The sequence below is a fragment of the Amycolatopsis sp. NPDC058278 genome, assembly GCF_042881395.1.
Taxonomy (GTDB): Bacteria; Actinomycetota; Actinomycetes; order Mycobacteriales; family Pseudonocardiaceae; genus Amycolatopsis.
The window spans coordinates 1-49,459 of the sequence record NZ_JBHVXZ010000074.1; the positions used below are offsets into that span (position 1 = coordinate 1).

General features: G+C 70.4%; 46 protein-coding genes. 26 read left to right on the forward strand and 20 right to left on the reverse strand.

Annotated features, from left to right (window positions below; all coding sequences use genetic code 11):
* The coding region (locus ACFVYA_RS31715; protein WP_387050225.1) for a DsbA family protein at positions 1-543 on the reverse strand (543 nt) is incomplete at its 3' end.
* A gap of 63 nt (positions 544-606) precedes the next feature.
* Here ACFVYA_RS31715 and ACFVYA_RS31720 point away from each other — a divergent pair.
* The 5 genes from ACFVYA_RS31720 to ACFVYA_RS31740 all read left to right on the forward strand — a co-directional run bounded on the left by ACFVYA_RS31720 (position 607) and on the right by ACFVYA_RS31740 (position 4,648).
* Positions 607-1,476: a helix-turn-helix domain-containing protein gene (locus ACFVYA_RS31720; protein WP_387050227.1), complete on the forward strand. Its 870-nt coding sequence runs from the start codon at positions 607-609 to the stop codon at positions 1,474-1,476.
* Between the two features lie 242 nt (positions 1,477-1,718).
* Entirely contained in the window at positions 1,719-1,844 is a 126-nt protein-coding gene (locus tag ACFVYA_RS31725; protein ID WP_387050228.1) for a hypothetical protein, read from the forward strand.
* Positions 1,845-1,939: 95 nt separating this feature from the next.
* Positions 1,940-2,815 carry a hypothetical protein gene (locus ACFVYA_RS31730; RefSeq protein ID WP_387050230.1) on the forward strand — a complete coding sequence of 292 codons (876 nt, stop codon included), beginning with the start codon at positions 1,940-1,942 and terminating at the stop codon, positions 2,813-2,815.
* 214 nt (positions 2,816-3,029) lie between these two features.
* Positions 3,030-3,338 carry a hypothetical protein gene (locus ACFVYA_RS31735; protein WP_285992791.1) on the forward strand — a complete coding sequence of 103 codons (309 nt, stop codon included), beginning with the start codon at positions 3,030-3,032 and terminating at the stop codon, positions 3,336-3,338.
* Complete coding sequence (locus ACFVYA_RS31740; protein ID WP_387050232.1) at positions 3,335-4,648, forward strand: DUF4474 domain-containing protein; 1,314 nt, start codon at positions 3,335-3,337, stop codon at positions 4,646-4,648. Before ACFVYA_RS31735 ends, ACFVYA_RS31740 begins: the two co-directional genes overlap by 4 nt.
* A 3-nt stretch (positions 4,649-4,651) precedes the next feature.
* Here the strand turns inward: ACFVYA_RS31740 and ACFVYA_RS31745 are convergent, their stop codons facing one another.
* From ACFVYA_RS31745 to ACFVYA_RS31765, 5 genes are all read right to left on the reverse strand, one after another.
* Entirely contained in the window at positions 4,652-4,924 is a 273-nt protein-coding gene (locus ACFVYA_RS31745) for a hypothetical protein (protein ID WP_387050234.1), read from the reverse strand.
* Positions 4,925-5,085: 161 nt separating this feature from the next.
* Positions 5,086-5,913, reverse strand: coding sequence for a class I SAM-dependent methyltransferase (locus tag ACFVYA_RS31750; protein ID WP_387050236.1), 828 nt, complete (start codon positions 5,911-5,913; stop codon positions 5,086-5,088).
* A gap of 7 nt (positions 5,914-5,920) precedes the next feature.
* Positions 5,921-6,367: a GbsR/MarR family transcriptional regulator gene (locus tag ACFVYA_RS31755; RefSeq protein WP_387050238.1), complete on the reverse strand. Its 447-nt coding sequence runs from the start codon at positions 6,365-6,367 to the stop codon at positions 5,921-5,923.
* 26 nt (positions 6,368-6,393) lie between these two features.
* Positions 6,394-7,344, reverse strand: coding sequence for an alpha/beta hydrolase (locus ACFVYA_RS31760; protein WP_387050240.1), 951 nt, complete (start codon positions 7,342-7,344; stop codon positions 6,394-6,396).
* Between the two features lie 190 nt (positions 7,345-7,534).
* Entirely contained in the window at positions 7,535-8,419 is an 885-nt protein-coding gene (locus ACFVYA_RS31765; RefSeq protein WP_387050242.1) for a patatin-like phospholipase family protein, read from the reverse strand.
* Positions 8,420-8,682: 263 nt separating this feature from the next.
* Between ACFVYA_RS31765 and ACFVYA_RS31770 the strand changes: the two genes are divergently transcribed.
* The gene (locus ACFVYA_RS31770; protein WP_387050243.1) at positions 8,683-9,222 is read left to right on the forward strand and encodes a TetR/AcrR family transcriptional regulator; all 540 of its coding nucleotides are present in this window, start codon (positions 8,683-8,685) and stop codon (positions 9,220-9,222) included.
* A 142-nt stretch (positions 9,223-9,364) separates the two neighbouring features.
* Here the strand turns inward: ACFVYA_RS31770 and ACFVYA_RS31775 are convergent, their stop codons facing one another.
* The gene (locus ACFVYA_RS31775; protein ID WP_387050245.1) at positions 9,365-9,928 is read right to left on the reverse strand and encodes a CGNR zinc finger domain-containing protein; all 564 of its coding nucleotides are present in this window, start codon (positions 9,926-9,928) and stop codon (positions 9,365-9,367) included.
* 81 nt (positions 9,929-10,009) lie between these two features.
* On the opposite strand from ACFVYA_RS31775, the gene ACFVYA_RS31780 reads away from it, so the two are divergent.
* Together ACFVYA_RS31780 and ACFVYA_RS31785 are read left to right on the forward strand one after the other, a co-directional pair.
* Positions 10,010-11,374, forward strand: a complete 1,365-nt coding sequence (locus tag ACFVYA_RS31780; RefSeq protein WP_387050247.1) for an MFS transporter — start codon at positions 10,010-10,012, stop codon at positions 11,372-11,374.
* Between the two features lie 29 nt (positions 11,375-11,403).
* Positions 11,404-12,525 carry an epoxide hydrolase family protein gene (locus ACFVYA_RS31785; RefSeq protein WP_387050249.1) on the forward strand — a complete coding sequence of 374 codons (1,122 nt, stop codon included), beginning with the start codon at positions 11,404-11,406 and terminating at the stop codon, positions 12,523-12,525.
* A 165-nt stretch (positions 12,526-12,690) separates the two neighbouring features.
* Here the strand turns inward: ACFVYA_RS31785 and ACFVYA_RS31790 are convergent, their stop codons facing one another.
* The 3 genes from ACFVYA_RS31790 to ACFVYA_RS31800 form a co-directional block, all read right to left on the reverse strand.
* Complete coding sequence (locus ACFVYA_RS31790) at positions 12,691-15,108, reverse strand: phosphoketolase (protein WP_387050251.1); 2,418 nt, start codon at positions 15,106-15,108, stop codon at positions 12,691-12,693.
* Positions 15,109-15,145: 37 nt separating this feature from the next.
* Positions 15,146-15,763, reverse strand: coding sequence for an HPP family protein (locus ACFVYA_RS31795; protein WP_387050253.1), 618 nt, complete (start codon positions 15,761-15,763; stop codon positions 15,146-15,148).
* Between the two features lie 133 nt (positions 15,764-15,896).
* Positions 15,897-16,082 (reverse strand): hypothetical protein, encoded by a 186-nt coding sequence (locus tag ACFVYA_RS31800; protein ID WP_387050254.1) that lies wholly within the window; start codon positions 16,080-16,082, stop codon positions 15,897-15,899.
* A gap of 268 nt (positions 16,083-16,350) precedes the next feature.
* On the opposite strand from ACFVYA_RS31800, the gene ACFVYA_RS31805 reads away from it, so the two are divergent.
* The 3 genes from ACFVYA_RS31805 to ACFVYA_RS31815 are packed head-to-tail and all read left to right on the forward strand — an operon-like array spanning position 16,351 to position 19,548.
* Positions 16,351-19,026, forward strand: coding sequence for a cation-translocating P-type ATPase (locus ACFVYA_RS31805; protein WP_387050256.1), 2,676 nt, complete (start codon positions 16,351-16,353; stop codon positions 19,024-19,026).
* 29 nt (positions 19,027-19,055) lie between these two features.
* A complete protein-coding gene (locus ACFVYA_RS31810; RefSeq protein WP_387050258.1) occupies positions 19,056-19,190 on the forward strand; it encodes a hypothetical protein in 135 nt (44 codons plus the stop codon).
* A gap of 31 nt (positions 19,191-19,221) precedes the next feature.
* Positions 19,222-19,548 carry a hypothetical protein gene (locus tag ACFVYA_RS31815; RefSeq protein ID WP_387050260.1) on the forward strand — a complete coding sequence of 109 codons (327 nt, stop codon included), beginning with the start codon at positions 19,222-19,224 and terminating at the stop codon, positions 19,546-19,548.
* Here the strand turns inward: ACFVYA_RS31815 and mgtA are convergent.
* Positions 19,490-22,153, reverse strand: a complete 2,664-nt coding sequence (mgtA, locus tag ACFVYA_RS31820) for a magnesium-translocating P-type ATPase (RefSeq protein ID WP_387050262.1) — start codon at positions 22,151-22,153, stop codon at positions 19,490-19,492. The genes ACFVYA_RS31815 and mgtA overlap by 59 nt on opposite strands.
* 262 nt (positions 22,154-22,415) lie before the next feature.
* Between mgtA and ACFVYA_RS31825 the strand changes: the two genes are divergently transcribed.
* The gene (locus ACFVYA_RS31825; RefSeq protein ID WP_387050264.1) at positions 22,416-23,237 is read left to right on the forward strand and encodes a universal stress protein; all 822 of its coding nucleotides are present in this window, start codon (positions 22,416-22,418) and stop codon (positions 23,235-23,237) included.
* Positions 23,238-23,360: 123 nt separating this feature from the next.
* Here the strand turns inward: ACFVYA_RS31825 and ACFVYA_RS31830 are convergent, their stop codons facing one another.
* From ACFVYA_RS31830 to ACFVYA_RS31855, 6 genes are all read right to left on the reverse strand, one after another.
* Positions 23,361-25,244 carry a DUF2264 domain-containing protein gene (locus ACFVYA_RS31830; RefSeq protein WP_387050266.1) on the reverse strand — a complete coding sequence of 628 codons (1,884 nt, stop codon included), beginning with the start codon at positions 25,242-25,244 and terminating at the stop codon, positions 23,361-23,363.
* The gene (locus tag ACFVYA_RS31835; protein ID WP_387050268.1) at positions 25,241-26,245 is read right to left on the reverse strand and encodes a hydroxyacid dehydrogenase; all 1,005 of its coding nucleotides are present in this window, start codon (positions 26,243-26,245) and stop codon (positions 25,241-25,243) included. The genes ACFVYA_RS31830 and ACFVYA_RS31835 overlap by 4 nt, the downstream gene beginning before the upstream one ends.
* Positions 26,242-27,084, reverse strand: coding sequence for a carbohydrate ABC transporter permease (locus ACFVYA_RS31840; RefSeq protein WP_387050270.1), 843 nt, complete (start codon positions 27,082-27,084; stop codon positions 26,242-26,244). The genes ACFVYA_RS31835 and ACFVYA_RS31840 overlap by 4 nt, the downstream gene beginning before the upstream one ends.
* A complete protein-coding gene (locus ACFVYA_RS31845; protein WP_387050271.1) occupies positions 27,081-28,031 on the reverse strand; it encodes a carbohydrate ABC transporter permease in 951 nt (316 codons plus the stop codon). Before ACFVYA_RS31845 ends, ACFVYA_RS31840 begins: the two co-directional genes overlap by 4 nt.
* A gap of 9 nt (positions 28,032-28,040) precedes the next feature.
* Positions 28,041-29,348: an ABC transporter substrate-binding protein gene (locus ACFVYA_RS31850; RefSeq protein WP_387050273.1), complete on the reverse strand. Its 1,308-nt coding sequence runs from the start codon at positions 29,346-29,348 to the stop codon at positions 28,041-28,043.
* 79 nt (positions 29,349-29,427) lie between these two features.
* Positions 29,428-30,510 carry a substrate-binding domain-containing protein gene (locus tag ACFVYA_RS31855; RefSeq protein WP_387050275.1) on the reverse strand — a complete coding sequence of 361 codons (1,083 nt, stop codon included), beginning with the start codon at positions 30,508-30,510 and terminating at the stop codon, positions 29,428-29,430.
* Positions 30,511-30,976: 466 nt separating this feature from the next.
* Between ACFVYA_RS31855 and ACFVYA_RS31860 the strand changes: the two genes are divergently transcribed.
* Entirely contained in the window at positions 30,977-33,703 is a 2,727-nt protein-coding gene (locus ACFVYA_RS31860; protein ID WP_387050276.1) for a hypothetical protein, read from the forward strand.
* 82 nt (positions 33,704-33,785) lie between these two features.
* On the opposite strand, the gene ACFVYA_RS31865 is transcribed toward ACFVYA_RS31860, so the two are convergent.
* On the reverse strand, positions 33,786-36,749 hold the full coding sequence (locus ACFVYA_RS31865; protein ID WP_387050277.1) for a glycosyl hydrolase 115 family protein: 2,964 nt from the start codon (positions 36,747-36,749) through the stop codon (positions 33,786-33,788).
* Between the two features lie 231 nt (positions 36,750-36,980).
* Between ACFVYA_RS31865 and ACFVYA_RS31870 the strand changes: the two genes are divergently transcribed.
* The 8 genes from ACFVYA_RS31870 to ACFVYA_RS31905 all read left to right on the forward strand — a co-directional run bounded on the left by ACFVYA_RS31870 (position 36,981) and on the right by ACFVYA_RS31905 (position 42,135).
* A complete protein-coding gene (locus ACFVYA_RS31870) occupies positions 36,981-38,072 on the forward strand; it encodes a glycosyl hydrolase 53 family protein (RefSeq protein WP_387050279.1) in 1,092 nt (363 codons plus the stop codon).
* A gap of 36 nt (positions 38,073-38,108) precedes the next feature.
* Complete coding sequence (locus ACFVYA_RS31875; protein ID WP_387050281.1) at positions 38,109-38,954, forward strand: rhamnogalacturonan acetylesterase; 846 nt, start codon at positions 38,109-38,111, stop codon at positions 38,952-38,954.
* 19 nt (positions 38,955-38,973) lie between these two features.
* Positions 38,974-39,831 (forward strand): GDSL-type esterase/lipase family protein, encoded by an 858-nt coding sequence (locus tag ACFVYA_RS31880; RefSeq protein WP_387050282.1) that lies wholly within the window; start codon positions 38,974-38,976, stop codon positions 39,829-39,831.
* Positions 39,832-39,875: 44 nt separating this feature from the next.
* Positions 39,876-40,049, forward strand: coding sequence for a twin-arginine translocation signal domain-containing protein (locus ACFVYA_RS31885; RefSeq protein WP_387050284.1), 174 nt, complete (start codon positions 39,876-39,878; stop codon positions 40,047-40,049).
* A gap of 7 nt (positions 40,050-40,056) precedes the next feature.
* Entirely contained in the window at positions 40,057-40,287 is a 231-nt protein-coding gene (locus ACFVYA_RS31890) for a hypothetical protein (RefSeq protein WP_387050285.1), read from the forward strand.
* A 121-nt stretch (positions 40,288-40,408) separates the two neighbouring features.
* Entirely contained in the window at positions 40,409-40,927 is a 519-nt protein-coding gene (locus tag ACFVYA_RS31895) for a hypothetical protein (protein WP_387050286.1), read from the forward strand.
* A gap of 17 nt (positions 40,928-40,944) precedes the next feature.
* Positions 40,945-41,283: a hypothetical protein gene (locus ACFVYA_RS31900; protein ID WP_387050288.1), complete on the forward strand. Its 339-nt coding sequence runs from the start codon at positions 40,945-40,947 to the stop codon at positions 41,281-41,283.
* Between the two features lie 474 nt (positions 41,284-41,757).
* Positions 41,758-42,135, forward strand: coding sequence for an SH3 domain-containing protein (locus ACFVYA_RS31905; RefSeq protein ID WP_387050289.1), 378 nt, complete (start codon positions 41,758-41,760; stop codon positions 42,133-42,135).
* A gap of 35 nt (positions 42,136-42,170) precedes the next feature.
* On the opposite strand, the gene ACFVYA_RS31910 is transcribed toward ACFVYA_RS31905, so the two are convergent.
* On the reverse strand, positions 42,171-43,124 hold the full coding sequence (locus ACFVYA_RS31910; RefSeq protein ID WP_387050291.1) for a DUF5937 family protein: 954 nt from the start codon (positions 43,122-43,124) through the stop codon (positions 42,171-42,173).
* Positions 43,125-43,208: 84 nt separating this feature from the next.
* On the opposite strand from ACFVYA_RS31910, the gene ACFVYA_RS31915 reads away from it, so the two are divergent.
* The 5 genes from ACFVYA_RS31915 to ACFVYA_RS31935 all read left to right on the forward strand — a co-directional run bounded on the left by ACFVYA_RS31915 (position 43,209) and on the right by ACFVYA_RS31935 (position 48,667).
* Positions 43,209-43,382 carry a hypothetical protein gene (locus ACFVYA_RS31915; protein WP_387050292.1) on the forward strand — a complete coding sequence of 58 codons (174 nt, stop codon included), beginning with the start codon at positions 43,209-43,211 and terminating at the stop codon, positions 43,380-43,382.
* A 264-nt stretch (positions 43,383-43,646) separates the two neighbouring features.
* Entirely contained in the window at positions 43,647-43,973 is a 327-nt protein-coding gene (locus ACFVYA_RS31920; RefSeq protein ID WP_387050295.1) for a hypothetical protein, read from the forward strand.
* A 680-nt stretch (positions 43,974-44,653) separates the two neighbouring features.
* Positions 44,654-44,845: a hypothetical protein gene (locus ACFVYA_RS31925; RefSeq protein ID WP_387050297.1), complete on the forward strand. Its 192-nt coding sequence runs from the start codon at positions 44,654-44,656 to the stop codon at positions 44,843-44,845.
* A 232-nt stretch (positions 44,846-45,077) separates the two neighbouring features.
* Positions 45,078-45,425, forward strand: a complete 348-nt coding sequence (locus tag ACFVYA_RS31930; protein ID WP_387050299.1) for an enolase C-terminal domain-like protein — start codon at positions 45,078-45,080, stop codon at positions 45,423-45,425.
* 518 nt (positions 45,426-45,943) lie between these two features.
* The gene (locus ACFVYA_RS31935) at positions 45,944-48,667 is read left to right on the forward strand and encodes a beta-L-arabinofuranosidase domain-containing protein (protein ID WP_387050300.1); all 2,724 of its coding nucleotides are present in this window, start codon (positions 45,944-45,946) and stop codon (positions 48,665-48,667) included.
* A gap of 549 nt (positions 48,668-49,216) precedes the next feature.
* Here ACFVYA_RS31935 and ACFVYA_RS31940 read toward each other — a convergent pair.
* Positions 49,217-49,459, reverse strand: a 243-nt coding sequence (locus tag ACFVYA_RS31940) for a MerR family transcriptional regulator (protein WP_387050301.1), incomplete at its 5' end; no start/stop codon positions are given.

The window sequence follows — 49,459 nt, forward strand, 5'->3', positions numbered from 1 at the left end:
GGTCGCGGTGTGCAGCAGCAGCGTCGGGTAGGCGGTAACGCCCAGCCGGGCGGCGCGGGTGAAGTCCTGCGCCGCCGAAGCGCCAGAGGAGGCGAATGCGGTCAGCACGTCGTCGGCGTCGAGGCCCAGCCGGCCGGCGAGGTGCCGGTAGGTCTCCGGTTCGGAGAGACTCAGTCCGTCGACGTAGAACGCGCGCTGCATCGCCTCCGCCGCCTCCAGGGCCCGATCCGGCGCCACCGCCCGCAATGCGGCGAAGCCGGTGGCGGCGGCCGTGGAGTCCATCCGGAACCGGCCGTCGGCCACGAGTGCGCGGTAGCCGGGCCCGAACTCGGCCCCGGTCAGCTCGGCGATGCGGGCGTTGGCGTCGGCGACGTGGGTCATGGTGCCGATCGGGGCGACGCGGGCGCCGATGAACAGGCCGCCGCTGACAACGTCGAGCTCGATCCGCCCGGCGTTGGCGGCGGCGAACCCGGCGACTGCCGGGCCGAAGCCGTGGCACCAGCCGCAGTAGGCGTCGAACACATAGGTCAATTTCACTGCCATGACCACAGACTAGGAACACCACCTGGCCTTTTCACGGTCGTCACGTGACCTATCATGGTAAAAATGGGACAGAGCATCCGGCCGGTCCGGTATGAGCCGCCGCCCGGGGTGACCGGCGAGATCGAGCTCACGTCGCTGGCGCGCATGCGGGCCCGCAGCGGACCGCACGAGTTCGTCGCGCCCCAGCGCCTGGGCTTCGACCTGCTGATCGAGATCGAGGCCGGCAGCGCGGTGCACACCGTCGACTTCACCGGCTATCCGCTCGCGCCCGGCGACCTGCTCTGGGTGCGCTCCGGCCAGGTGCAGCAGTGGGGCGCCATCGACCACATCGAGGGCTCGGTGTTCCTGTTCACCCCGTCCGCGATCGACACCGGAACCTGGGAGCTCATCCGGTCCGCGGGCGTGGCGACGCCCAACCACTGGGCCGCCGCGACAGTCGCCGACACACCGGCGGCGGCCGCGCTCGCCACCGCGCTCGCCACCGCCGCCGCGCCGCACACGAGCCTGCGGGACGCCGCGCTCGCCCGCGCGCTGGCCGCCGCGCTGCTCCTGCTGATGATGACCGGCCCGGAGGGCAGCGGCCGCCGCCCGCCCACGCACGAGGCGTTCGTGTGGTTCCGCGACGAGCTGGAGAACAGCTTCCGGACCCGGCACAAAGTCGCCGACTACGCCACCCGGCTGGGCTACTCGACCCGCACCCTCAACCGCCTCGCCCGCGAGAACACCGGCCTGTCCGCGAAGCAGCTCGTGGACGAACGCATCGTCCTCGAAGCCAAGCGCCAGCTGGCCCACGGACGCGACCCGGTGGCCCGGATCGCCGCAGACCTCGGCTTCGACGATCCGTCCAACTTCTCCAAGTACTTCCAGCACCGCACCGGGACGACGCCGGCCGCCTTCCGCGACAGCGTCCGACCGGACGCAGCCCACCGCTGACGTCCACGGCGTACGAACCATGCTGGAACGCGCGATCCGCTACGAACTGCCGAGCACCGCCGATAGCCCCGATCTCACCTGCGTCAGTCCGGCAAGCGACCTGCAACCCACGTCCCGCTTCGATCGTCTCCGACCACGACGATGTCGGTTACTCCAATCGGGTCCTCTCCCACGCGCGGCCTCAACCTCGCTCCGGTTCGGGCGTGAAGGCGACGGCAGGACCCACTATCGAGGGAAGACCCATGATGTCGAAGGTACGGAAAACCGCGATCGGCGCCGTTCTGGCCGCGGCGGGGCTCATCGCGGCCCCGGCCGCCCAGGCGGCGACCGCGAGCCCGGCGGCGAGCTCAGCCTGCCCGAGCTACTAGCGGTTTCGACTGCGCGAACCGCGATCAGTTCTAGCCGCACGGATCGGCGCCACGCCGGAGAGGCGCGGCCCCGGTCGCGACCAGGAGGTCCAGCCGTGGCCACACTCCACCGCTTGGCCGCGTTCGGCGCGGTGCTGGCGGTCGTCGCCGCCTGCTCGGCGGCGCCCGCCGCGACGACCGGCTTCGGTGCGGCCGATCTCGCCGCCGCGCTCGGAAAGGTCCCCCGCGACCTGTCGACCGTGCTCGGCCTCGATCTCCCGCTCGACCTGTCGCAGCTCACGCCGGTCGAGGAACTGGAAGTCGTCAAGGCACGCAACACAGTGATGGAACGCTGCCTCGCCGCTCGTGGGCTCACGTTCACCTTCCCGCCGGTCGATCCCGTGCGGGACGCCGCCAAGGCGAGGCGGCACGGTCTGGTCGACGCGGCCGAGGCGGCGGCGTACGGCTACCGCGACCCGGCCGTGTTCACCCCACGCGCCGCCGGCGTGCAGGAACAGCCCCCGCCGGAGGTCGTCGCGATGATCACCGGCAGGAGCGACCGTCGCGACGTCCCGTCCGGCGGCTGTGCGGGCGAGGCGGACCGGGCCCTCGCACCCGATGCGAAGCCCGGGCAGGAACCGGTGAGTTTCGGGTTGAGTCAGCAGAGTTACGAGATCACCCGAACCACCCCGCCGGTCACCGCAGCTGCGGCGGCGTGGTCGCGGTGCATGGCCGAGGCCGGTTTCCGGTACCGCGACCCGCAAGCCGCGATCGGCGACCCCGCGTTCGGTGCCGGCCGCGCGTCGGCACACGAGATAGCCGTCGCCACCCGGGATGTGCGGTGCAAGGAACGGACCGATTGGGTCCGGACGTGGGTCGCGGTCGAGCGGGTGGTGCAGGAAGCGCTTATGCCGCACCACGCTGCCGACCTGGCACGCGAGCAGCAGCACAAGGAATCGCAACTGGCCGCGACCCGCAAGATCATCGGGTGACGGCGCTTCGGGCGGCGGCGCGGCATCCCGCCGCACTCCGGCTCGCCGTCAATGCCGATCGGGGTTCCGTTGTCGCACGTGCACGCACTCGTCGCCCCGCATCGACGCACCCTCATCCTTTATGGACGTTCGCAGTGCCCTCGGCTTCCGACATGCGGCAAACTGTTACATTACCGGCGGGGCCTGTCACTTGGACGGCGGAGAGGGAGTTCCGGTGGGTTTCGAGGTCGACGTCGCGGACATCAACGCCGCGGCGGCCAAGCTCAGTGCGGGGACGTCGCCGACACTGTCCATCGGCGGATCGCCGAACGTCGGGAGCACAGCGCGCGCCGCCGGCTTCGCCGCGGACTACGACGTCTGGCTGGCGACGCGCAAGGACGACTTGGACGCCGCGCAGCAGCAGGTCGACAACCTGGTCGAAAGCATCCAGACGGCCGCGAAGAGCTATCACAGCACCGATTCCGGGGCCCGCGACGCCTTCCTGAAAGCGCTGGACAGCAGCTTCGAGAGGATTGACCGGTGACGGCGGTGTTCGACAAGATCTACGCGCTCGCCGACCAGGTGGAAAAGGGCAGCACCACCGAACTGGACGACCGCGCCCGGGCCTGCCGGGCCACCAAGGAAACCATCACCGACACCAAAGCCCTGCTGGAGAGCGTGCGCGTCCAGCTGAGCGAGGCTTGGCAGGGCGGGGCCGGCGAAGCGGCGCTCACATCGCTGGAAGCGTTCAAGAAGAACCGCGACGACCAGGCACAGGACCTCGAGGACTCGGCCAAGTCGTTCGAGACGATCCGGGACGCGCTGGCGAAGGCCCAGCAGGAAGCCCGGAACACGCGCGCGGACGCCCAGAGCCTCCAGAAGAAGCTCGACCACGGCTGGCACGGCTTCGGGATCCGCCAAGTCGACCTCGCCGTCGCCTGGGCGCAGGACAAGGCCGTCAAGGCTCGGGCCCTCGTCCTGCTGGCCGACCTGGAACGGGTGACCACCACCTACGACGCGATCCTGCTCATCGAGGGCCAGAAGCTGCGGTTCAAGACCGGTCAGGTGTGGGAGCTCGCGGGCTCCGAGAAGCGGAACCTCCTCGAGATCGGCGCGATCATGCTCCGCGAAGTACCCGGTCTCGCCGCGCTGGTCGCCAAGAACCCGGAGCTGCGTGAAGCCCTGTTGCACGGGGACTGGGACAAGGTCATGCAGAACCCCGAGGTCGCGCAGAAGATCTACGACTACCTCGGCTTCAAGTACGTCAAGGACGGCGACTTCTACACCACCGGCGAACATTCGATGCAGAGCTACATGGGCTGGAAGGACCTCTACGACAAGCTCGGTCGGGTGCTCGGGATGAAGCTCGACGAAACCGGAACCGACGGCGACAACATGGAGTTCACCGACCCCGAGACCGGGAAGACCTACCGGCTGGAGCTGTGGAAGGGTCAGTACGGGAAGAACCAGTCGTTCGGTGGGGAAGTCGGCTTCTACACCAGCGATTCACCGAACAACGACGGGCACTTCAACGCCGCACAGGGTGACGACCAGATCAAGGTGACCCAGACGATCTACAACAAGGAAACCGGCGAGGTCTACTTCACCAACGACGGCCAGGGCGCCGACGGCACCGACAAGAAGCACTTCTGGAACCTGGCGATCCGCACCGACCCGGACGTGAACCCCGAACAGCTGGGCCAGCGATCCACGATCGAGGTGCGCAGCGTCGAGATGCGCGACCGCATGTACGACGAGATGGTTCGGTACGCCGCCGCGCACCCCGACGACCACCTCACCGTCACGAAGGGTTCCGACCAGCCGCCCACGCTGAGCTACGACTGGCGTAAGTGACCCCTACAGCGAGCCCACCGGCTTGAACTCGTACGGCTCGTCGTCCTCCGGCCGCGGCCGCCCCCGGCGAGCCGGGACCGGGTCGTTCAGGCCGGCGAACACGCCGTCTACGTCGACCAAGGCGGCGACCTTGTCGGCTACATGCTGGCCGTGCCGGTCTTCGATGTCTTCCAGGCCCGTGCGCAACGCCAGGGTGGCGGCGCTCCTGGCCTGGTCCCGCACCACGTTTGCCAGCTCCTCCGGCGTTTCGCCGGCACCCCGCCTCGAGTCGGTCATGCCTTCAGCCTAGACGGACCGGGCCGGGTTCGAGTCCTTTTCCGGGCACCCGCAGCGCGCTGGTGCGCCCAGACCACCCTGGGCTACCGAGATGGTCCCCCGGCCATCGCTCAAGTCAGTGAAGGTCGCGGTGGCGCGCAGGCGAGAGCCGACCGGCCGGTTCAGAATCGGTAGTGAAGTATGCGGGTGCCCTGCCGGGACATCGCGGTGCTGCGGGCCATGAGGCGGGTGAGTGCACGCACGGGTTGTGGGAACGCAGCCACTTCCGGGGCGCGGGTGAGCAGTTGCTCTGCGACGAGGGTGAGGCCGGCGTTCCAGTGTTCCGGCTCGTGAGGGTCGTCGAAGCCCTGGGCGGCGTCGATGCCGAGGGCCTTGATCGTGGGGTGGTATTTCATCGCCCAGGCGGCGAAGCGGGTGTAGCCGTTGAGCGCGAGTTCGCCGGTCGGCAGCCGGGCGGTCAGTTGGCGGATCATGGTCTGGAACGAGTCGCCGGGCAGGAAGGGCAGTAAGCCGTCGGCCACGATCATGGCGGGCCGGTCGTGCGGCAAGGCTCGTGCCCAGTGGGGCTCGGTGACGTCCGTGGCGACCAGGTGTGACCGGTCGTCCGGGAGGTATCGCCGGCGCAGGTCGGTGACCTCGGGAAAGTCGACGTCGTACCAGCCGACGCCGGCGGGTGGGGCGCAGCGGGCCAATCGGGTGTCGAGGCCGCAGCCCAGGTCGACGACGACCGCGTCGGGGTGCGTGGTGATGAACTGGTGGATGACGTGGTCGAGCTTTCCGGCGCGCAGCGCGGTGCCGGCGACGAGGCTCGGTTTGAGTTTGAGCTTGGCGAAGTCGTAGCCGGTGTCCTCGGCGATCCGGTCCGCGACCGCTGCGGCGAGGGGGTCGCCGAGGATCGGGTTCGGTGCCGTGCTGTCCAGTGCTCGTGCGTACAGGGTGAGCAGCAGCGTCTCCTGGACCGGGCTGAGGCTGAGTTGTCGGGATGGCATGGGTTTCCTAGTGCTTCGGGGGGTTGCGGGCGGCGATGTCCCGCAGCCAGGTCAGGGATTCCTGGGCCGCCTTGATGCGTTCGGCACCTACGCCTTCGGTGAGGGCGAAGCCCTCCTCGGCGATGTCGCCGAACGCGCTGAGGCTGTCGAGTTTGCGTTGGACGACCTTGTGCCAGGCGTCGTCCTCGATGCGGTAGTAGGCGGTGCGGTCGCCGGGGCGGCGGACCTTGCGCACCAGCCCGATGGTGGTGAGCAGGCGCATGTTGGAGGTCAGCGACGCGCGGCTGGCCTGGATGGCGTCGGCGATTCCGCCCGCCGACTGCTCGGGTGGGTCGCAGATCATCAGCCAGCCGAGGACGCGCCCGGTGATCGGTGGCAGCCCCCATTCCTCCACGCAGAAGGTGGCCACGCGTTCCACCCACCGCATGAGCTGGTCCTGCCGTTCGTCACCCATGGCGCCTCACTCCCTCTGTTCGCTGCTCACCGTTTCATAGCGGCGACGGACTCGCGGGTGGGTGTCGGGGTGGTGGTGGCCGGCCTGGTCCGGCGCAGGTAGCGATCGAACCACTCGACGGCCAGGTCCATCGCCTCCTCCAGGCCGGGGCCGGTGTAGAGGCCGAGGACGTCGTAGGGCAGGACCTCCAGTCGCTTGGGCTCGCCGGCCTTCGCGAAGGCGGTCTGTGCTTCGTCGAGCATGTGGTACGGGTCGTGGCCGCCGTTCGCGATCATCAGCAGCGGCGTCGGCGCGAGCCGGTCGATGAGGTTCTCCGGCGCAAAGGTGAGAAGGTGCTCGGTGGAGTCGAGGGATTTCTCGTTGCGGTAGGTGGGGTACAGCTCGCTCGACAGGTCCTGGGCGCCCTTGGCGTTCTCGTGGTCCAGGTTCAGGTGCGGCACGCGGGCGCTTTCGCCGGTCTCGTAGCGGCGTTGCCAGTCCTCGTCCAGCCGCTCGCGCAGTGCGTGCAGCCCGTTCCGGCCGAGCAGCCGCTCCAGGTACCGCCACCCGTTCCACACACTCGGGCTCTGCACGACGACACACTTGGCGCGCCGGTCGAGCACGGCGGCCTGGACGGCGACGGAGCCGCCGATGCTGACGCCCCACAGGCCGATGCGCTCCGCTTGGACCTCCGGTCGCGTCTGGAGGTAGGAGATCGCGCTGCGGAAGTCCTCCACCTGCCGTTCCGGGTAGTCCAGCCCGCGCGGCTCGCCCTCGCTCGACCCGACGGTGCGGTAATCGATGGCCAGCACGACGAAGCCTGCCTGCACGAAGTAGGGAGCGAAGTAGGCCAGCGCCTCCTTCACCATCACGCCACTGTGTCCGAGGACCAGCGCGGGCCCGGGCGAGTCCGCGGACACCTCGTCCGGCAGGTAGAGGTCGCCTGCACAGCGGGTGCCCAGGCTGGTGAACGTCACGGGTTTTGGCTGCACGGTCACGACCATCCCACCTGACGGTTGTTGCTACAGATTTCAGTCACGACTGAAATGTATAGCTATGTTTGCTCGTTGTCCAGCTGCCACCGGAGGACAGCGACGACGAGCGGGCGGAGGACCTCTGCCGCACGGTGCGCGTCGCCGCTCGCCAACAACGTGTACCCCCGTATCCGTTACTCAACGGAGCCGAGCGTCATTCCCAGGCGTCCCGGATCGCAGCCGCTTCGCACGCGGCTTGGCGCCTGCCGATGTGGAACGCCCGGCCGGCGATCTCCGGGTCCATCATCTTCACCGGTGCTTCGAGGTCGCCGAAGTCGGGGTCGACGGCCACCAGCCGGGTGTTTTCGCGCAGCTGGGCCACTTCGGCGTCCGCCCTGATCGTCGAAGCGGATCGATCGCTGTCGGCCGCGTCATCCTGGGCCTCGAGCGGAAGGCAGGACACGACCACGAGAACGTCGCTCGGCGGCGCCGCCGCGGCGTTCAGGTGGTTCACGATTCCGCCGTCCATGTAGCGGTTTCCGTCGATGGTGACGGTGGGGAACAGCATCGGGACGACGCAACTGGCCGCGACGGCGTGCAGCAGCGGCACACCGGACTCCGGTCCCCACACGACAAGCTCGCCGGTACCGGCGTCGATGGCCGTGCAGCGGAACCCGGCGGGCCAGGCGACACCGTCGAGTGTTTCAAGCAGGCCGAGGTATTCGACTTCCGTGAGCGCGGTCGAAGCTTCCTGTGCTGCAGAACCGATTGCTCGCAGCGCTTGCTGCGGATCGGCGGCGAAGACGGCCTGGCGCGACGCGTCCAGGAAGTGTTGTGAGCCTGCCCCCAAGCTGTCGAAGTCGAGCTTCTGCCCCGCCGCCGCCAGGACGGCGAGTGCGTCGGTGACGTCGCGGCCACTGGCCAGCAGCACGCCGACCAGGGATCCCGCGGAGGTTCCGACGATCGACGAGGCTGCCGCCAAGTCGACACCGGCTTCACGCAACGCGGTGAGCAGACCTGTCTGCCAAGCGACACCGACGGTTCCGCCGCCGCCGAGGACGACCGCGCGCGTGGGTGAGCCTTTTTCCTGAGAAGTCATTTCTGTTCCTTCAACGAAGCGATGTCGATACCGAAGAGGGCGCAGGCGTTGCCTGCGGTGAACGTCGTCACCTCGAGGACATGGCGTAGTGGGAGCGGACGGAGGTGCCCGCGGACGGCCCCGGCGGCGATGTCGTTGGCTCGCCTGCTCAGCGTCCGCGTCCGCCGGTCAGAGCCACGCCAGGGCTCCCGGTCCGGGCAGTTTACTCAACCACCGTTGAGTAAGACGGTACACGAACCGCTCAACGACTGTAGAGTGAAAAGATGACCGAGCTGTCTCGTGCCGCCAAACGCGCCCGCACCGCACAGCGGATCCTCGACGCCGCCCGGCAGGAATTCGCGGCCCGCGGCTTCGACGGCGCGACGATCCGGGGCATCGCCGGCGCGGCGGGCGTGGACGCCTCGCTGGTGATGCAGCACTACGGCTCGAAGGCGGCCCTGTTCACCGCCGCCGTCCAGCTGCCCAGCGACGACTCCCAGAGCGCCGCCGAGCACCTGCTGGATGTCCTCGCCAACCGGCTGCGCGAGCTGCCCCCGGAGACGAGCGCACTCGTCCGGTCCATGCTCACGGTGCCCGAAGCCGCCGACACGATGCGGTCCTACCTCGACGAACGCGTCGACAACCTCACCCGGTCACTGGAGGGCGACGACGCTCACCTGCGCGCCCTGATCACGGTGAGCGGAATCCTCGGCCTGACGATCACGCAGCACTTCCTGAAGTTGCGCGCCTTCGACGACGCGTCCCACGAAGGGTTGCTGCGGGCCGTGCGCGGGTGGACCGAATATCTGTCCCGCGACTCGTAAGACCGATCCGCGGCAGGCGATCGTTGCCTGCACCTGGTCCGGCGTGTTCCGGCACGCGGCGGCGACGAGCGTCAGCCGGCATGATCAGCGACCGGCCTCGCGGCACTGACGGACTCAGCCACGGCGGGGCAGGTGCCGACCCTCAACGAGGGTTGTTCCGGCTCCGGTAGGCCGCGACGCTGGCCCGGTGCGCGCAGGTTCGGGTGCAGTACTGCTTCGAGCCGTTGCGCGAGAGGTCCGCGAAGGTGGCCCGGCAGGCCGGCCCGGCGCAGACGCCGAGACGAGCGGGACCGAGCGTGGCGATCACCGAGGCCAGTGCGCTGAGCGTGGTCGCGGCCAGGTGTGCCGAGCAGCGGTCGGTGTCGGAGGTGACGTCGGTCCACCAGCGGTCGTGATCGTGGCGCAGCACCGGGGTGGCGCGGCCGCGCCGCAGACCGTCGTTGATCAGGGCCGCGGCTCCGGCCGCGTCGGTGCTCGCTCGTTCGAGCACGGCGCGCACCGTCTCGCGCACCTCGCGGACCTCCGCCAGGTCGGCGCCGGTGAGACGCCGCCGCGGACCGGCCCCGTCGGCCGCGGGATGGTCGTCGAGGAAGGCCCGGAGCTGCTCCACGGTCTCGAGCGCGTCCTCTCCCCTGACCGGTCGCAAGGTGTTGGCGAGGTCGACGGCCGTCTGGACCGCCGACGGCTTGTTACACGCATCCAGCATTTGACGTGTCTCCTCGGGCTCCGTAGCGTGACACGCAAACCGACTGTCACAGGTCACAACCATACGTGAGAGGAGGCGATGATGCGGCAGACGATCCCGTCCAAGGAGGCCCCCGGCGAGGAGTCGAACCCGACACCGGACGGGCGACGGCTGGGGCTGACCCTGGGGCTGCTGGTGCTGCCGATGTACGTGGCATTGGGCGCACCGTCGGTGGCGCTGCCGGCCATCGGCCACGCGCTCGCGGTGCCGTTCGGGGCCACCGCGTGGATCCTCGCCGCGTGGTCCCTGACCTCCGCGCTCGCGATGCCGGTCGCGGGCCGGCTGCTGGCCCGGTGGAACCCCTTCCAGGTCCTCGTCGCCGGGGTCGTGGCCCTCGCCGCGGGCTCGGCGCTGGCGGGATTCGCCTCGACGCTGCCGGTCGTGATCGCCGGCCGGCTGATCGGTGGCGCCGGGGCGGGCGCGACCGTGATCGCCGTCTTCGCCGCCGCCACCGCCCTTGCCCGGCGGGACCGGATCCGCACCCTGGGCATCGTCGCCGCCGCCAGCGCGACCGCGTCGGGGTCCGGCACCCTGCTGGGCGGGGCGGTCACCGCCTGGCTGGGCTGGCGCGCCGTGCTCGCGATCCCGGTCCTCGCACTGCCCCTCCTGCTGGCCGCCCTGCCGAGCAGGCGCGCGTTGACGCGGAAGAGCGGCGTCCCGGCCGGGCGATTCGACGTCGCCGGCGCGGCCGTGCTCTCGGTGTTCGCCGGCTCGGTGATCACCTTGCTGCAGGCCCACTCCGTCGGCCTGCCCGTACCGGTCACGCTCGTCGTGGCCGCCGCCGGGGTGCTCGCCGCCGCGGGACTGTGGTGGCGCGTGCGAGCCACGCCCGACGGGTTCGTGCCCCGGCGAGTACTCACGGCCCGCGGCTTCCCGGCGGCCGGGCTCATCGGCGGAACGGTCTTCGCCGGCTACTACGGGGTGCTGTTCCTCGCCCCGTCGCTGATCGAGCACGCCACAGGCGGCGGCCCACTCGAAGCCGGCGTGCTCCTGGTCCCGGCCGCCGCCTGCTCGGTACTGGCCGGGCGGCTGGCCGGCACCTTGACCGGCCGGTTCACCGGCTGGCAGGTGTCGGCCGGGCTCGCAGCGCTCACCGTCGCCGGCGTGCTCGTGGTCGCGGTCTTCACCGGGCCGGTCCCGGTCATCCTCGGCACGGCGCTGACCGTGTGCGGCTTCGCCGGCGCCCAGGCCGTCCTGGTGGGCCTCGCAACGGACGTCGTCGCCACGGGCGACCGCGACACGGCACAGAGCCTGCTCAACTTCATGAACGCCCTGGGCGGCGGAATCGGCCCGGCCGCCGTCGCGGGCCTGTCCGGCATCGTGCCGGTGCCAGTGGCCCTCGCCCTGCTCGCAGCACTCCCCCTGTCCGGGCTGATCGTCAGCCTGACCCGGCGCCCCGGCGCCTGATCCGGCAAACCTCACCGAGGAAGGAAGCCATGGCCGCCAAGCCGTTCGAGGTCAGCGTCACCGAAGCCGAGATCGCGGATCTGCGCGAACGGTTGCGACGGACGCGGTGGCCCGAGCCCGAGCCCGTGGCCGACTGGTCGCAGGGGTTGCCGCTGGCCTACGCGCAGGAGCTGTGCCGCAGCTGGGCCGAGGACTACGACTTCGGGTTCGCCGAGCGGCTGAACGCTTTCCCGCAGTACCGCGACACCGTCGACGGGCTGGGCATCCACTTCCTGCACGTCCGTTCGCCGGAGCCGGACGCGTTCCCGCTGGTGCTCACGCACGGGTGGCCGGGTTCGGTGCTGGAGTTCCTGGCGGTCCTCGGCCCGCTGACCGATCCGCGCGCGCACGGCGGGGATCCGGCGGACGCGTTCCACGTGGTCGCGCCGTCGTTGCCCGGGTACGGCTGGAGCGACAAGCCGTCGACGACCGGGTGGGGCGTCACGCGCATCGCGCGTGCCTGGGACGCGTTGATGGTTTCGCTGGGTTACGAGCGGTACGGCGCGCAGGGCGGTGACTGGGGTTCGGCGGTGTCCGGGGCGCTGGGCGAGGTGGCGCCCGAGCGGGTCGCGGCCGTGCACCTGAACCTGGGGTCCGTGGCGGCGGGCACGTTCGACGACCCGACACCGTCGGAGCTGGCGAACCTCGAGGCCGAGCAGGAGTTCCAGCGCACCGGCCGGGGGTACTCGGCGATCCAGTCGACGCGGCCGCAGACGCTCGGCTACGGCCTCACCGACTCCCCCGCGGGCCAGGCCGCCTGGATCGCCGAGAAGTTCCGGGCCTGGACGGACAACGACGGCCGTGCCGAGGACGCGGTGTCGCGGCAGGCGATCCTCGACGAGATCTCGGTCTACTGGTTCACCGCGTCGGCCACGTCGTCGGCGCGCTTGTATTGGGAGAGCTTCGCGCACTTCCGGGACAAGGTCACCGCGCCGTCCGGGCTGTCGGTCTACCCGCGCGACATCACCCGCCCGTCGCGGCGGGAGGCCGAGCGGCGGTTCACCGACCTGCGCTGGTTCGAGGAACTGCCAAGGGGCGGCCACTTCGCCGCGCTGGAGCAGCCGGAGTCGCTGGTCGAGCAGGTGCGCGGGTTCTTCCGCCTCTTCCGCTGACTGTCGATCCCCAGCACTCGCCGAGGTTGCGGCTGAAACCGAAAGCACCGACGACAGGCTACGTCGACGGCGGGTGGTGGCCCGCATCCCGGGAACCCGTTCGCCCTCAGCCGCGAGCAAGCTCGGGACGGCGATCCTCCCGTCCCGAGCTGACCCGGCGTCCGGTCAGCCGGCCCACGTCCAGCCCCGGATTTCCGGCATGTCCTCGACGTGTTCGCGGATGTAGCCGTGGTGGCGGGCCAACATGGTGTGGCAGTGCTCGGCCAGCGCTGCCCCGCCTTCGGGCACCCGCGCGGACCTGCGCAGTGCTTCGAGCACGATGTGGTAGCGGCTCATCCGGTTGAGCACGACCATGTCGAACGGCGTGGTGGTGGTGCCCTGCTCGGTGTAACCGCGGACGTGGAAGCGGCCGGGCTCGGGGCGGCCGTGCAGCAGCTGGTGCACGGCCCGGGGGTAGCCGTGGAAGGCGAACACCACGTCGGCGGTGGCCGTGAACAGCCGCTCGAACTTCCGCTCACCGAACCCGTGGGGGTGGTCGCCGGGCGGGAGCAGGCCCATCAGGTCGACTACGTTGACCACCCGTACCCGCAGGTAGGGGACGTAGTCGCGGAGCAGCCGGGCCGCGGCCAGAACCTCCAAGGTCGGCACGTCACCGGCGGCGGCGAGCACGATGTCCGGTTCGCCGTCGGACGTCTCGGTGCCGGCCCAGTCCCATGTGGACGCTCCGGCGGCGCAGTGGGCGGCCGCTTCCTCGAGGTCGAGGTACTGCAGGTGCTCCTGCTTGTCGGCGACGATCAGGTTGACGTGGTCGCGGCTGCGCAAGCAGTGGTCCGCCACCGACAGGGTGGTGTTGGCGTCCGGCGGGAACCAGACGCGCACGACGCCGGGCGCGAGCGGGATGGCGATGTCGATCAGGCCCGGCCCCTGGTGCGAGAAACCGTTGTTGTCGTTGCGCCAGCAGGTGGAGGTCAACAGGACGTTGAGCGACGCGACCGAGCGCCGCCACGGCAGGTCCGCGGCGTGCTGCAGCCACTTGGCGTGCTGGATCAGCATGGAAGCCGACACCATCGCGAACGCTTCGTAGGTCGCGAACACGCCGTGCCGGCCCGAGAGCAGGTAACCCTCCAGCCAGCCTTGGCACAGGTGCTCCGAGAGCACCTCCATGACCCGGCCCTCGGGTGAGACGTGGTCGTCGGTGGTGAGGATCGGTGCCTGCAGGCAGCGATCGGTGGCCTCGAAGACGGCGCCGAGCCGGTTGCTGGCCGTTTCGTCCGGGCAGAACAGCCGGAACGTGCCGCCGCCGTCGGATTCCCGGGTGCTGGCGCGGTAGACGTCGCGCAGCAGCTCACCGAACGGGCGGGTGTTGCCGTGGTGCACGACACCGGGCGCCGGCACACTGACGGCGTACGGCGCCAGGGCGGGGATGTCGAGCCGGTGCAGCAGCCGTCCGCCGTTGGCGTACGGGCTCGCGGACATCCGCTTGTCCCCCTTGGGGGCGAGCGCGGCCAGTTCCGGGACGAGCCGTCCGGTGGCGTCGAACAGGGTTTCCGGGGCGTAGGACCGCAGCCACCGCTCCAGCAGCCGGAAGTGTCCGACGTCCTCCCGGACCAGGGTCAGCGGTACCTGGTGCGCCCGGAACGTGCCTTCGACGACGACGCCGTCGACGACCTCCGGGCCGGTCCAGCCCTTCGGGGTACGGAGCACGATGGCCGGCCAGCGGACCGCCCGGAACGGCTCGGCCGTTCCCGTGCGGGCCTGCCGCTGGTGGTCGCGGATCCGGTCGTGGGCGGCGGCGAGGGCCTCGTGCAGGTCCGTGAACACGGCGGCGGGGTCGTCCCCGGCGACGAGGACCGGGTCCCAGCCCTGCGCCGTCAGCAACCCGAGCACGTCGGTGTCGCCGGCCCGGCCGAGCACGGTGGGTCCGGCGATCTTGTACCCGTTGAGGTGCAGGATCGGCAGCACGGCACCGTCGCGGCGGGCGTTGAGGAAGGCGGGGATCTTCCAGGACGCCGCCAGCGGGCCGGTCTCCGCCTCGCCGTCCCCGACCACGCAGGCCACGATCAGGTCCGGGTGGTCGAACGCGGCGCCGGCGGCGTGGGCCAGGGAGTAGCCGAGTTCGCCGCCCTCGTGGATGCTGCCGGGCGTCTGGACGCCGACGTGGCTCGGCACGCCCCCGGGCGTGGAGAACTGCCGCACCAGCCGGGTCAGCCCGGCGACGTCGGAGGAGACGGCGGGGTACGCCTCGCCGTAGGTGCCTTCGAGGTAGGCGTTGGCGAGCAGGGCCGGTCCGCCGTGGCCGGGACCGGCGATGTAGACGCAGTCGGCGCCGGTCTCGCGGATGAGCCGGTTGAGCAGGGCGTAGATCATCGACAGCCCCGGGCTGGTACCCCAGTGCCCGAGCAGGCGCGGCTTGATGTCCTCCACGGAGAGGGGCTCGCGCAGCAGCGGGTTGTCCTGCAGGTAGATCTGGGCGACGGTCAGGTAGTTCGCCGCGGCCCACCACCGCAGGTCCAGGTCCCGGTCGTGCTCGTCGTACGGCGAAGTCGTGGGCGTGGTGCCGGTCAGGGTCGTGGACTGCTGCATCGCCGTGGCCTTCCGCCAGGTGGATCGGGCCGGCCGGTCAGCCGGTCGTGCTCGTACTGGTCACGCGGACCGCGGTCACCCCGGGCACCGCCTGCGCCAGCACGGTCGCGACGTGCCGGTCGGTCTCGTCGTCGAACGCGTCCACGACTTCGACCGCACCGTCGTGCACCTCGACGGTCCACCGCGTCGGCCCGCCGTAGATCGCCAGTTGATGGCGGACGTCGGCCGAGATGACTTCGTCGTCGCGGGCGAGCGCCTGGACGAGGTCGCGCCGGGTGACGATGCCGACGACGTGGGCGCCGTCGACGATCGGCATGCTGCGGATCCGGTCCTCGAGCAGAACCCGCACGAGGTCGACCACGTCGGTGCCCGCGCCCATCCCGACGGCCGGAGTGGTCATCACCCCGCCCACGGTCCCCGGCGGCGGGAGGGCCGGCGGCTCGTCCGGGCCGTTGCCGTCGCGGTACCGGGCGTCGCGCGGGAACCGGTCCCGCACGAGGTCCGCCTCGGTCACCACGCCGATGAGCCGGCCGTCTTCGTCGAGGACCGGGAGCGCGGTGTAGCCGTGGGCGGACAACAGGTTCGCGGCGTACTTCACCGTCATGTCCGGGGTCACCGAGACGACGGGGCTGCTCATGATGTCGCGTGCTTGCATGAAGTCCTCTTTCGTCGGTCTTGACGCTAGGCCCGCGCCCGCCGGGCGCGCTGCGGTCGTTCGTCACCGATCGCGAGGTCCACCGGCACCCGCGACCCGGGCGGCCATCGCCGGGGTCGTTTTGCCGGGGCCGTCACGGTGCCTCCTCCCGGGTCCGCAGGAGCGGGACGACGGGTTCACCGGCAGCGGCGGCGCGGATCCGGACGATCATCGAGAGGGCCTGCGCATCGGTGAACCAGCCCTGACGGGCGAGGTCGATGATGGCGGCCACCCTGCTGCGGTATGGCTCGGCGATCCCCGCGAGCTCGACGGGTCCCATGGCGTGTCCCTGAGTCGGCTGTCGTCGCGCCGAAGTCCGGGGCACTCACCGCACAGCCTACGCGCCCGGCCACCGGACCGAGCCCTTCGGCGGTCGTCTTCTTTCGTCATCGTGTGGAGCCCGTCGCGAGGCCTTCGGACCTCGGCTGAGGAGCAGTTCGGCCCTGTGCCGTGCATCCCGCGACCTGGACAATCGGGATGAAATGTTCACCATGCCATCGACGGGACGCGATCATGCGAGTGCCAGTTCCTGCTCGTCGGGGTGAGCAGTGACCGGCGCCTCCGTCCGGGCCCCGGCGTACGCGCTCGAGACGGCCGATACGGTCGACCTGTTCGAGACCGACGAGCGCACCGGGCTGACCGAAGCCGAAGCCACCGCCCGGAACGTCCACAACGGACTGAACGTGCTGCCGACCGGCCGGGCCACCAGTGCGTTCGGCCGGTTCTTCCGCCAGTTCAAGGATCCGCTGGTCTACGTCCTGCTCGCCTCGGCCGCCGTGACCTTGAGCCTCGGCCAGCTGGTCGACTCGAGCGTCATCTTCGCCGTGGTGTTGCTCAACGCGGTCGTCGGGCTGCTCCAGGAGTCGCGGGCCGAGCACGCGCTCGCCGCGCTCGCCGGCATGGTGACCACCGAAGTCCGGGTGGTGCGCGACGGTGCACCGATCCGGCTGCGGGCCGAAAACCTGGCCACGGGGGACATCGTCCTCCTCCGCGCCGGGGACAAGGTCGCGGCGGACTCCCTCCTGCTGTCGGCACACTCACTGCAGATCGACGAATCCGCGCTCACCGGTGAGGCCGCACCGGTCACGAAGGTGCCCGGCGCGCTCGCCCGGGCCACCGCGCTCGCCGATCGGCGGAACATCGCGCACGCCGGCACCGTGGTGACGCGGGGCGAGGGCACGGCCGTCGTCGTGGCGATCGGCGCCGCCACCGAACTGGGCCTGATCAACCAGCTCATGACCGCCACCGGCGTGCCGACCACGCCGTTGACCCGCAAGCTGGCCGGGTTCAGCCGCCGGCTCTCCGTCGGCATCGTGGCGCTGGCGGTCGTCTTGTTCGTGATCGGTCTGCTGCGGGGTTACCGGGCCGGGGAGATGTTCACCGCGGCGGTGACGATGGCGGTCGGCGCGATCCCCGAAGGCCTGCCGGCCGCGGTGTCGATCGTCCTGGCGATCGGCGTCGTCCGGATGGCCCGGCGCGGCGCGATCGTCCGGCGGTTGCCGTCGGTGGAGACGCTCGGCAGCACCACGGTCATCTGCACCGACAAGACCGGCACCCTCACCACCAACCGGATGACGGTGACCACTGTGGTCGCCGGCGGCCGCACCCACGAGTGGACCGGCGGCCACCCGCTCCCGTCGGCGCTGCGGGAGTGCCTGCTCACCGGAGTCCTCTGCAACGAGGCGCAGCCCGCCAACGGCACGGCGACCGGCGACCCGACCGAAACCGCTCTCCTCACCGCGGCCGGGGAAGCCGGACTGGACGTCGGCGCGGAACGGTCGGCCCGGCCGCGCGTCGACGTGCTGCCCTTCGAGTCCGGGCGGAACCTGATGGCCACGGTGCACCGGACCGCGGACGGCCGGCTGGCCGGCTACCTCAAGGGAGCTCCCGAAAAGGTGCTCGCCCTGTGCCACGACCAGCTGTGCGAGGACGGGACCGCCGGACCGCTGGCGGAGGGCCAACGGGAGACCGCGGAAGCCCTCGCCCGCCGCGGACTGCGGGTACTGGCCTTCGCGACGTTCACCCCGGCGGCCGAAGACGCCTTCCCCGCGGGCACGCCACCACAAGGACTGACCCTCGTCGGCTTCCAGGCCATGCACGACCCACCCCGCCCGGCCGCGGTGGCCGCCGTCGCCGCGTGCCGGAGAGCCGGGATCGCGGTCAAGATGATCACCGGCGACCACGGCGAAACCGCGCGGGCGATCGCCCGGAACTTCGCGCTGGCCGACGGGGAACCGGTGGTCCTCACCGGTGCCGAAATCGCCGTCACCCCGGACGACACCCTCGCCGGCGTGGACGTGTTCGCCCGCGTTTCCCCGGAACAGAAACTGCGGCTGGTCACCCTCCTGCAGGAGCGCGGCAACGTCGTCGCGATGACCGGTGACGGGGTGAACGACGCCCCCGCGCTGCGCACGGCCGACATCGGGGTCGCGATGGGGCGCAGCGGGACCGAAGTCGCCAAAGAGGCGGCCGACATGGTCCTGGCCAACGACGACTTCGCGACCATCGAGGCCGCCGTCGAAGAAGGCCGCGCGGTGTTCGACAACATCCGCAAGTTCATGGCCTGGACGCTGCCGACCAACATCGCCGAAGGACTGGTCATCCTGGTCGCGATCGTGCTCGGCGCCCAGCTGCCGATGCTCCCGGTCCAGGTGCTGTGGATCAACATGACCACCGCGGTCTTCCTCGGCCTCGCGCTGGCGTTCGAACCGAAGGAAACGGGCATCATGGCCCGCCGCCCCCGCCCACCGGGGCAGGCGCTGATGACCGCCGACCTGCTCCGGCGGATCACGCTCGTGTCGGTCCTCCTCGTCGCGGGTTCGTTCGCGGTGTTCACCTGGCAGCTGCGAGCCGGCGCGTCCGTCACGGAAGCACGTTCGATCACGGTCACCGTGTTCGTGTTCGCGCAGATCGCGTACCTGTTCAGCTGCCGATCCCTCGACCGGTTCCGGCCGACGGGGTGGAACCCCTGGGTGCTCGGAGGGGTCGCCGTGATGGTCGCGCTGCAGGTGTCGATCCTCTACCTGCCGCTGATGAACGAGCTGTTCCACACCGCGCCGCTGACCGTCGCGGGCTGGCTGCTGGTGCTCGGCCTCGCCGCCACGACGTTCCTGGTCGCCGAGCTCGACAAGTTCCTCTGGCGTCCCCGGCGCCGCGGTCCCGGTTCCTCAAGACCCTCCGAAAGGGGGACTTCGGCACCAGCGCGGGGCCACCACTCGGGCTGACACTCCGGGTGACGCCAAAGAAGCACCCCATGTCCATCCGGGATCGCAGTCCGTCCATTCAGGAAGTCTTCCTCTCCGACCGGCCGGCGGGCGAGACGGCCGAACCGGGTCGCCGCCCGGCGCTGGCGATCCTGCGCATCGTCCTGGGCTTGACGTTCCTGTGAGCGTTCTTCGACAAGACGTTCGGCTTGGGCTATGCCCACGAGCTCCGCGCAGGCCTGGGTCGGCGGCGGGTCACCGACCAAGGGTTTCCTGGGTCACGTGCAGGTCGGCCCGCTGCAGTCGACGCTCCGGGACTGGGCGGCCACGGGCTGGGCCGACGGGCTGTTCATGCTGGCCCTGCTCGGCATCGGGCTCGCGCTGCTGCTCGGGGTGGGCATGCGCCCGGAGGGCGGTCTGCTCGGCGTCGTGACCGAAGCGGACCTGCTGTGCCGCCAAGCTCACCAGGACGACGTCTTGTCCGTCATCGAAGTCCTTGCGGTGACCGTGTTCCGGCGTGGCCGGCCGGTTCCGCGGTGCTGAAGTAGGCGGCCCGGCGGCGCAGGTGACGACGAGGAGCGGGCCGTGGCGTGGCGGTCGTCGTTCGCACGAGCCGGTAAAAGACGCGCTTGCCCGCTTCGATCAGGACGAGGTAGCCCAGCACCATCCCGGCCAGCGCGGCGAAGAACCCGCCCGGCAGCGGCGAAAACCCCAGGGCGGACGCGAATGGTGTCGCGGGCAGCAGGGCACCTACGGTCACGACGCCGAGGGCTCCCAAGGTCAGCGGCAGGCTGGGATGGCTGCGGAAGAACGGGATCCGCCGGGTGCGGATCGCGAAGATCACCAGCGTCTGCGTGGCCAGGGATTCGACGAACCAGCCCGAGCGGAACTGGTCCGGGCCCGAGTGGAACACCCACAGCATGACACCGAAGGTGACGAAGTCGAACACCGAACTCAAGGGACCGAAGAAGACCATGAAGCGACGGATGAACTTGATGTCCCAATGGGACGGACGACGGAGCTGCTCCTCGTCGACGCTGTCGGTGGGGATGGCGAGCTGGCTGGTGTCGTAGAGCAGGTTGTTGAGCAGGATCTGCGAGGGCAGCATCGGCAGGAACGTCAGGAACAGGGACGCGCCCGCGGCGGAGAACATGTTCCCGAAGTTGCTGGACGTGCCCATCAGCACGTACTTGATGGTGTTGGCGAAGATCCGCCGCCCTTCGGTGACGCCGTCGGCGAGCACGTCGAGGTCCTTTTCCAACAGGATCACGTCGGCGGCGTCCTTGGCGACGTCGGTGGCCGAGTCGACCGAGATACCGACGTCGGCCGCGTGCAGGGCGAGCGCGTCGTTGACGCCGTCGCCGAGGAACGCCACTCCCCCGCCGCTGAGCCGCTGCACCCGCACGATGCGGGCCTTGTGCTCCGGGCTCACCCTGGCGAACACCGTGGTCCGGGTGATCGCGTCGGCGAGCCGGGTGTCGTCGAGGCCGTCGAGGTCGGCCCCGGTCAGCGCGGCGCCGTCGCCGAGGCCGAGGTCGTGGCACACCTTCGCCGCGACCGCGGAGTTGTCGCCGGTGACGACCTTGACCGCGACGCCCAGGTCGGCCAGCCGCCGCAAGGACCGCGCGGCGTCGTGCTTGGGCGGGTCGAGGAACACCAGGAATCCGAGCAGCACCAGGCCCTGTTCGTCCGCGGGCGCCGGTTGCTGCCCGCCGGTGAACGGCCGCATGGCCACGGCGACGACCCGGTTGCCCGCGGCGAACTCGGCTTCCAGGGCCTGCCGCGCGTCGGGCGAGACGCCCGTGCAGCGATCCAGCACCGTCTCCGGAGCGCCCTTGGTGACGAGGACAGTGTGGCCCGCCGGGTCGCGGACGACCACGGAGACCATGCGCCGTTCGTGGTCGAAAGGCAGCACGCCCATCGTGGTGTAGCCGGTCAGCGTGGCTCGTTGCGCCACCGAGCCGGGTGACGCCCACAGCGCCTGGTCCAGCGGGTTGCCGCCGACGGTGGTGGTGTTTTCGGTGCAGAGCAGGCCCCAGCGCAGCACTTCGCCGGGATCCCCGCCGGCCGCCGCCGGGACGGCTCGCATGTAGTCGATGCGGCCGAGGGTGAGGGTGCCGGTCTTGTCGGTGAACAGCACGTCGACGTTGCCGAGGTCCTCGATGCACACCAGCCGCTTGACGAGCACCTTGCGCCGGCTCATCCGGCGCGACCCGGCGGCGAGACTGGTCGACACGACCGCGGGCAGCAGTTGCGGGGTGATGCCGACCGCGATCGCGAGCGAGAACAGCAGCGCGTCGAGGATCGGCTTGTGCAGCACCACGTTGATCGCGAAGATCGACGTCGTCAGCGCGCCGGCGACGTAGACCAGCAGCATCGAAAACTTCCGCAGCCCCACCTGGAACTCGGTGTCGAGCTGGTGGGTGCCCAGGCCGGCCGCGATCGCGCCGAACCCGGTGCGGGCGCCGGTCGACACCACGACACCGGTGGCGCTGCCCGCGTGCACGACAGTGCCCATCAGCGCGCACCCGGACAACTCGGCCAGTGCCGTCCCCGCCCCGACGACCGCCGTGCTCTTGTCCAGTGGCAGCGACTCCCCGGTCAGCACCGACTCGTCGCATTCCAGCCCGGTGACCGACAGCAGCCGGACGTCGGCCGGGACGACGTCACCGAGCTTCAGCTCGACGACGTCCCCGGGCACCAGCGCCGTCACGTCCACCCGCACCGCGTGACCGTCCCGGCGCACCACCGTCTCGTGCCGGATCTGCGTGTGCAGGGCTTCCGCGGCCTTTTCCGCGCGGTACTCGTTGACGAACCCCAGCCCGACCGAGACCGCGACGATCACCCCGATGATCACCGCGTCACTGCGCTCGCCGACGAAGTAGGACGCGACGGCGGCGACCATCAGCAGCACCAGCAACGGCGAGCGCAGCTGGTGCCAGAGCACCGGGACCAGCCGCGCCCGGTGCGACGACACCGCGTTCGGCCCGTACCGTGCCGACCGCTCGGCGACGTCGCGGGCATTCAGCCCGTCGGACGTGACGCCGAGCGCGGCCAGGACCGCAGCACCGGGCAGCGCCGCGGCGTGGGCGATGTCGAGGTCGGGGGCGGCCGGTCGTGTGGGCGCCGAAGTGGTGCGGGTGGTCATGGGCGCCTCGGCGTTCGCGAACGGGACTCGGATCGGCGAACCGGCCTGCATGGCACGCCGAGAGGACAAGCAGCGCCGGGGTCCGAGGCACGATCAGTGTATCCCTGCCGGGGGCGGCGGGACCCGTCACAACGTGACCGCGCCAGGTTCCTCCCGGATTTGGTCCTCCGCCGAAGGGTCTTCGTGCTCTGACGCACGGACGCGCCGGAGGACATGCTGGAACGGCCGCCGTCCGGGCGGCGCCGGACGGCAGGAGGCGGCGATGGCCGAGAAGAAGGCCGCGGTGATCGTCGGGGTGGACACCTCGGAAGAGTCGCTGCGCGCGGTCCGCTGGGCCGCGCACGAAGCGGCCCGGCGCAGCACGGACCTGCGGTTGGTGCACGCCTGCGTGGTCGACCCGGGTGCCGATGCCGAGTTCCTGCCCGGGCACGTGACCCGGTGGACGCGCCGCGCGGCGAAGATCGCCCGCACCGCGGAGCCGGGCCTCGAAGCCGAAATCGACGTGCGGCTCGGGCTCGCGGTCGACCTGCTGCTCGCCGAGTCCGTGACCGCGCCCTTGATCGTGCTCGGCTCGCACGACCTCGGCGGCTTGCGGGGCGCCCTGGTCGGCTCGGTCGCGCTCAGGCTCGCCGCGACCGCCAAGTGCCCGGTAGTCGTCTTTCGCGGCCACGCCGATCCGAGGGGACCCGTCGTGGTCGGCGTGGACTCCTCGCCGGCGAGCGAGGAAGCACTGCACTTCGCGGTCGACGCGGCGGTCACGCGCGGCGTATCGCTGGTCGTGGCGCACGCCGGCCACCAACGGGTTCCGAGTATCGAACCCGCCTTCGCCGACCAGCAGGCAGAAGATCGCCGCGAGCTCGAGGAACTGGTCGCCGGCTGGACGCGGAAGCATCCGGATCTGGAGATCATGACGCGGGTCGTCGATGATCGTGAGCCGTCTCGTGCGCTCATGGGGGTTGCGCCCGACGCCCAGCTGATCGTCGTCGGCTGCCGCGGCCGCGGCCCGGTCGCCGGCGCGGTGCTGGGGTCGACGGGCAACGACCTGCTCGCGCACGCCACCTGCCCGGTCGCCGTGGTCCATTGACCTGCCTCGTCGCGGAGAGGACCACCGCGTCGAAGCCGTCGAGCGAGGCGATGAGCCCGACGTCGCGCACCTCGACCTCGGGCGCCACCGCCATCGTGGCAAACCTGCGATTCACTCGGGCTGTTACGCAAAGCCACCACCGGAGAGCGGTTCGCCCCCTCGATCCGGATCGCCGAGCCCGGCGCTCACCCGCACCGGCCCGAACCGGATCCACACCGTGAACCCGTCCGGCCAGCGGACCTCTGCTCCTTCCGCGGTGGCCGAGGCGACCAGGTCGTCCGTCTCGGTGCCCAGCACGGCCAACGCGACGAAGACCGTGGTGCCGTCAACGTCACCGGTGAGCCGCGGGAGCGACACCCACGGGGTGAAGGCGGTGCCGTGCGGGGCGCGGGCCTCGTCCTGTCCCGCCCAGCCGGCCAGGGGCCGGAGCACCGACTCGCCGGGCGCGGTCGCCCAGCCCGTCTGTTCGGCGTTCGCCCCGGGCGGGGCGCCGAGCACGCGGTGGACCCGCAGTTCGTGCCGACCGCGAGCCACCGTGACGCTCTCGACGCGCAGCCCGGGCACCGTCGCCGGGCCGCGCCCGAACACCGGGCGGTGCCAGGACGCCGCCCAGCCCCACTCGCCGGCCTGTCCCGCGCCGAGCGGGTGGATCCGGCGCCGGACGCTGCGGACGCCGGAGACGACGACCGCGAAGTGGTTGTCCGCCGGGTTGGCCCGCGCGGTCGGCCCGGTCCGGGTCGAGTAGGCGAACCGGCCGTAGTGCGGGTCCTCCTGCGCGGCCGCTTCACTCTCGTGCGGCCGGAGGTGATCACTGCCGTGGTTGTGCAGCCGGACGACGCCGTCGTCGCGGGTCGACTGCAGCAGCAGGCCCGGCTGCGGCAGGGCGAGCACCTTGTCGGCGGTCTCGCTCGGGGCGGGTTCCTCGGTGGCGGTCCACAGTGGATGCTCCGGTGGCGCGAGCAGGCACACGAACGCCTTCGACGCCCAGTAGGGCGAGCCCGGTCCGGAGTAGTGCTGCACCGTCGGCGCGTGCGGCCCGTGCCAGCCGAGGCTCAGCAGCCCGTGCTCGTCGACGGCGGCGCGGTCGAGGAAGTAGCGCAGCGCTCCGCTGAGCAGCCGTCGTGACACGCCCGGCCGCAGCGGGGTGTGCCCGGTGACCGCGCCGAGGCCGATCGCGGACGCGGCCGCGAAGCGGTAGGTCAGCGACCGTCCGAAGTGGAGCGGCGCGCCGTCGCCGCCGAACCACAGCCCGAAGCTCTCGAGGTGCTCGCGCAGCCGGGGCCCGAAGTGGGCCGGTTCGCCGGCGAGGTGGGCGTCCAGCACCGGGTACAGGTGCAGCGCCCAGCCGTTGTAGTGGTCGAAGGCGCGGCCGTCGCCGTCGGCGTACCAGCCGTCCCCGCGGTACCAGCCCTCCAGCAGCTCGAGCGCCCGGTCACGGGCCCGCGCGGTCTCGGCGTCGGCGCGCCCCACCGAGGAAAGGAACCCGGCCACGGTGAAGGGGAACAGGTACCAGTTGTTCGGCGCCGGAACGTGCCGCAGCGCGCCGCGCAACCACTCCTCGACCCGGTCCTGGACGCCCGGCGCGAGCCGGTCCCACAGCCAGGGCCGGGTCAGCCGCAGTCCGAGCGCGACGGACGCGGATTCGACCATCGGCTGGCCCGCCACGTCGTGGTCCCGGATCACCGGCCACGACTCGGCGTCGTCGCGGCCCGGCGTGCGGGTGCCCGCGTCGAGCCCCTCGGCGTACCGGTCGAGCCAGCCGTGCGGGTCCTTCCCGTCCTCGCCGGCGACCCGGAAGGCGGCGGCGAGGAAGGTCCGGGCGAACCCCTCCAGGCCGTCCGAACGGACACCGCTGCCCGACGGCGGCCCGGGCAGGTCGAGGCGGGCGCCGCCCGGGGTGGCCCACCGCCAGGCCGCCGCCAGCAGGCTGTCCGCCGCCGCCACCCAGTGGTCCCGGGTGTACCCGGTGTGCGGGCTCAGCGCGCGGTCCTCGGCGGGCAGCTTCACGCGATCATCCCCAGGCGTTCACGGCGGACGGGGTGGGCGAACGCCTCTCCGGCCGCCCAGCGGGTGACCTCCGCGACGGCCAGTTCGGCCAGCCGCCGCAGCTCGTTGCCCTGCGAACCGGCCAGGTGCGGGGTGATCAGCACGTTCCCGTCGTCCCACAGCGGATGGTCCGGCGGCAGCACCTCCGGGTCGGTGACGTCGAGGATCGCCCGGATCCGCCCGGCCCCGGTCGCCTCGGCCAGCGCGTCCTGGTCGAGCACCGCCCCGCGCGCGGTGTTGATCAGCACGGCGTCCGGCCGCATCGCCGTGATCAGCTCGCGTCCGACCAGCCCACGGGTTTCGGGCAGCAACGGCGTGTGCACGCTGACGACGTCGCTGCGGGCGAACAGCTCCGCCAGGCTCACCGCCTCCGCCCCGAGGCCGGCGATCTCCTCGCCGGACACGTGGGGATCGTGCACCAGCAGCCGCAGGTCGTGCGGGCGCAGCAGCCCGAGTACCCGCCGTCCGATCATCGACGCCGACAGGATGCCGACGGTCCGGCCGTAGTTGCCCAAGTGCGGCGGCACGCCGAGCGGATCGTCGGCGCTGCGGGCCGCCCGGTGGGCACGGGCGCGCTCCAGCACCCGTTTGCCGGAAAGCAGGATCATCGCCACGGTGTACTCGGCCACCGGCACCGCGTTCGCCGCCGCGGCGGACGTCACCGCGATCCCCCGCTCCCAGCACGCTTCGGTGACGTGCCCGCGGACCGAACCCGCGGTGTGGACGACCGCCCGCAGCCGCGGCGCGCCGGCGAGCACCGCCGCGTCCAGCGGTGGGCAGCCCCAGCCGGTGACCAGCAGTTCGACCTCGGGCAGGACGGCGTGGGCCGCCGGGCCCGCGAAGTCGTCGAGCACCCCGTCGGCGAGGTCGCAGACGCGGCGCAACGCCGACATCGCGACGTCGTCGAGCACCGCCGCCGCGGCACGGGGAGCCATCGCGAGCGCGGCGCGGGGACGGCTCACTTGACCGCCCCCGCCGTCAGCCCCGACCGCCAGAACCGCTGCAGCAGCGCGAACGCCAGCACCAGCGGCAGGACCGCCAGCAGCGAACCCATGATCACCACCGGGTAGTACTCGGGCGACGTCGTGGCCGCGCTGTTCCAGCTGTAGAGGCCGAGGCTGACCGGGTAGAGCGTCTGGGTCGAGAGCATCACCATCGGCAGGAAGAAGTTGTTCCAGATGGCGGTGAGCTGGAACAGGAACACGGTGACGACACCGGGCCCGAGCATTCGCAGCGAGACCCGGAAGTAGGTCGCCAGCTCCCCCGCACCGTCGATCCGCGCCGCCTCCAGGATCTCACCGGGCACGTAGCCTTGGCTGAACACGCGGCCGAGGTAGACCCCGAAGGGGTTGAACAGCACCGGGATGAACACCGCCCACACCGTGTCGACGACGCCGGTGCCCGACGCCAGCAGGTACAGCGGGAGCGCCAGGACGGTCTGCGGCACCATCACCGCGGCGAGCACCAGCCCGAACAGTTTCTCCTTGTGCCGGAAGTGATACTTGTCGAACGCGTAACCGCAGGCGATGCTGACCAGCGCGCCGACCGCGGCGCCGCCGACCGCGTAGAGCAGGCTGTTGAGGTACCAGCGGCCGTAGATCCCCTTGTCCATGGCGAACAGGTCCTGCAGGTTCTTCAGCGGCGAGAACCCCTGCAGCGAAAGGATGTCGCTGCCGAAGAGCGCGTCCCGGTCCTTCGCCGCGGCCAGCACCAGCCACAGCGCCGGGAGCAGGGTGTACAGCACGGAGATCGCCACGACGGTGTTGACGGCCGCGCGGCCGAGGAACTTCGGCGGGTTCACAGTGCGGCCTCCCGGGTGCGGTTGGTCCAGCGCGTGACGCCGTAGGACAACGCGATCGTGCACGCCAGCAGGATCACCGACGCGGCCGCGGCGAGACCGTAGTTGTTGCGGGTGAACGCGGCGTCGTAGATGTACATGCTGGGCGAGAACCGCGCGGTGATCATCGGCGTGGCCTGCGACAGCAGCATCGGCTCGGTGAACAGCTGCAGCGACCAGATCAGCGTGAACAGCACCACCATCACGATCGACGCGCGGATCAGCGGCGTCTTGATCCGCAGCGCGGTCCGGACGCCGCCGGCGCCGTCGACCACCGCCGCTTCGACCACCTCGCGCGGCACGGCCTGCAGGGCGGCGTAGAAGACGACGACGTTGTAGCCGAGGTTGCTCCACAGCGCGATGTTCACCATCGACGGGATGACGGTGTGGACGCCGAGGAAGTCGACCGTGATCCCGGCCTTGCCGAACAGGTCCACCACCGGGCTGAGGCCGGGGATGTAGAGGTAGAGCCAGATGATCGCGGCGATGATCCCGGGCACCGCGTGCGGCAGGAACAGCGCGAGCCGTGCCGATCCTCGCAGCCGCGCGAGCCCCGAATCGAGCAGCAGCGCCAGGCCGAGCGAGGCGACGACCAGCAGCGGCAGGTACAGCAGGCAGTACAGCGCGACGACACCCAGCCCGCCGAGGAACGTCGGATCGGTCAGGACGGCCGCGTAGCTGCGGAACCCGACGAAGATGGTGTGTTCCGGGCCGAATCCCAGGCCCGGTTCGTCGGCGCCGAAGAAGCTCAGCCACAGCGCCGTCCCGGCCGGGATGAGGAAGACCACCACCAGCAACACGAAGAACGGAGTCATCAGCACCGCGCAGGCGGTGCCCTGCCGGTACCGTCTCCGGACGCGCGGCGCGGGCGTTCTGGAAGCGCTTTCCGGACGCGCGAGTGTCGTCGTCATGGGTCTCCTCTAGCTGCTGTGCTCGGTCGTCGCCAGTCCCAGGGCGGCCAGGTCCGGCATGGTGGCGCGCTGGGCGTCGCGGACGGCGTCGAGCAGGGTGCCCTGGCCGGCGCCCGCCCGGGCGAACCCGTCCTGCAGGACGCGTTGGGTGGCGCTCATCCGCGGGCCCCACGTCCAGCCGTCGCGGATCTTCGCGGCTTCGGTCTCGAACAGCCGGTAGATGTCCTGGTCGCCGTAGTAGCGGCGGTCGAACGCCTTCCGCCCGACCTCGACCAGCGCCGGTGCGGCCGGGTACTGGCTGCTGGTGCCGCTGGAGAGCCGGGCGCGCAACGCGTCGGGGTGCGACACCTGCCATTCGATGAACTCCATCGCGGCTTCCGGGTGGGCGCTGTCGCGGGTGACGGCGAACGTCGAACCGCCGTGCGTCCCGACCGCGGGGTGCGCGGGATCCCACTGGGGCAGCGGCGCGATCGCCCACTTCCCCTTCTGGGCCGGCCGGGCCTTCATCTGCGCGCCGGCGTCCCAGGCGCCGCTGAGCCGGGCCAGCACGAGCCCCTGCCCGATCTGCGCGTCCCCCTGCCTGCCCTGCACGCCGTTCGCGAACACGAGACCTTCGTCGATGAGGTCCTGCCAGTACTCGGCCACGCGGCGGGTCGCGGCGTCGGCGAGCGAGACGTTCCAAGCGCCGCCTGCGGTGTCGAACCATTGCGCGCCCGCCTGCCAGGAGACCGCGGCGAACTGGGTCGCGCCGTCGGTCGGGAAGGCCACGAGCCGTCGACGGTCATCGCGGACCTTGCGGGCCACCGCCGTGAACTCGTCCCACGTACGCGGTGGCCCGGAACCGTGCTGGGCGAACAGATCGGTGCGGTAGTGCAGCACCATCGGCTCGACGTCCAGCGGCACGGTGAACACCCGCCCGGCGAACGTCGTCAGGCGCAGCGCCTGCGGGAGGAGCTTGGCCCGCAGGCGATCGGAGACGAGGTCGGTGATGTCCCTGGCCACGCCGTCGATGGCGAACCCCGGGACTTGCGGGTATTCGATGGTGGCGACGTCCGGTGCGTTGCCCGCGCGGACCGCGTTGCTCAGCTTCGCGTACCCGCCCTGATCGCCGGACGGGATTTGCTGGAACACCACGTGGATCCGGTTCTGCGCGCGGTTGAACGCGTCGACGACCTGCTGGCTGCCCCGCAACGCCGACCAGAACGTGATCCGGGTGGCGCCCCCAGGCGCTTCCCCACCGGACACCGAGCACGCCGATGCCAGCGGCCACGCGAGGCCCGCGGCGAGAACAGTCCGGCGGCTGGGTCGGACGGGCATCGATGCCTCCTGCGGGTCGCGAACTTCACGCAGTTTGGGCGCTTGAACGAATTCCGGTCAATAGCCCCGGACAACTCGGTCAATCGATCAGCGGCCGCGTCGACCCGCGCACCTTCAGCTCCGGCAGGACGGCGATCCACCGCGGCGGACGGCCCGCCGGTCCGCGCAGCCGCTCCAGCAACAGTTCCGCGGCCAGCCTGCCGACTTCGGCCTTCGGCGGCGCGATCGCGGTCAGCGGCGTGCTGCCCAGCGCCGCCACGACGTCGTCGTAGGCGACCACCGAACAGTCGCCGGGCACCGTGATCCCCGCGTCGGCCAGCTGCTGGACGAGCATGAGGGCGTCGACGTCGCCGTGCATGATCACGCCCGTCGCGGCGTGCGCGCGCAGCACGTCGGCGAGCGGCTCGAGATCCCGCACGGGCTCCCGGTCGGCGACCGCACCCGGCGCGCTGAGCACCACGGCCCAGTCCTCGACCTCGGGCCGTCCGGCGCAGATGTCGCCGAACGCCGCGCGCAGCGCCCGCGCGGTCGGGCTGTCGTCGCGCGCGGCCAGGACGATCCGGCGGTGACCCAGCGCGAGCAGGTGCGTCACGGCGAGGTGGACGCCGTACCAGTGGTCGGTGCAGACCGAATCCCTGGCGTGCAGCGCACTCCCCGGCCGCGCCCGCCGTTCCATCAGGACGACGGGAACGGCGGCGGCGGCCAGCCAGCCGTCGTCCGCCTGCTCGGTGACCGAGCTACGCCAGCGCGGCGCGACGAGCACGCCCCGGGCGTCGTCGGCGAGCAGCCGCTCGACGATCGTCCGCTCGGCGCCGGGGACCTGCGGTGCCGGGTGCAGCACGACGCGCACGTCGGCCTCCTCCAGCGCGGCACGGGCCCCGTGCAAGACCTCGGTGAGGTAGGCGTGGCGTTCGGGAACGACAAGGACGACCGGGCCACCGTCGGCCGGTGCGGGCGCCGGTTCCGGCCGCCGCGGGACCAGCGAACGGACGACGCCGTGCCCCCGCCTCAGCCGGCCGGCCCTGGCCAGCTCCTCGACGTCCCGGCGCACGGTGATCACCGACACCGTCAGCTCCGCGGCGAGCTCGGTGACCCGCACCTCGCCACGCGCCTCCACCACCGCCAGGATCCGCCTCCGCCGGTCCTCCCCCGACTCTCGCATCTCGACCTTCGTCCATCGGCTGTTCGTTTGACCGTTTGGACCAAGGGTATCGATCAGCGGCGTGCCGGTCGAGCAGCAAAGCGAACTGTGCTGGGCGACTGTTCCTTTTCCGGGACAGGTCCGATTCGATCAGAAACGGTCACCAACGAAAGCTGCCGGATTGCTTCGATGGCACGCGGTACTCGAAGCCGGGCCGGTGACCACCGGTCGAATTCTTCGAACCGGTAGCCCACGGGTGGAGGCATCCGCCGGCGCGTCGACAGTTCGACCATGGCCGTGTCGAATGGGGAGACCGTCGAGATGCCCTCTTGTGCTCGGCGAATGAAAGCGCTTTCCTATAAGCGCTGCCCGACCGGTCACCGTTCCGGCGCTCCCACACCCCCCGTCGATCGGAGACCCGACTGTGCACCGCCGACCCGCTTCCTCCCCGCCGGACCGGGGAACCGCCCGAGTCTCCCCGGCTCGCGTGCGCCTCCCCCGCGCCGTGCTGTGCGCGCCGGCGCTCTTCGTGGCGGCCGTACTCGCCGGGCCATTGATCAACACGCCGATGAGCGCGGCCGAGACGAGCACCGGGATCGTGCTCGACGGGAACGACATCAAGGCCGGGAACGTCAACGGTCTCACCTTCAAGGGGTTCGGCATGCTCAGCGCGAACAGCACGAGCGAGCTGCTGATGGACTACAAGGCCCAGCACCCGGGCAAGTACACGGAACTCCTCCGGATCTTGTTCGGCGGACCGAGTCCGGTACTGACGAACGTGAAGATCGAGATGGGTAACGACCGGAACAATTCCACCGGACCGGATCCGGCCACCATGCGGACGGAAAGCGAGACGCCGAACGTCAAGCGGGACCAGGGGTTCCAGCTGGCGGCCGACGCCAAGAAGGTGAACCCCGCGCTCAAGGTGGGCCTGCTGCGCTGGAACGCACCCGCGTGGGTGACGGACAACGACAAGGTCTACACCTGGTACAAGAAAACGATCCTCGAAGCGTACCGCACCTACGGATTCATGGTCGACTACGTCAACCCGGGCCTCAACGAACGCACACCCGACCTGGCCTGGAGCAAGCGGTACGCCAGTCTGGTGAGGACGGACGCATCCGGCTTCGCCAACGCCGCCGAACGGGCACTGTACAACCGCATCCAGGTGGTGATCTCGGACGAGGCCGGGCTGGGCAGCTTCGGCGGGGCGATGGTGGCCGACGCCGAGCTGCGCAACGCCGTCGCGGTGGCCGGGTACCACTACACCCCGGACGACGACAGCGCCGGAAACTTCAAGCGACTGGCGCAGGTGTTCGACAAGGAAGTGTGGAACAGCGAGGCGCAGGCCACCTTCGGCAACTCGGCCTTCCGGCCCAACAACAACACGAAGGATCCGACCGTCGCGGGCACCGGCATCGGCGGGAAGAACAGCGCACTGGAAATGGGTAACACGATCATCAAGGGGTTCACCAACTCCAACCGGACGAATTTCATCTACCAGCCGGCCATCGGTTCCTTTTACGAAGGCGGGCAGTACGGCTTCAAGGAACTGGTCAGCGCGCGTGACCCGTGGTCGGGCTGGCTTCACTACGACGTCGGCATCGACATCCTGCGGCACTTCAGCTGGTTCGCGAAGACCGGTTGGGAGAACCCCGGCAACACCGCGGGGATCTGGCGAGCCGTCCCCCAGGCGAGCCACACCGGGGCGGCGGGTACGAACCCCGTCAACGGCCGCAACGGCACCCCCAGCTACCTGACGCTGGCCGCTCCGGACAAACGAAACTTTTCGACGGTCTTCATGAACGACAGCGAGTACCCGCAGACCTACCGCATCAGCACCGTCAACATGGCCTGCACCGGGACGCCGGCCCTGGAAACGTGGGAGACGCGGGCGGCCGATCGTGGTCAAGCCTTCAACGCCGACTACCTGAAGTACCGCGGCAACGTCACCGCCGGCTCCGACGGCGGGTACACCGTCAACGTCAAGCCCTACTCGGTGGTCACCGTGACGACACTGGCCCGGCACACGAACCCGGCGTACCGGGCACCGCTGCCGGTGGAGGGCGCGCGAACCGTGCTGGACACCGACGCCTCCGGTTCGGGTCACCACACCCAGGACGACACCTTGTACGCGGACGGCTTCGACTACACCGGCAAGCGGACTCCGGTGCTCGGGACCGGTGGCGCCATCGTGGGCAGCGAGGACTTCGTCGCCTCCCGCGGCGGCTCCGAGAGCGCAATACCCCTGTACACCAGCGATCGCAATGGTGCTTTCGAAGCCTATCGCCCGGACGGGTCGAGGAACTCCGTCCTCCGTCAGCAGCTCGACAAGGCGGTCGACGGGCTCGGCGACGCCTGGAGCGGCGGCGACCCGGTCACCCGGATCGGCGACAGCCGGTGGCTGAACTACGAGGCCGCCATCGACGTCTCGTTCGAAAACAACGGTCTCCAGGACGGCGCCAACTACGCGCTCCTCGGGGTCCGGCAGCAGCACGGCGACGTCGGCGCGCCCTACAAGCTGAAGTTCACGTTCGACGGCGGCTGGCAGCTGATCGTCGACAACAAGGTGGCAGCCGGTGGCAACGTGGTGAGCGGCTCAGGAGGTGTGGCAATTCCGGGATTCGACACCGCCTACAACGCGTGGCACAAGCTCGCCCTCAAAGCCGCCGGCAGTGAGCTGACCGCCTCATTGGACGGCGTCACGCTGGCCAGGTACACCGATCCGGCTCCCCGGCTCTCCGGCCGCGTCGAGATCGGCAGCGGCTACTACCACACCAGGTTCGACAACCTCCGAGTCCGCACCCTCGACGGCTTTACGCCGTACTACACCGAACTGCTCGACAACCTGGAGATGACCGACCTGAGCGCCCCGCCCGCCACCAAGCTCGTCTACGGCGGACAGTGGGCGCACGAAAGCGGCAAGAGCATGTACAACTACCAGCGGACGCTGTCCACCAGCCAGGGATCCGGCTCGACGCTGAGCTACACCTTCACGGGAACCGGACTCGACATCACCGGCCCCAACGACGGCTCGGCCGTGCTCGAGACAACCGTCGACGGAAGCATCACCGACAGCGCGGCCCACACGACGGCATCGGCCGAGTTCTACCAGACGTTCGGTCTCCGTGGGCTCACGTACGGCAGGCACACCGTTCAGATCAAGGTACGCAGCGGCGTCCTGGTCGTCGACGCGGTCGCCGTCGTCGGCTAGTCGAAGGTGAGCAGCCGGACCGGGTTCGATCATGCCGCAGCGGCCCAGACGGCGGCGGCCACCGGCTCGCCCACGAGCGCCTTCACCGTCCGGGGTTCGGGTTGAAGACGGGGTGGAAGCTTTCCGGCGGGGCGAGGTAGGTGGCCGGCAGCCCGCCGGTGTCGATGACGATCTGGTCGACGGCGTTCGCCGGGTCGACCATCCACAGCTTGAGGACGTGCTCGCCCGGCCGGTCCACGGTGATGCTCGTGGTCAGTTTCTCGATGCCCTCGACCACGTTGCGCGACCACGCGGCGGTGGCGGAGGTGACCCCCGTTCCCTTGAGCAGGATCGGGGTGCCGGAATCGAGGCCGATGGCGAGCCGGCGGGTGCCGCGCTCGTCCAGCGACGGCAGCCGGTACACGGTGACCGGGAAGGTGCCGGCCGTGGCGAAGCGGACGTTGTACTGGAGCTCGGGCGCCACCGTGCGGCTGTCGCCGTCAAGGCGTGCCGTGGTGAACGGCGCACCGATGACGGCCGCGCCGGAGCGGCCGAGGCCGGGAACCGTCTGCCAGGTCGCCCCGGACCGCGGCACCAGCCGGTCGTAGTGCTCGGCTTCGATCGACACGTAGCCGTGTGCCTCGACGAACCCGATCGCCGCCGCCCGGCCCTGCTCGCCGTCGTTGGCGACCTGCAGCGGCACGGTCACCGTGGTACCCGCGCCGGTGATGCGCACCTGCGGGCTGCTCACGCCCGACGGGGCCGCGGCCCAGTCGACGCTGACCCAGAGCCGCGCCTGGTCCGGGGTCGTCCCTGCCCTGGTGCTGACCTGCACCCAGGGGTCGCTGGGGGACGCCTGCCAGGACAGCGGGGCGAACCCGGTGTTGAAGATGTCGATGAAGCGCGTGGCTCGGGTGTACGAGGAGAACGTCAGGGGCCGGGCGACGCCGGTTTCGTTGCCCTCGGCGGCCACCCCGAGACCCACGGCACTCGTCGGCGTGCGTCTGGTCACGGCGGGCACCCTTGGGGCCTTGGGGACGTTGGCCGGATACGGGTTGATGATCTCCTTCCACTTGCCCCCGGCGATCGTGGTGTTGTAGCGGCGGGTCAGCGCCTCCTCGTCGGCCTGGGCCCGCTCGGCGAGGCCGGCGAAGACGTTCACCCCGGCCCCGCGGCCCTGCTTGACGGCGAGCGCGTTGCGGTCGGCGCAGACGAACTTCAGGTTCATCAGGTACGCGCCGGTCAACGGATACAGCAGCAGCTCGAAGAAGGCGTCCTGGTAGGACGACGGCAGCTGCCGTCCGACCGCCTCGGCGCGGCCGATCAGGCTCTGGTACGCCGCCATCCGCCGATCCGCCTCGTCGCCGTGGTGGACGAGGGAGAAGACCCCGCTCTGGATGAACTCGGGGCGCAGCGCCGCGGCCAGCTCGTAGTAGCCCTGCCGGATCTCGGCGATCTCCCGGGCGTGCGCCGCGCCGAACTGGCGACCGGCCCATTCGGCCAGCCGGGGTTGCACGTCCTCCGCGCGCCACCGGTCGATGTCCCAGGCGAGCGCCATCGCGAACGACAGCCCGGTCTCCTGCGACTTCAGGTCGCCCACGTTGACGATCCAGGTGTGGCGGACCCCGTTGTCGTACGCCCGGCGCAGCTCCTGCCAGATCTTGGCCGGCGCCGTCGTGTCCAGCCACAGGTAGCTCTTCGGCGATCCCCAGTAGGAAATGTGGTAGTACAGGCCGTTGCCGCCGGACCGCTGCCGCTCGGCCGCCGTGGGCAGCTGCCGCATGTTGCCGTGGTTGTCGTCCGGCCAGATCAGCGTCACGTCCTCGGGCACCCGCACCCCGGCGTTGTAGAGGTCGAGCACCTCCTTGTACGGGATGAAGATCTGCGGCACGGCACCGGCCGCCGGGCTGACCTCTTCGGCCAGGATCCGGCGCTGCTGGGTGATGATGTCGTTCATCACCGCGACCCGCTCGGCCGTGGTCTTGGCGTTCTTGGTGACCAGGCCCGAATCGTGGATGCCGCGCATACCGACCGTCCAGACGCTTTCGTACCGGGCGTTGGCTTTCGCCCGCGCGCGCCAGTAGTCCAGGATCGTCTGCGGGTTGACCGTGTAGTCGTATTCCGGGAGGCTGCCGTCCGGGTTGCGGTGCGCCTCCGCCCACGGCTGCCACTCGTACACGTTGTTGCGCAGCAACGCCTCCGGGTGGCTGGAGCCGACGACGACGCCGTACTCGTCGGCCAGGCGCGGGTTGTCCGGGTACTTGTTGAAGTGGTCCGACTCGGGGTGCATGGCCGGCCACAGGTAGTTCGCCTTGAGCCGCAACATCAGCTCGAAGATCCGGGTGTAGGTCACCGGCCCGATGTGCTTGCCGGGCTCTTCCGTCCGATACGCCCACTGCGAGAGGTTGTCTTCGTCGTTGAGGAAGATGCCGCGGTACCGGATCGCCGGCTCACGCCGCTTCTCCGTGGCCAGAGGGAGGGTCACGGTGTCGCGGCGCGGGACCGGCACGTCAGCCCACCAGTACCACGGCGAGACGCCGATGCGCTCGGACAGGTCGTAAACGCCGTAGACGGTGCCGCGCCGGTCGCTGCCGGCGATGACCAGCGCACGGTCGACCCCGGCGATCGGCGCGTCGACGACCTGGGTCACCGAGGCCTCCCAGCGCCCGGCGACCTCGGAGACGTCGAGGCGACCGGACGCGACGAGCTTGTCGATGACCGGGCTGTGCCCGATCGTGCCGATCAGCACCGCCGTGCGGGACAGCCCGGCGGTGCGGTTCGTCAGGATGGGAAGGACGCCACTGACCCGCTCGATGTCCGCTTGCAGGTCGCCCGCCACGCGGCGGACGGCCACGTCGTCGGCCGCGTCCACGAACACGTCGGCGGCAACGCCGCCCACGACCAGTGGGAAGCCGTCGCCTGCGGCGGAGGCCGGCTCGGCGGTGAGCAAGGCCGCGGCGGCCGGGGTCAGCGGCAGCGCCCCGACGGCGGCCAGCCCCCGCAGGAACGACCGGCGGGATGGCACGAAGGCGTCGTCATCCGGATGCCCCGGCGGCTTGGCGATCACGGGACTGTCCCCTTCCACGTGGCGGCTCGGCGGCGCATGGTTCCCTGGAAATAGAACCGCACGGCGGAGAACGTGGCAAGGCTCTCGCGCCGGGTTTCCGTGAACGTTCAGCGCGCCGACTTCGAATTCGTCGAAGCGTTGCCGGCCATGCCTGTGAAAGCGCTATCATAGTCGAGCTTTGAACCAGCGAGCGTCAGTCTTGCGTTTTTGTCGTCGATCAAGGGAGATCGGATGACCACGCACGGAACGAAGTTCACGGTGAACGAAGGGCCGGAAACCGGATCGCCTCCGTTGGGACGCCGCAGCGTGCTGCTCGGCGCCGCTGCGGGCGTGGGCGCGCTCGCGTTGGGCGCGGGGGCCGCCACCCAGGCGATGGCCGCCGTGTTCCCGGCACGGCCCGCCGCGGCTGCCTTCTTCAAAGGCGCCGACATCAGCTGGGCACCGCAGATGGAAGCCCACGGCTACACCTGGAAGAACTCCAGCGGGCAGAGCCAGGACCTGCTGACCATCCTCAAGGGCTACGGCATCAACGCGATCCGGCTGCGCACCTTCGTCAACCCCTCGGGCAGCGCCACCGACGGCCACTGCAGCATCACCGAGGTCGCCGCGCTGGCCAAACGGGTCAAGGCCGCCGGTATGTCGATCATGCTGGACTACATGTTCGGCGACACCTGGAACTCCGTCGGCGTGCAGAACCCGCCCGCGGCGTGGAAGAACATGAGCTACAGCCAGCTGCTCAGCGCGATGAACTCCTACGTCGGCCAGACCATGAACGTCATGAAGAGCAACGACGTCCTGCCCACCTGGGTGCAGATCGGCAACGAGATCAACAGCGGCATCTGCCGTCCCGTCGGCAGCGTCTCCAACGGCGCCCAGATGACCGGCCTGCTCAACGCCGCCTACAACCAGGTCAAACAGGTGTCCCCGAGCACCACCGTGTGCATCCACCTCGCCCAGCCGCAGAAGTGGGACTCGATGCAGACCTTCTTCAGCCGCTACGCCGGAAACGGCGGCAAGTGGGACATGTCCGTCTTCTCCTCCTACGGCAGCGCCGACCTGGCCGCCGGCATCGTGGCGAACATGAAGAAGATCTCCGACCAGTACGGGAAACCATTCCTGCAGAGCGAGTTCGGCGGCCCGGTGAGCAAGGTTTCGTCCACCAAGGCTTCGCTGGTGGCCTACCTCAGCGCGCTCAAGAGCACCGGCGGGCAGGGCCTCTTCTACTGGGAGCCGGAGGGGTACTCGCCGTTCACCGGCTACGCCAACGTCGCCTGGGACGCCGCCACCCGCATGCCCACCGCGATCATGGACGGCTTCCGGTAGCCCCTGGCGAGACGCCACTTCTGCCCGGGAGGCACGATGCTCGTCCCCGCCGTCAGTGTCCTGCTCGCCCTGTCCGCCCTCCCCGGCTCGCCCGGCACGATGGACGCCGTCGACTACTCCTTCAACGTTCCGCCCGGCGACTACGAGGTCACGTTGACCTTGGGCAGTGCTACCCAGGCCGCGCAGACCGCTGTCCAGGTGGAGGCGCGCCGCACCGTGCTCGCGCCCGTGAGCACCCGCGCCGGCGAGTTCCGCCGGGAGGTGCCGGCGGTGAACGTGCGCAGCCCGGAAAGCATGCCCACCGGCGAAGAAGGGACGGGGACGCCCGGCTTGCAGGTCCACCTCACCGGAGCCCGTCCGGCCGCGGCGAACGTATCCGTCGCACCCGCGCGCCGGCCACGGCTGTTCGTGGTGAGCGACTCGACCGCGTCGGACTGGCTCCAGGGCCCGAAGCGGGGCTGGGCGCAGGAACTGCCCCAGCTGCTGCGGCCGGGGATCGTGGTCGCCAACTACGCCGACGGCGTCCGCGAGCGTGGCGGGCTGCCGGTCCTGGTCACCCCGCCGGTGCGGCACCAGTTCGGTCCGGACGGGAAGCTCACGCCGACCGGCCTGATCGTCAACAACCTCGGCGTCGACCTGCCCGCAGTGATCCGCGGCCTCGCCGGCAAGCTGCACGTGCCGCTGATCGACCTCACCGCCCGCAGCCAGGCGCTGCTGGAGCGGCTGGGCGAAACCGCGTCCTGGCCCTTGTACCTGACGGTCCAGCACGACGGTGTCCAGGACTACGCGCACTTCTCCGAATACGGAGGAGCAGTCATGGCCGGCCTCGTCACCAAGGGCATGGCCGACGCTCAGCTGCCCGCCGCCGCGTTCCTGCGCTGACCGCCAGAAGGAGACCGCCTTGCGAAAACTCGTTCTCACGATCGCAACACTGATCGCCGCGCCGATGTTGACGGGCGCCGTGCCGGCAGTCGCTTCGCTCCACGAGACTGCCGCACCGAGTTGCGCGGCCCGCCCGGCAGGGTCGAACGCGACGGCAGCGGCCACGGTCAAGGTGTGGCTCGCCGGTGACTCGACCATGGCGGATCCGAAGTCGTCCTGCCCGGTCGGCTGGGGCAACAGGTTCGACCCGCTGTTCAACGACCAGGTGACCGTGGTCAACAAAGCCGTGTCGGGCCGCAGCATCCAAACGTGGCTCTACGAGTCGAACGTGACCCGCACCAAGAACTCCGCCGGTGAATGCGTGGTGAGCCCGAACACCTACGCCCAACGCTGGCTGGACATGCTCGATCCCACGAACGGGATGCAACCCGGCGACTACCTGTTGATCCAGTTCGGCATCAACGACAGCGACCCGAACTGCCCACGACACGTCGGCCCAGCCCGCTACCAGAGCCTGCTCACCACGATGGCCGACGCGGCGAAGAGCCGAGGTGCCCACCCGGTCCTGCTGACCCCGGTCGCGGCCATCACGTGCAGCGGAAGCACGGCGGTCGGAAACCGGGGATTCCTCTCCCCGACCACGGCAGCGGGCGCCGCCACCGGAGCGCCCGTGATCGATCTGCACAAGCTGAGCTACGCCCTCTACAACACGCTCAAGCTGTGTCCCAACAACGGCGACTACACCAGAGGCGCCGTGGGCGCGTTCTTCTGCAACGACCACACGCACTTCGAAGCTGCGGGCGCGGATCAGATCGCGCGGGTCGTGGCGAAGGGGCTGCGCGACCAGAAGATCGGCCTCGCCGACTACCTCAAGTAGTCACTGGTTCGACGCTTACCCACCCCACACCCGAGGAGTCATCCATGACCATGCAACGACGGAAGTTCCTCAGGCTGACCGCCGTCGGCGCGGCGGGCGCGGGCCTCACCCTGCTCGACTGGGCCCGCTGGACCATGTACGGCGACACCGCAGCACGAGACCGCCTCGCGGCCGACGCGTCCGGTACCAAGACCAAGTGGGAAGCCCAACTGGGCTGACCCGTCCGTGGGCGCCGCACCGCACTCGCTCACCGGTGAGAACACCTCCACCGGCGAACAGGTCTGCTTCGGGCTCAGCCAGGGCAACGACCCGACCCGGTGGCGGCAGCTCAACGGCGGGAAGCCGGTGCTGACCTCGACCGTGGGAACCCGCGAGGAGCTGACGGTGAGCAGCACAGTCGCGACCACGGCCATGGTCCACGCCGTCCGGCGGTCGGTCCGCCTGGCCACCGGGTAGAACGCGACGATGCACGCCGTGTCGACGGCGACGGTGTGCGGCGGAATCACCGGCAGCACGCCACCGAGCACCGCGGTCCACAGGCGGCGCTCCGCGGCCGGAACCGGTCTACCATGGCGCGATGGCGACTGGGGAGCACGCGTTCGGCATACCGACTCGGCGTCGTCTGCCGTCTTCTTCGCCGCCGCCCTCGCCGTCGGCCGGGCCTGCTGTCGCCGAGCGCGACAGCGGGTTGCCCGCCGGCCCTCCGGATCCGGAGGCCGCCGCGCCGGGACTGCGGCGGCTGCGGGCCGGCGGGCGGCGCTGGACGTTCGCGCTGCTGACCGCCGCTGCCCTGATCGGGGGGTGCTTCGCGGTGCAGAACGAGCTGGACCGGGCCGCCGAACTGTTGCTGCGCACGGGCGTGCACAGTGACGGCACCGTTCTCACTGTCTGGCACAAGCCGAAGGCCGGGACGTACATCGAGGTCGGTTACGTGTTGGGCGGCGCCCCGAAGCGGGTCTGGATCGACAAGACTTCCGAGCGCCGTTACGCGGTCGGCGACCACGTCCTGGTCGCGACCGACCCCGTCCGGCCGGCCGGGTCCGCACCTCCGACGAACCCAACGAGGACCGGGCCACGGGCAGCGCCGGCATCTTGATGCTCATCGCCGGGGTCGTGCTGTTCCCGGTCGCGGTGTTCCGCCGGATCCGCTGGGCCCGGCGCCTGGCCGCCGCCCGCCGCACGGGCTGGTACCCGGCGGAGGTCACGATCGCCCCGCACCGGCGCCTGACCGCCGCCGACCACCGCCCGCCGGACCTGCGGATCAGCTACCGCGACGGGAACACCATCGACGCCCGCGGCGCGCATGCGTATGGCGTTGCCGCGCTGGCCGACCGGCCGCGCCGGGAGGTTCGGGTAGCGGGGACTGGTGAGAATCTGGCTCTGCTGTTTCCGGCTGGGGTCAAGGGGAAGCGGCCTTACCTGGTCCCCGCCGAGGCCGTGACCGACCGGTGACCCGGGCCTCACCCCTTGCCTTTTGGCTTTATAGCCGTCCCAGAACAGGGCACGGTGGCGAAGGTTGTCCCGCCACCGACCGTGCAACGGACCGAGACGGTGGGCAGTGGGTTTGAAGAGCGCTTGCCGCATCGAGGCGACGACGAACTGAAAAGAAGGCGTGTCGCAGCGGCCATCACCCGACTGGGACAATCTCCTTGAACCTTTCAACCCCGTGGTGCCTCGAGCTGCAGCCGAAGGGGAGCAATCCGAACCCTGGCCAACTCCACGTCGAGCATCCGCCCGGCTGATCGGTGACCGTGACGGCAACCAGCGATGTCCGGCGACGCTGCCAGCGGACGGAGCCGTGTGATCTTCCGCGGGCGCTGGATGGTGGATCACTTGCGGTGTAAGGCAAAAGGGTTGAACGCCGACTGGCCCGATCGACAGACTGTGCGGGGTCAGAGCACAGCCGACGGCGAAGAGGAGAGCAATATGCGGAAAATCACGATCGCGGCGGCCACCGTTGCGCTCGGGTTGTCCGGCGTCGCGATGGCGGGGACGGCTGTCGCGGCGCCGCCCGGTGCTGCGGGGACGGTCACGCCGAACAGCGCAGCCTGCGGCCACAACGGCCCGAACCGCGACCCGAACACCGGGCACGCGACGACGGCGGCGAATATCCGCAACGGCACGTCCACCAGCTGCCCGGCGGTCGGTGCCGCGCAACCCGGCGACGTTCTGGACTACTACTGCTGGACCAGTGCGGGCAGCTACACCTGGACGTTTGTCAGGGACACCCGGACCGGGACGATCGGCTGGATCCGCGACGACCTGCTTTCCGGCAACGGGAGCAACTATTCGTGCGGCTTCTGACCGGCTGACCGGTGGGGTGGCGGTCTTGGTGCTCGTCACCCCACCGGGCCCCGCAGCAGTGCGAGGCCCATGTCGGTCGTGCGGTGCACGACTGCGGCGCCGTCGCGAGTGCTGGTGATCAGCCCGCACGCGCGCAAGACCGTGGCCTGTTTGGATGCGGTGCCGACCGAGACGCCGAGCCGGTGCGCCAGTGCGCTGGTCGAGTGCGGAGCGAGCAGGACGTGCAGGCACTCGGCGCGGGTTCGGGTGATGAGCCGGTCGAGGCCTCCCGTGGCGACCGAGTGTGGTGCGGCGGCGCCGACCGGATAGACGAGCACCGGCGGCAGCTCCTGGTCGATGAGCGTGATGGGGGTGCCAGTGGTGAAGTACGACGGCACCAGCGTCAAACCCCGGCCGCGCAAGCGCACGGCCCGGTCGCGCGGGTAGCGCACCACCAGCGTGCTGCCGTCCCAGCTCGTCACGCCGGGCAATGTCGTCAGCAGGTGTTCGACGCCGTGCGTGCCGACGATTTCGGTGCGCTTCGCCCGATCCGTGGCAACGAGGTGACGCACTCGGTCCCACTCCGGGGCGACGAGGTATCGATGTCCTCTTCGGACAGACGCCGCGACGCGCGCCACCTGGCCGCGGTCGCCGGCGGCGAGGAGCTTGGCCCAGCCCGGCGCCGGCCGGTCGGCGAAGGCGGCGGCCACGTCCGCGCTGAGGACGCTGCGGGTGGTGCGAAGGATCGCCTCGCAGCCATCGTCGAGGTCGGCGGTAGTGGGCGAGGGGGTCAAGAAGTCGGGGAAATCGCCGTGAGGTGGCACGAGCGCACGCAAGAACGCAATATCGTCGAGCGCGGAATCGTCCGGTCTGACCCGTAGACGCCATTTCGCGTAGCCGGGGCCGTGGACCAAGGCCACGCTGGAAACGACTTCCCATAACGGGTCGGGCGCTGTTGCCAGGCGCACGCGTTGCAGGTCTACTCGCTCGAACACCAACCGCAATGCCATGGTTCCCTCCCCGGAGCCGACATCCAGGCTGCACCAGCGTCGCCGCGGAAGGCAAGCGCTCACCGGGTGTATCTACTTCGTGTCATGCAACTGACCAGTCTCCTCACCGCCGATAATCGCGCGATCGATGACGCGAAAACGACCCATGCCCTTTCCGTGCTGCGCGCCGCGGAAGCTGGACCACTACGGCAATATCCACTGAAGAGCGTACTCGGCGAACCGTCAGCAAGGATCCACAGCTTTTCTGCGGACGTTTGACGTATCACGCTCACCATTGTGCAGCGGGATCCGGGTGTCCTGCTGAGCAACAGCCTGGTCAGCCGCTTTGACGCCCGCTCGGTGGTGGACCACGTCCGGTCGGTCCTGGCCACTACGAGCGGATGGCGAGGGCGGTACCCTGGCCTCGCTCCATGTTCGGGGAAGTGAGCGCTCGACTGCCGACGGTCGCTGGCGAACGCGTCCTTGCCACGGAGATCCCGTTCTCCTCCTCCCGGCCGGATCGAGCGGCACACTCCGGGGAGCGTGACCGCAGTCGAGGAGGAAGTGCCGAGCGGGCTCAACCAGCTGGCGCGGCGGACTCTTGTTCCACCGCCGGCACTTCTCCGCTCCAGCGACAACGTCAAGGAGTGGGTCGAATTCCTGCGCAAGCTGGGAGTGCGCGACGAGCTGCCGGTTCGCCGCGGGCGGGAATCGCGGGAGCTGGACGGCAACCGCCTCTCGCGAGACCGCCTGGTGCTGAATGAATCCGTGCCCCCTGGGATCCAGACAGCGCGGAAGGCGCGTCTGTCAGACCGGTCGTGCGCGCAATTCCCCGAGACCCCGTACCTGACCCGGACGCTCAACAGCTGACTTCCCGGGCTTCGGCGCGGCCTGGCCGGTCGCGTTGTCCTGGGCACTGGTTGACCAGCAGGAACACGGCGTCTTCGTTCTTCTCCTGATGGGCGGTGCTGCCCACGACCGAGGCGAACGACTCTTCCCCTGGCCGCCGACCGGCGCTCCCCACTCGGGTTCCGCTTCCTGCTCGGCCGCGTCCGGCCGCTCGAGCGCCTCTGACTGCGCGGCGAATGTCACGGCGGTCCTTTCACCCCGTTTCCGCTTGCGGCTCACCGGCATGCGTCACCTCCTCTCGCCGTCGAACCGCCGAAGCTCCGGCACGATGCCCTCCAGGCTGCGCCGGTCGCCGGTCGCGCCCATGCATCGCGGCCCTGCCGCGGCCGGCCAATTCCCCGGCGGCCGAGGCCAGACCGGTACCGGCCGGAGTCGTCATCGGGGACGAGCCGGTCAGCCTGCCGTTCGGGTCGGTCATGGCACGGCTTCCTCGCGGTCCGGAAACGAGATCCCGACCTGGCAGAACCTACTGATCGAAAGGCCGGAACACCCGGCCGGCCGGCCACCGGGACTGCCGAGCACAGGGAAACCCTTCACCAACGGGCGCGGCCGCTCCGCCGACACTTACGCCGAAGCGAGCACGAGACCGAGCGGCACCCCGCGAGCCAGGTGGCCCACAGCCGGCCGCTCGCATCGTGACCATGACCCACACCCACGACGACCCGATCGTCGCGGAGATCCAGAAGCGCGTGAACCGCGAGCGCTACGAAGCACTGCAGGACAAAGTGCTGTCCGTCGTGCCCGACAAGGCACGCGCGGAATTGCTGGCGATCATGGGATCACCCTGCTGGTCGGCGTCCAGCAGTGGCCCACCGAGGTCCGCAGCGCCCTAGCTTGAACGCCCCTGCGTCGCGCCGGAACCGGTCAGCGCCAGTCGGGGGCGCCTGCAACAGGCGCCAGAAGTGTCTCGATCTTCGCCCGAACCTCCCGCATGATCGACACGATGGGGGATTCGTGGTCCGCGGTCAGCCTGGCCGGCGGAACCGGGCAGCTGATCGCGTCGGTCGCGGGGCTGTCGTAGCGCAACGCGAAGCCGAAGCCCGCTATCCCCGGCACCGTCTCGCGATGGGGCTGACCTGGGGCTGCCACTCCAACAACCACTTCGACATCTCGCTGGCCATGGTCACCCACTGCGGTGCCGCGGCGCCGGGTGAGTACAACGCACTCGACACGCACTGGATCCGGCAGGAAGGCCGCGAGCGGCTCACCAGCGCCCCGCCCCGCATCGTCGGCGGCAAGATCGCCGTTCCCGACTCCCCCGGCCTGGGCATCCAGCTCGACCGGGACCGGCTGCTCGCGGCCCATGAGCTCTACCAAGAGAAGGCATTGGGCGCTCGCGACGACACCATCGCCATGCGCTACCTCGTTCCCGGCTGGGAATTCGACAGCAAACGCCCCTGCCTGGGGCGCTAGGGCGTGGCTTCAAAGCCGGAGGAGCAGGTGGCCAGGTCGAAGGCCGGTGGGCGGCCATCGGCCCGGTTCGACGACGGAGCCGAAGGCATCCACATCGACACCGCACGGCGCGACAGACCTCCGGACTGGTCCACAAGGGACATAGACGAACGCGAAGGCACCTGCGAGGTGCCACGAAGACACCCTGCGAGACCGGTGTGTTCAGCGGGACCGCCGAACACACCGGTCGCCGGGCCTGCCGGGGCGGAACAGCTGCCCCGCCGGCCCGGCGACACATGAACCGAGCCGCTCTTTGTTAACGCTAACACTCAACGCCCTCATCGGCCGAGTGTGAGCACTGCCTGGATGCGAGGATCTTCGACGACCGCACCCCTGTCGTCAAGGAAATCAACAGTTTCGACGACTATTGACGAGCCGAGTCCGATCTTGCGATAGTGTGCCCGACCGCCCTCATCGGTTCGCTTTCGCGCTGCTCGCACCCCGAACCGGAGGGCTCCATGGCATCCCCGAAGACGCGAATGACGCGACGCACCGTCCTGCGCGCCGCCACCGCCGCACCTGCACTCGGCATCACGTTCGGCGCGCCGTCGGCGATGGCTGCCACGCCGTCGGGTGCGGCCGTCACGCCGCCGCCCGCCCGATGGGGTGTCCAGCCGTTCGAGCTCGGTGCCGTGAAGCTGCGCGACGGCGTCTTCGCGGCCAAACGCGCGCTGATGCTCGACCACGCCCGCGGCTACGACGTCAACCGGCTGCTGCAGGTCTTCCGGGCCAACGCCGGCCTGGACACCCGCGGCGCGGTAGCGCCCGGCGGCTGGGAAGGCCTCGACGGTGAGGCCAACGGCAACCTGCGCGGGCACTACACCGGGCACTTCCTGACGATGCTCGCGCAGGCTCACGCGAGTACCGGCGAGGCCGTGTTCGGCGACCGGATCCGGTACATGGTCGGCGCGCTCGCCGAGGTGCGGGACGCCCTGCGCCGCGAGCCGGCCGCACTCGTCGTCCCCGGCCGCGTCCAGGCAGCCATCGAGCAGCCCCGCGGTTCCTACCAGTACGTCGAGCTGCCACCCACCGTGCTCGGGAGCGCCGCCGAGGTCACCATCGCGGCGTGGGTGCGGCCTGCCCACGCGGACAACTGGGCCCGGGTGTTCGACTTCGGCGACAACACGACCAAGTACCTGTACCTGGCCGCGCGCAACGGTTCCGGGGTCCCGCGGTTCGCCATCACGAACGGCGGGGCCGGTCGCGAGCAGGGTATCGACGGGACGGCTCCCCTGCCCGTCGGCGAGTGGAGCCACCTCGCCGTCACGATCTCGGGCAGCACGGGAACGTTGTACGTCAACGGGTCCGTGGCCGGCACGAACACCGCGATGACGCTCAACCCGGCGGCGCTCGGGGCACTGGCGAACCACTGGCTGGGGCGCTCGCTCTACCCGGACCCGGTGTTCGCGGGCGCCTTCGGCGGGTTCGACGTCTGGTCACGGGCGCTGCCCGCCGCCGAAGTCGGTGCGCTGCAGGGCAAAGCCGGAGACGGCGATCTCGCGTCGTACGCCTTCGACACGCTCACCGACCGGACCGGGCGCTCCGGCCCCGCGGTCGTGCGCCGCACCTGGGGCGGGCCCAGCCACCCCGGGTTCCTGGCCGCCTACCCCGAGACGCAGTTCAGCACGCTGGAGTCGATGACGAGCGGGGACTACACCGTCGTCTGGGCGCCCTACTACACCGCGCACAAGATCCTGCGCGGGCTCTTCGAGGCCTACCGCGCCACCGGCGACGAGCGCGCGCTCGACCTCGCGTCCGGGATGTGCGACTGGATGTACGCGCGGCTGTCGAAACTGCCGAAGACGACGCTGCAGCGCATGTGGGGCATCTTCTCCAGCGGCGAGTTCGGCGGGATCGTCGAGGCGATCTGCGACGTCCACGCCGTCACCGGCCGCGCCGAGCACCTCGCGCTGGCGAAGCTGTTCGACCTCGACCACCTCATCGACAGCTGCGTGGCCGGCACCGACATCCTCACCGGGATGCACGCCAACCAGCACATCCCGATCCTGACCGGCCTGGTGCGGCTGTACGACGAGACCGGCGAGCAGCGCTACCTCGATGCCGCCCGCAACTTCTGGGGCATGGTGGTGCCGACGCGGATGTACGGCATCGGCGGGACGAGCCTCGGCGAGTTCTGGAAGGAGCCCGGCCGCATCGCCGGCACGCTCGGCGACACGAACGCCGAGACGTGCTGCGCCTACAACATGCTGAAGCTGAGCCGGATGCTGTACTTCCACGAACAGGACCCGCGCTACCTCGACTACTACGAGCGCGCGCTGTACAACCAGGTCCTCGGCTCCAAACAGGACAAGGCCGACGCCGAGAAGCCGCTGGCCACCTACTTCATCGGACTGAACCCCGGCCACGTCCGGGACTACACGCCGAAGGCCGGGACGACGTGCTGCGAAGGCACCGGGATGGAGAGCGCGACCAAGTACCAGGACACCGTCTACTTCCGCAGTGCCGACGACAGCACGCTCTACGTGAACCTCTACAGCCCGTCGAAGCTGTCGTGGAACGGCGTCACGATCGAGCAGCGGACGAACTTCCCGTACGAGCAGGGGTCGACGCTCGTCGTCCGCGGATCCGCGCGCTTCACGCTCCGGCTGCGGGTCCCGTCCTGGTGCCGTGACACCTTCTCGGTCAAGGTGAACGGCAAGCCTGCGGCGGGCCCGGTGCTCACCCGCACCTGGCGCGACGGGGACACGGTCGTCGTCCGGACGCCGTTCCGGCTGCGCGCCGAGCAGGCGCTCGACGACCCGAAGACGCAGACGCTGTTCTTCGGCCCGGTGAACCTGGTGGCGCGGGATCCGAGGACGACGTTCCTCGATCTCGGGCTGTACCGGAACGCCGCGCTGTCCGGGGACCTGCTCCCCTCGTTCGCGCCCGTTCCCGGCAAGCCGCTGCACTTCCGGCTCGACGACGTCGAGTTCGCGCCGTTCTTCGAAGGCACGGAGGATCCGACGCACGCGTACTTCCACCGCGCCGAGCCGACGGTGGTCTTCGGCGGCCTCGATTCAGGGGTCGCGAACCCGGCCGGGGCCGGGACGACGCTGCTCGACGACATCTGGGCGGGCGCACCGTTCGCGACCAAGGAGGCACTGGTGCGCCAGGTCCGGACCGAGGTCGACGCCTGGCGGCTCGGCAGCGCAGACGCCGCGAGGGTACTGGCCACCGCCCGGCGGGCGAACTACCTCTGCTGACCGCCGGGCTCGGCAATCCCCGTAACAGCACCGCGAACGCGGTAGCCACCGAGGGTTCCATGGCTGCCGGGTCGCCGCCTGCGACGGCCCGGCCCACCCCGAGGCACACCTCGTCGTCCGCTGGCGTTGCCGACCGATCCGGCAAGCCGGGTCACCTCGGGCGAGCAGTTCGAGCCGGGCGATACGTCGTCAGATCATCGTCAGGCCTTCGAGCGTGCGACCGAAACCGAGACGCCGGTACTCGGTGGCGACTTGGGCGCAGCCCAGGGTGGTCTTCCCGCACAGGCTCACAGTCACCGCGCCGTCGAGATGGAGTTCGATCCGACCGGCCAGCGTCCCCGCGATGCACGGTATGCCGAGCCATCAAGTCCGTCCGATCCGGGCGCACTGTCCGAGCCGGCTGTCGGCGGGCACCGTGAAGTGCGGTCATCAGGTGCGGTGGCAAAGCAGCAGGGCGCCCGTGGGCGGACTCCGTGCCATGGCCGCGAAAGGGCATGGCTTTGACTGCACCTCGGCACGCGGCGCCGAGGCCGCGTGCCGAGTCGGGATTCAGCTGCCGGCGGGAAGTTCGGTGTTGCGGCGCTGGGCCTCGTGAAGCTGGTCCTCGAGGGTGATGATGCGGCAGGCGGCATCGATGCCAGTGCCCTGGTCGACCAGTTCCCGCGCCCGGGCGGCCAGGCGCAGCTGGTGGCGGGAGTAGCGGCGGTGCCCGCCGGCTGAGCGCTGCGGGGTGATCAGGCCGGCTTCGTCGAGACTGCGCAGGAAGCCTTGGGTGGTGCCGAGCATGTCGGC

Bases quoted from the DNA above. Each gene is read 5' to 3' on its own strand.
- ACFVYA_RS31720 (WP_387050227.1), top strand. From the start codon at position 607: ATGGGACAGAGCATCCGGCCGGTCCGGTATGAGCCGCCGCCCGGGGTG.
- ACFVYA_RS31725 (WP_387050228.1), top strand. From the start codon at position 1,719: ATGATGTCGAAGGTACGGAAAACCGCGATCGGCGCCGTTCTGGCCGCG.
- ACFVYA_RS31745 (WP_387050234.1), bottom strand. From the start codon at position 4,924: ATGACCGACTCGAGGCGGGGTGCCGGCGAAACGCCGGAGGAGCTGGCA.
- ACFVYA_RS31750 (WP_387050236.1), bottom strand. From the start codon at position 5,913: ATGCCATCCCGACAACTCAGCCTCAGCCCGGTCCAGGAGACGCTGCTG.
- ACFVYA_RS31755 (WP_387050238.1), bottom strand. From the start codon at position 6,367: ATGGGTGACGAACGGCAGGACCAGCTCATGCGGTGGGTGGAACGCGTG.
- ACFVYA_RS31765 (WP_387050242.1), bottom strand. From the start codon at position 8,419: ATGACTTCTCAGGAAAAAGGCTCACCCACGCGCGCGGTCGTCCTCGGC.
- ACFVYA_RS31770 (WP_387050243.1), top strand. From the start codon at position 8,683: ATGACCGAGCTGTCTCGTGCCGCCAAACGCGCCCGCACCGCACAGCGG.
- ACFVYA_RS31775 (WP_387050245.1), bottom strand. From the start codon at position 9,928: ATGCTGGATGCGTGTAACAAGCCGTCGGCGGTCCAGACGGCCGTCGAC.
- ACFVYA_RS31780 (WP_387050247.1), top strand. From the start codon at position 10,010: ATGCGGCAGACGATCCCGTCCAAGGAGGCCCCCGGCGAGGAGTCGAAC.
- ACFVYA_RS31785 (WP_387050249.1), top strand. From the start codon at position 11,404: ATGGCCGCCAAGCCGTTCGAGGTCAGCGTCACCGAAGCCGAGATCGCG.
- ACFVYA_RS31790 (WP_387050251.1), bottom strand. From the start codon at position 15,108: ATGCAGCAGTCCACGACCCTGACCGGCACCACGCCCACGACTTCGCCG.
- ACFVYA_RS31795 (WP_387050253.1), bottom strand. From the start codon at position 15,763: ATGCAAGCACGCGACATCATGAGCAGCCCCGTCGTCTCGGTGACCCCG.
- ACFVYA_RS31800 (WP_387050254.1), bottom strand. From the start codon at position 16,082: ATGGGACCCGTCGAGCTCGCGGGGATCGCCGAGCCATACCGCAGCAGG.
- ACFVYA_RS31810 (WP_387050258.1), top strand. From the start codon at position 19,056: ATGTCCATCCGGGATCGCAGTCCGTCCATTCAGGAAGTCTTCCTCTCC.
- ACFVYA_RS31815 (WP_387050260.1), top strand. From the start codon at position 19,222: ATGCCCACGAGCTCCGCGCAGGCCTGGGTCGGCGGCGGGTCACCGACC.
- mgtA (WP_387050262.1), bottom strand. From the start codon at position 22,153: ATGACCACCCGCACCACTTCGGCGCCCACACGACCGGCCGCCCCCGAC.
- ACFVYA_RS31825 (WP_387050264.1), top strand. From the start codon at position 22,416: ATGGCCGAGAAGAAGGCCGCGGTGATCGTCGGGGTGGACACCTCGGAA.
- ACFVYA_RS31845 (WP_387050271.1), bottom strand. From the start codon at position 28,031: ATGACGACGACACTCGCGCGTCCGGAAAGCGCTTCCAGAACGCCCGCG.
- ACFVYA_RS31850 (WP_387050273.1), bottom strand. From the start codon at position 29,348: ATGCCCGTCCGACCCAGCCGCCGGACTGTTCTCGCCGCGGGCCTCGCG.
- ACFVYA_RS31855 (WP_387050275.1), bottom strand. From the start codon at position 30,510: ATGCGAGAGTCGGGGGAGGACCGGCGGAGGCGGATCCTGGCGGTGGTG.
- ACFVYA_RS31870 (WP_387050279.1), top strand. From the start codon at position 36,981: ATGACCACGCACGGAACGAAGTTCACGGTGAACGAAGGGCCGGAAACC.
- ACFVYA_RS31875 (WP_387050281.1), top strand. From the start codon at position 38,109: ATGCTCGTCCCCGCCGTCAGTGTCCTGCTCGCCCTGTCCGCCCTCCCC.
- ACFVYA_RS31885 (WP_387050284.1), top strand. From the start codon at position 39,876: ATGACCATGCAACGACGGAAGTTCCTCAGGCTGACCGCCGTCGGCGCG.
- ACFVYA_RS31895 (WP_387050286.1), top strand. From the start codon at position 40,409: ATGGCGACTGGGGAGCACGCGTTCGGCATACCGACTCGGCGTCGTCTG.
- ACFVYA_RS31905 (WP_387050289.1), top strand. From the start codon at position 41,758: ATGCGGAAAATCACGATCGCGGCGGCCACCGTTGCGCTCGGGTTGTCC.
- ACFVYA_RS31910 (WP_387050291.1), bottom strand. From the start codon at position 43,124: ATGGCATTGCGGTTGGTGTTCGAGCGAGTAGACCTGCAACGCGTGCGC.
- ACFVYA_RS31915 (WP_387050292.1), top strand. From the start codon at position 43,209: ATGCAACTGACCAGTCTCCTCACCGCCGATAATCGCGCGATCGATGAC.
- ACFVYA_RS31925 (WP_387050297.1), top strand. From the start codon at position 44,654: ATGACCCACACCCACGACGACCCGATCGTCGCGGAGATCCAGAAGCGC.
- ACFVYA_RS31930 (WP_387050299.1), top strand. From the start codon at position 45,078: ATGGGGCTGACCTGGGGCTGCCACTCCAACAACCACTTCGACATCTCG.
- ACFVYA_RS31935 (WP_387050300.1), top strand. From the start codon at position 45,944: ATGACGCGACGCACCGTCCTGCGCGCCGCCACCGCCGCACCTGCACTC.